Here is a 57,671-nt window from a genome sequence, read left to right as displayed (position 1 = left end):
CCAGCCCCGGCACCACCGACGTGTGGTGCGCCAAGTCGGACCTCATCACCTCCATCTCCACGGTGAGCTGCGACTCGGCGCTGACGGAACGGGTGATGATCAACGCCTACCGGTGGGGCCTGGGTTCGGACACCTTCGGGCCGGACAAGATGTATGCCTACCGACAGATGTTGATCAACCACGAGGTCGGACACCGGCTCGGCTTCGGCCATGTCGACTGCGACACCGAGGGTGAACTCGCCCCGGTGATGATGCAGCAGACCAAGTCCCTGGTCGCCGAGAGCGGTGTGCGCTGCCGGGCCAACCCCTGGGTCCACCCCGAGAGCTGACGCGCCCTCACTCCGGGATACGGCGCTCTCCGCCGCGCCGGGCCCCTCCTCGCTCTGTCGGCGGGGGTTCCCCCGGCCCGGGGCACCCGAATGTATGGCCCATGCTTTACCTTCGGTGACAGAGTGCACTCATAGCGCGACAGAACGCTACCGCGCGGGGAAAGTCACGGGTATTCACCCCTTCCGGTGGCGCGGCGGACAACCGTCCGTCGTACCCCCGTGACCCCGGCTTACGGTCGTTCCGCCGCGTGCCGCCGAGTTCAACGGCGGTCGCCGACAAGGGAGATCGGGGGTGCGCTCATGCGGATCGGACTGCTCACGGACGACGGCCGTCCGTATGCGTCGAACGGGTCGGCCGATTGGTGCGACCGGCTCGTGCGCGGGCTCACACAGCACGAGTTCGATGTGTACGTCCACGCCGACCACACCGCGCACGCCGGAGCCGGCGGGTCCGGTGGGACCTTCGGGACCGTCGGCGAGCGGGCGTACACGGCGCCCGCCGATCGTTCGCCGTACGCGGGTCACGCCCCGGCGCCCGCGCCCCGCGTACGACGGCTGAGGATCGCGCCCCCCGGGCCGCCCGGCGGGGACGGCGGCGGCCCGGCACTCGGCCGCCGGGCCCGCAGACGGTTCACCGAACACTTCACGGACCTGGTGACGGCCGTCCGCGCGACCGGCGCCGGAGCCCCCGCCGGGGCCCGGGAGGCCGCCGAGGGCTTCGCCGACGGACTGTACGGACTCGCCGAACTCGCCCGGGAACACGGCGGACTGGCCGCCGCGCTCCGCTCCGAACGCGCCGTCCGGATCGTCGAGTCCGGCTGCCGCGCGCCCGGCGCGCACCGGAGCGTGCACGCCGCGGCCGTCCCCGACTACCTCACCTTCGCGGGGGAGTTGGAGCGGGCCCTGCGCCCCCTCTCCTTCGACTGGTACGGCGACGACGGCCTCGCCGCGGTCGATCTGTGCCATGCCGTCTCCGGCGGGCCCACGGCACTCCCCGGCCTGTTGGCCAAACGCTTCTGCGGGGTACCGCTGCTCGTCACCGAGTACGGGGCCGAACTGCGCGCCCACTATCTGGCCGCGGCCGGCGGACTCCGGGCCGGATCGCTTCCCCCCGGCGGGCTCCCGGCCGGTGCCGGTGACCTGGGAGCGCGCGGAATCGGTGCCTCCGAGGTCACCGAGGCCGGAACCCCTCGGACGGGGGAGTACGGGGAGTACGCCGACGGCCCGGCGGGCGGGAGCGCCCGGAGCCGTACCACCGGCGCACCGGGCGCACCCGGCGCGACCGGCTTCGGCGGTACGCCCCTGAGCGCGCCGGTCCGCGCCCTGCTCACCGCCTTCCGGCGGGCCCTCACGGCCGAGGTGTACGCCCAGGCGGCGCTGATCACCCCGGGCGACGCCGGGATCCGCCGCTGGCAGCAGAAATGCGGCGCCGACCCGGCGAAGCTGCGGACCGTCCACCCCGGGGTCCCGGCGGAACGGTACGCCGCCGTCGGCGACTCCCCGGCGCCCGGTGATCCGTACACCCTGATCTGGGCCGGTCCCACGGAACCCGGGAAGGACCTGGTCGGCCTGCTCCACGCCTTCGCCGAGATCCGCGCCAGGGAGCCGCGCGCCCGGCTCCGGCTCTGCGCGGCCCCCGCGCGGGGCGCGGAGGAGACCGCGTATCTCGCCCACTGCCGCTGGCTCGCCGCCCAGCTCTTCCCCGCCGGGGAGGCCGATCTCCACGCCTCGGGCGACGCCCCCGTCACCTTCGAGCGCCTCGATGTTTCCGGCGGGCCCGGTGGTTCGGCGGTCGCCGAGGTCTGCGCCGCCGGGGCGCTGGTCGTCTCCGCCAGCGCCGTCGAGGGCTTTCCGCACATCCTGGTCGAGGCGATGCTCTGCGGCCGGGCCACCGTGTCGACGGACGCGGGCGCCGTCGTGGAGGTGATCGGCGGCACGGGGCTGGTGGTACCGCCGCGCAGGCCGCGGGCCCTCGCCGACGCCGTCGTCGCCCTGCTCGGCGATCCGGAGCGCGCGGCCCGGCTGGGCGCCGCCGCGCGCGCCCGCGCCCTGGAACTCTTCACCACCGAGCGGAACACGGCGGCCTTCCACGCGCTCTATCTGGAGATCATCGCCGGGTCCCCGGTCCACCGCGAAACGCTCGGCAGCTGCGGCGATCCCCTGCCGTTCGGCCGTCCCGCCGAGACGTTCACGCCGATGAGCTGGGAACGGGGCGCCCCCGTCGTCTCGTTCGCCATGCACCCGGCGGCGACCGCGGGGGCCGCTCGCACCGGCGGCCGGACGGCGGACGGAGCCGTTCGGCGGGCATCGCCTACGCCGGTCGAGCCGGTACGGACGGCATCGGGTGTGGTGGGGCCGGTGACGGGTGGCGGAGTGCCGGTATTCCCGGGTGTCTTGACGGCCGATGAGGCGCCGGTCCGGGCCGGGGTTCCGGCGGTGGCGGAAGGGGCGCGCGGATGACCACGTCTCGGATCGCCGGACCGGTGGCGGGCGCGGAGCGCCCGGGCACCGCGCCGGCGCGTACCGCTCCCGGCGGGGAAGCGGCCGGATCCCCGGCCCCGGCCGGTGCGCCCGGCGACGAACCGCGTCCCCCCGTGGGCGCGGGCGGCTGGGACGCCCGGTCCCACGCCCTGCTCGGAGGAGGTACGGGGCCGGACGGTACGGCGCCGGAGGACACCGGGCGCCCGGCGGCCCCGGAGCGCGGTGGCGTCCCGGCGGTGGACACCACCCCGTCCGCCGGTGCCACGACGGCGGCGACGGTCCCGACCGCGACGACCGCGACGACCGCGACGACCGCGACCATCTCTTCCGGGGCCGACACCGCCCGGGGGCCGGACCCGGACATTGTGACCAGCGCCTCCGACGGGGCTTCGGACCCGGCCTCCGGCGGGTCGGCGCAGCTCCGCCCCGGGTCCGGCGACCCGGTGAAAGCCCTGCTCCGCCGCCACCGGGAACTGTGCGAGCGGGCCGTCGACCCACTGGAGATCGCCGCCGGGCTCGAAGCCCACGGGATCACCGACCGGATCGCCGGGCGCTTCCGGCACCGGGACGTCTTCTCCCTCGCCGAGGAGCTGTACGCCCGGGTGCCCGGCAACGGCGCGGAGCACCCGGCGGGGGCGCCCCCCGCCGACCGTCCGCCCGGGGGCGCCGCCCGCGCGCTGCTGCCCGGCGCGGCGGCCGTCGCCACCGCCGTCGGCTGGACCCTGCTCGACGGCGCGGCCCGGACCGCCGTCGGCGCGCTCGGTACGGCCGCCGTCGGCTGTGCCGTGCTGTACACCCTGCGCGCCGGGGCGCTCGGAGCCCGTAGCGGCGCCCGGAGCCGTACCGTACGCCCCGGCGCCGCCCTCGGTGCCGTACTGACCGCCCTGCTGCTGGGCTTCGCCGGATACGGGGAAGGACTCACCGAACTCCTCGGCCCGGCGGGACCGGCGGGCGGCACCGAAGGCGGCGTCACAGGCGGCGGCACCGGCGGGGTCTCGCTCATGCCCGCGCCCCTGATCGCGCTGGCCGTCGCCGTCGCGCCCGCCGCCTGGTGCGCCCGGGCGCTCTCCGTATGGATCCGGCGCAGGCTCGGCGACAGCCGCAGGCTGGACGACTTCGCGGCCGGGTCGCGCCCCCTGATCCTCGGCGCGGCGGCGGCCTTCACCGCCGCGACGGCGGTCGCTGCCTGGTCGACGGCGGACGCCGTCGGCGACGGCAGTACCCCGGCCGCGACGGTCGCTCTCGGGCTGCTGCTGTTCACGGCCCGGCTGCTGGCCGTCCACGGCTTCCCGGCGACGGCGGTGACCGGACTCGCCGCCGCCTGCGCCGGACAGACACTGGTGGCGCTGCTCCTGCTCGCCGCCCGGCTGCCGGGGCTCGGACCCGCGGCCGGACCGGTCGACGCGGTGACCGCCGCGTGGGGCCCCGGCGGGATCGCGGCCCTGGTCTGCGGCGTGGTCGCGGGCGGGCTGCTGGTCCGGGCCACCGCCGTACTGTCCCGGGCCTCCGCCCACACCTGACGACCGGCGGCGCCCGCCGCCCCCTCGCCCGCCGCCCCGCGTACCGGTGTCCCCGCCGGAGCGCCGGTCGCCGGACCCGTTACGTCCCCCGTCCCCGTACCGTCCGCCCGCCCCGCTCCCGTCCCACCCCCGGCGGGCGGCCCGGTACCCGTACCTCCGCTTTGTGCCGTACCACCGGCGTCCGCCGGATCAGACGTCGCCGCGACGGCGGCGACACCCGAAGGAGAAACACGACATGACCCGCCAATCCCCAGCCCGGACCCGTCATCAGGAAGGGGGCGCGCGATGAGGGTGCTGCTGCTCGGTGCCAATGGATTCCTCGGCCGCTTCGTCGCCGACCGGCTGCTCGCCGACCCCGCCGTCCATCTGACGACCCTGGGCCGGGGCGACGACGCCGATGTGCGTTTCGACCTCGCGGGCGGCAGCCCCGGCGCGCTCACCCGCTTCCTCACCGCCGTCCACCCGGGGGTGGTGATCAACTGCGCCGGAGCCACCCGGGGCGGCGCCCGCGAACTCACCCGGCACAACACGGTCGCCGTCGCCACCGTCTGCGAGGCGCTGCGCCGCAGCGGCTGCGGGGCGCGGCTGGTGCAGGTGGGGTGCTCGTCCGAGTACGGCCCCTCCCAGCAGGGATCGTCCACCGCCGAGGACGCGATCCCCCGGCCCGGCGGCCCCTACGGGGTCAGCAAGCTGGCCGCCACCGAACTGGTCCTCGGCTCCGGACTCGACGCCGTCGTGCTGCGGGTGTTCTCACCGGTCGGCCCCGGCACCCCGGCCGGATCGCCGCTCGGGCGGCTCGCCGAGGCCATGCGGCGGGCGATGCAGTCCGGGGACGGGGAGCTGAAGCTCAGCGGGCTCGGGGTCCAGCGCGACTTCGTCGACGTACGGGACGTGGCCCGGGCGGTGCACGCCGCGTCGCTCTCCGCCGCGCAGGGCGTCGTCAACATCGGCACCGGGCGGGCCGTACGGCTCCGGGACGCGGCGGCCGTCCTCGCCCGGGTCGCCGGGTACGCGGGCGCGCTGCACGAACTGGACACCCCGCCCGGACGGTCCGGACCCGGCGGCCTCGGCCACAACGGTCTCGCGGGTCACGGCGGTCACGCCGTCCACCCGGGTCTCGGCGGCCCGGGGGCCGGGCACGGCGGGCCCGGCGGCCACCTCGGCGCCGTGGGCCACGGCGGGATTCCCGGCCACGGCCCGCTCGGCGGCGCCGGGATCGGAGCGCCGCGCGCCGAATCCGTACTCGAACAGCTCGCCGCGGCCCCCGTTCCCTACCCCGACGGCTGCGGCAACTGGCAGCAGGCCGACATCAGGACCGCCCGGGACCGGCTCGGCTGGCGGCCCCGGATCAATCTGGAGGAATCGCTCGCCGATATCTGGATGGAGGCGGCATGCCGGATCTGACCGGCGGCGGGGGAGTGCGCTACGCGGCGGGGCCGGTGAGGGTCGCGCCGTACCCGGCCCGCGCGCCGTATGCGCCGTACGGGTACGACACGGCGCTTCCGGGACCGGCGGTCCTCGGGGACGTTCGGGCCCGGCTCCCGGAGACGGCCCCCGAGACGGCCCCGGAAACGGCGGCCGGGGAGTGGGGCAGGCTGCGGATCGGCGTACCGGGGTACGCCCATCCGCTGCTCGCCGCCGCCGAGTGGACGGCGCTGACCCGGCCGGGGACCCCCCTTGACTGGGTCGTCCTCACGGTGGCGAACGGGCCCGGGGACCGCCCCGACCCGGACTGTCTGGCGGCGGCCGGGCGGCTGGTCAACGCGGGCGTACGGGTGCTGGGCCAGCTCGACCTGGCCCATGGCGCCCGTCCGGTCGGCGAGCTGGCGGCGGACGCGGAGCGGTACGCGCTCTGGTACCGGGTCGGCGGGTTCCTGCTGGACCGCTGCCCCTCGGACCGGGCCGGGCTGGCCGCCGTCCGGCGGACGACGGCGGTCCTGCGGGCGGTCGCGGGCACCGTCGGCTGCGTCACCGGAACGCGCATCGGCACCGGATCCGGCACCAGTACTGGTACCGGAGCGGGCATCGGCAGCGGGGACACGGGCGGGACGGCGGCCGGCGGCCCGGCCCGGTCCGGCGTGGGCCGGTCCGGCGTGGCCCGGTCCGGTGCGGTCCGGCTGGTCCTGGGCCACGGCACCCAGCCGTACCCGGGTTACGCGGAGATCGCCGACCAGCTCGTCACCTTCTGCGGCTCCTGGGCCGACTACCGCTGGTCGCAGGTGGCGGAGTGGACCGCCGACCATCCGCCCGGCCGGTTCGCGCACTTCGTCCACGGGGTGCCGCGGACGCATCTGGAGGAGGCCGTCAGGATCGCCCGCTGGCAGGGTGCGGGCACGGTCTTCTTCACCGACCGGCGGGCGGACCGCCCGGCCGGACCGCCGTCCGGCACCGGCCCGGACACCGGCACCGGCCTCGGTTCCGGCCCGGTGCCGTTGTCCGCCGACGGTCCGGTGGCTGATCAGGCGGGCGGTACGGAGTACGCCCCGGCGATCGGACATTCCCGGGCATTCGAGAGCCTGCCCGGCTACTGGGACGATTTCGTCTCGCAGATCGGACCAGGTGTCTCGGAATGAGAAGGCGCGTGGCAGTGTTACGGGAGAACAACCGTACTGACTTACCGACGCATCGGAGTCCCCGTGTCGCTGCCACCCCTGGTCGAGCCAGCCGCTGAGCTCACCGTCGACGAGGTCCGCCGGTACTCCCGCCACCTGATCATCCCGGATGTCGGGATGGACGGGCAGAAGCGGCTCAAGAACGCCAAGGTGCTCTGTGTGGGCGCGGGCGGACTCGGGTCCCCCGCCCTGATGTATCTGGCCGCGGCCGGTGTCGGAACCCTCGGCATCGTCGAGTTCGACGAGGTCGACGAGTCGAATCTGCAGCGTCAGATCATCCACAGCCAGTCCGACATCGGCCGGTCCAAGGCCGCGTCCGCGAAGGACTCGGTCCTCGGGATCAACCCGTACGTCAATGTCGTTCTGCACGAGGAGCGGCTCGAAGCCGACAACGTGCTCGACATCTTCGGCCAGTACGACCTCATCGTCGACGGCACGGACAACTTCGCCACCCGCTATCTGGTGAACGACGCCTGTGTGCTGCTCGACAAGCCGTATGTCTGGGGCTCGATCTACCGCTTCGACGGGCAGGCGTCCGTCTTCTGGTCCGAGCACGGCCCCTGCTACCGCTGCCTCTACCCCGAGCCCCCGCCGCCGGGCATGGTGCCCAGCTGCGCCGAGGGCGGTGTCCTCGGAGTGCTCTGCGCCTCCGTCGGCTCGATCCAGGTCACCGAGGCCATCAAGCTGCTCGCGGGCGTCGGCGAGCCGCTGGTCGGCCGACTGATGATCTACGACGCCCTGGAGATGCAGTACCGCCAGGTCAAGGTCCGCAAGGACCCGAACTGCGCGGTCTGCGGCGAGAACCCGACCGTCACCGAACTGATCGACTACGAGGCGTTCTGCGGTGTCGTCTCGGAGGAGGCCCAGGAGGCGGCGGCCGGTTCGACGATCACTCCCAAGCAGCTCAAGGAGTGGATCGACGACGACGAGAACATCGAGATCATCGATGTCCGGGAAGTCAACGAGTACGAGATCGTCTCGATCCCCGGCGCCAAGCTGATCCCCAAGAACGAGTTCCTGATGGGTACGGCCCTCCAGGGGCTGCCCCAGGACAAGAAGATCGTCCTGCACTGCAAGACGGGTGTCCGTAGTGCGGAGGTGCTGGCCGTCCTGAAGTCGGCGGGCTTCTCCGACGCCGTCCATGTCGGCGGCGGTGTCATCGGCTGGGTCAACCAGATCGAGCCGCACAAGCCGGTCTACTGACCGACCCGCGTATCGCTCACCGGGCCCCGGCGCCGCGTCCTCGACGCGTCCGCCGGGGCCCGGCCCGTACGGTGTCCGTACGGTGGCGGCCCCCGCCCAATGGCCCGGCCCGGGCCCGGCCGGCCCGGACCCGGCCCGGACCCGCCCGTCAGGAGCAGACCGTCCCGTTCGGCGGGACCCTGCCCGTCAGCAGATAGTCGTCCACCAGCCGGGTAGCGCACTTCGAGAAGCCGTACGAGCCGTGGTTCTCGCCCTTGCTGGTGACCAGCACACCCACTCCGGCGCCCAGGCCCTCGGCCATCCGCTCGGCGCCCTCGACCGGGGTCGCCGGATCGCCCGTGGTGCCGACGACCAGGATCGGGGCCGCGCCCTTCGCCGACACCTTCGGCTTCTCCCACGCCCCGTCCACCGGCCAGTCGGCGCACCAGCCCGCCACGTCCCAGGCCAGATAGGGCCCGAAGACGGGGGAGACCTCGGTGAACTCGGCGAGATGACGCGAGGTCACCTCCGCGGTCGTGGGCCGGGCCGCGGCGTCGGCGCACGATATCGCGCGCTGTGCGTGGTCCTGAGTGGTGTAACGGCCCTTCCGGTCCCGGCCCGTGTACATATCGGCGAAGGCCAGCAGTACGGATCCGTCGCCCCGCTCGGCCGCCTCCAGACCGTCCGTCAGATACGGCCAGTACTCCTCGGTATAGAGCGCCTGGATGATGCCGGTGAGCGCCATCGTCTCGGTCAGCCGCCGGTCGTCCCCGGCGGGCAGCGGCCGGGAGTCCAGCCCCTTGAGCAGCTTCACCGTCCGGGCCGTCCCGGCGTCGGCGCCGATGCCCCGGCTCTTGTAGTAGTTCTCCAGGGCCCGCTGGAAGCCGAGGGCCTGATTGCGCGGGCCGCCCGCGAAGTCCGCCGTGGGATCGACGACGCCGTCCATCGCCAGCCGCCCCACGTTACCGGGGAAGAGGTGGGCGTAGACCCCGCCCAGTTCGGTGCCGTACGAGAAGCCCAGATAGTTCAGCTTGCCGTCGCCGAGGACCTGGCGCATCAGATCGAGGTCGCGGGCCGCGTTGGCCGTCCCCACATGGGGCAGCACCTTCCCCGAACGCCGGGCGCAGCCCTCGCCGAAGTCCGCGGCCGTCGCCATGTACGCGCGCTGTTCGGCCGGGGTGTCGGGGGTCGCGTCGACCCGGTGGGCCGCCTCGGTCTGCTGGTGGTCCCGGCAGACCACGGCGGAGCTCTCGGCGACCCCGCGCGGATCGAAGCTGACCAGGTCGTAGCGGCGGTTCAGCTCCGTGAAGCCGTCGGCGGCGCCCGGCAGCCCGGCGACGCCCGAGCCGCCCGGGCCGCCGAAGTTGAAGAGCAGGGAGCCGAGCCGGTCCCGCTCGTCCTTCGCCTTCGACCGGATCAGGGCGATCCCGATCGTCTCGCCGTCCGGCCGGGTGTAGTCGAGCGGCGCCTTCATCGTCGCGCACCGCCAGGAGGAGCCGGGCTTCTCCGCGGCCGACCCGTCGGCCTTGACCGGGGCGTCGCACGCCGACCAGTCGAGCCGCTGCCCGGTGAGCGCGGCGGGCAGGGCACCGGTCGGTGCCGGTGACGCCCCCGCCGCGCGGGTGGGCGGCTGCTCGTCCGGGGCCTTTGTTCCGCCGGATTCCCCCGACGGCGCGGATGGCTTCGGCGGCGGCTTCGGGCCCCCGCCCCCGCCCCCTGTACAGGCGGTGCCCGCGAGCACCAGCGCGACCGCCAGGGCCGCCGCCCGGCGGACGCCGGGTCCGATAGATCCGTAACGCATGATGGAATCCCCCGTGGGGCCCGGCCCTGCACGGCCCGGGACCCCGTTCCTTCGACAGTCGTTCCATCCTATGTACCGCCACTGACAGCGTGCCGGTACCGGTTTTCGGCCGCCGGTACGTCAGCGGCAGACCGTGCCCGCCGCCGGAACCCGCCCCTCCAGCAGATAGGCGTCGACCGCGCCCTTCACACAGGTGCTGGTCGCGTTGTACGCGCCGTGGCCCTGGCCCTCGTAGGTGATCTCGACCCCGACGCCGGGCCCGAGCGCGCCGACCATCGCCCGTGCGCCCTCGTACGGTGTCGCGGGGTCACCGGTGTTGCCGATCACCACGATCGGCGGGGCGCCGGGGGCGGACACGTCGGGGTGCTCCCAGGTGCCGGGGACGGGCCAGTTGGTGCAGCCCAGCATGCCCCAGCCCAGATAGTCGCCGAAGACCGGCGATGCCGCGCGGAACGCGGGCAGCTTCGCCTCGACCTGTGCCACCGGGACGCGGTCCTCGGTGTCGACACAGCTGATCGCGGTGAAGGCGGCGCCCATATTGTCGTACTCGCCGTTCTCGTTCCGGCCGTTCATCGCGTCGGAGAGGGCGAGCAGCAGCGATCCGTCGCCGCCGTCCGCCTCGTCCACGCCCTGCTCCAGCAGCGGCCAGAACTGCTGTGAGTACAGGGACTGGGCGATGCCGTTGAGAGCCTGGGTCTGGGTCAGTTCCCGGCCCCCGGCGGCCGGGACGGGCTGCCGGTCGAGCCGCTTCAGCAGCTCCGTGATCTGCCCCTCGACCTCGGCGACCGTGGTACCGGCGATCAGGCACTGGTCGCCCCGGTCCACACAGTCCTTGGCGAAGTTGTCCAGGGCGAGCTGGAAGCCCTTCGCCTGGCCGAGTGAGCTCTGCTCGGAGTTCTTCGTCGGGTCCACGACCGCGTCGAAGACGGCCCGGCCGACCTTCGCCGGGAAGAGGTGGGCGTAGACCCCGCCCAGTTCGGTGCCGTAGGAGATGCCGAAGTAGGAGAGCTTGTCGTCGCCGAGGACCTGGCGCATCAGATCGAGGTCGCGGGCCGCGTTCTCGGTCCCGACATGGGGGAGCGCGGCGCCCGAGCGCCGGTCGCAGGCGGCGGCGTACGACTTCAGACCGTTGTTGTACGCGGTCACCTCGGCGTCCGTGTCGGGGGTGGCGTCGAGGGCGTAGAACTTGTCCAGCGCGGCATCGCTCTCGCACTCCACGGGCTTGCTCCGGCCGACGCCGCGCGGATCGAAGCTGACCAGGTCGTAGCGGGTGTTCAGGGCCCCGTAGTCGGTCGCGGCGGCGGGCAGGGTCGTCACTCCGGAACCGCCGGGTCCGCCGAAGTTGAAGATCAATGAGCCGATACGTTTCGCCGGGTCGGTCGCCTCGGCCCTGATGAGTGCCAGACCGATGGTCTCGCCGTCCGGGTCGGCGTAGTCGAGGGGCGCCTTGATGGTGGCGCACTCCCAGGCCGAGCCGCCGGGCGGGGGCTCGGGCGCCGCTCCGCCGCCCTCTGCCTGCGACGGCGCCGGGCACGCCTTCCACGCGGGTTTCTGGCCGGTCAGCTCGCGGCCCAGGGGCGGGGGCGCGGTCCGCGACGCGCTCGCCCGCTCCGGGGTGCGGGAGGCATCCGCCGTACGGGACGCGGTGCGGTCCGCCGCCGCCGTACTGGTCGTCCCGGCGGCGGGTTCGCCCTCCTCGTCCCCGCCGCCGCCCGAACAGCCCGCGGCCAGGAGGACGGAGAGGGAGGCGGCGACGGCCGCGGTACGCACGGTGGTGGCAGAGGTCGGCATGCCGCCATCGTGCGGGCCGGGCGGACAGACCGCCCCCGCGGTGGTCCACTCGGGTGGTCGCCCGCCCCCGGCCCGGCGTGGCTTCCGGTCCGGGGGCGGCTTCCATGCCCGGCGCGCCCCCGGACCGGGTCCGGCTGCCGGAACGCGCCGGAGGCGCCCCCCTCGTACGAAGGGGGGCGCCTCCGGCGACGACCTAGAGGGCGCCCTTGCGGGAGAGATGGCTGAACGCCAGCCAGCCCGGCAGCACCGGCAGCCAGAGCGTCAGGATCCGGTAGAGCAGTACCGCCGCGGTCGCCACGTCCTTCGGTACGCCCGCCGCGATGAGGCCGAGGATCAGCGCGCCCTCGACCGCGCCCACACCACCCGGTGTCGGCGCCGCCGACCCCAGGGCGTTGCCCGCCAGGAAGACCACCGCGAGGCTGGCGTAGCTCAGCGGCTGGGCGCCGTCGTTGAACGCCCGGACCGACGCGTCGAGGCACATCACGAAGGCGAAGGTCAGCAGGAGCTGGCCGCCGATACCGGTGAGCAGCTTCACCGGCCGCTGGAGTACGTCGAGCATCCGCGGCACGACCCCGGCGAAGAGCGACCGCAGCCGGGTCGAGACGAACTTCCGCAGGAACGGGATGGCCGTCACCACCAGGACCAGCACCGCGACCGTCAGCAGACCGGCGATGACCGTTCTGGACGGGCTGAGCGACGGTGTCTTCTCGGTACCGGTCAGATAGCCGAAGGTCAGCAGCAGCAGGATGTGCGCCCCGAGCCCGAAGAGCTGGGCGGCGCCCACACTCGCCACCGCGAGCCCCGGACGTACCCCGGAACGCTGGAGGAACCGGGTGTTCAGCGCGACACCGCCGACCGCGGCCGGGGCGACGATCTTCACAAAGGACCCGGCGACCTGCGCGAGCACGGTTCTGGGGAACGGCACCCGTTCGGGGACGAAGCCCAGCAGGCTCATCGCCGCCGCGAGATAGCTCAGGGCGGAGAAGGCGACCGCGACCGCCACCCACATCCAGTGGGCGCTGCTGAAGTCGGCGCCCAGGTTGTTGCCCGCGATCTGGGAGAGCAGGAAGTACGCGGCCACCGCGCCCGCGATCAGACTGACCAGGGTGCGGGGGCGGATCCGCTCCAGCCGGACCGGCTCCACCGGCGCCTGCGGCCGGATCAGCAGGACCTGATGGCGGATCTGGGTGAGGAGGTCCTCCTCCCGGGTCTCCTCCAGCGCTTCTTCGACGGCTCGCTTGTCGGCCTTGTCCGGTTTGCCGGTCCGTTCGGTTTTTCCGGTCTTGGTGGGCTTGGCTGTTCCACCGGCCTTGGTGAGCTCGGCGGCCTGGTCGGCTCTGCCGGTCTCAACGGCCCCGGCGGTCTCGTCGGTCTCGTCGGTGGGGGCTTTCGCGGTGACCCCGCCGTCGGTGTCATGGGCCGCCGCGGCCTCCGCGCGGGCCCGCCGGGCCGCCGCCGACGCCTCCAGTACGGCCTCGCGCTCCCGCTCGGCCCGCTCCCGGGCCAGCCGCCGCAGGGTCGCCCGGGTGGAGCGGCTGAGGGCGATCGGCTGGAGCAGTGGCAGACAGTCCGCGACCGCGTCCGGCCCGAGGACCTCCAGGGCCCCCGAGACGGCCCGCTCGGCGCCCACCCGCAGACCCAGGGTGACCAGCAGCTGGGCCACGTCCATCCGCAGCACCAGATCGCCCGCCGCGATCTCGCCGCCCCGCAGATCGGTGAGGATGACCTTGCCGGAACGATCCACCAGGATCGCGTCGCCGGTCAGCCTGCGGTGCGCGATCCGGCGCGACTGGAGGGCCTTGACCTGCCGCCAGGCCCCGCGGACGACGTCGTCGGTGATCTCGTCGTCCGCCATGGCGTCCAGGGAACGGCCGCCCAGGTGCTCGTAGACCAGCATCACCGCGTCGGGTCCCAGCTCGGACGTGGCGATCAGCTTGGGCGCGTTGGCCCCGGCCGCGATCGCCGCGTACGCGAGCAGAGCCTCCTGCTCCAGCGCCTGCCGCAGCGACTGGAGGGAGGAGCGGCGGGTGGTGATGGAGCGCAGCGTCAGCCGCCGCCAGAGCCGGTAGAAGAAGCCGTGTGCCTGCTGTTCGCGGTCGACGACGGTGACATCGAGGGGTGGCCCCTCCTCCAGGGTCACCAGATAGCGGCGGCCCCGGTCGCCCGCCTCGGCAGTGCCGTCGGGCCCGTCGGGCGCGTCCTCCGTGCGCATCGCGGTGACCGGGCGGAAGCCGACGTGGCGCAGACCCGCCAGCAGGGTCTGGCCGGTGGGCCGGACGTTCGGCGAGCCGACCGCGTAGAGGGTGCCGTACGCCACGGACCAGCCGAGGAGCACGGTGAGCACGATCGAGAACGGGGTGGTGTATCCGGCCACCAGCATGGCGAAGGCGTCCAGCAGCAGGACCACCCAGAGCACCACCCGCCACCGGGGTCTGCGGGCCATGCCGACGGCCGTCATATAGGCGATGACGGGGGCCAGATAGCCGTGGACGGGGTCGGTCAGACCGCCGCCCTGGGCCCGGGTGAGGGCTTCCTGGACGCTGTCGGGGGCCATCCGGGCGACCCAGAGGTCGGTGGCGAGGGTGACCCCGTGGGCCAGGACCGCGGCCAGGACGCCGTCCGCGATCCGCAGCCCGTCCCGTTTGATCAGCCGTTCGATCGCGAAGGCGATGGGGACCAGGAGGACGGCGATCGAGGAGACCAGACCGGCCAGCTTCACCAGCAGGACGGGGGCCTGCTCGGTCCCCTTGCTGATGTCGTGTTCGAGGCCGGTCGTCGTCCCCTGGGCGAAGGCGGCGATGGCGAGGAGGACGGCGATCGCGAGGACGCCGCCGAGGAAACGCATCAGATCCGACGGGCGGTGCACCCGGGCGGCGAGCAGCGGCTCGTCGCCGGAGACCCGGTCGGCACCGGCGACCGACTCGGCGCCGGAGTCCCGCGCGGGCCCGTCCGTGGGGTCGGTGGCGGGCTCGTCTGTGGGGTCGTCTGTGGGGTCGGGGTCGGGCTCGGTGGTCGGCTCGTCCCCGGAGCGCCGGTCCGGCCGGTCCGACTGATCCGCCGGGCGGGCCGGGGCGGGAGCGTCCCCCGCGGTCGCTCCAGGCCCCGGCTCACCGGCGGCGTCGTCCGTGTCGCGGTGGCCGTCCCGGCGGTCACGGTCGTCCCGGTCGTCGTCGCCGTCGGACGCGCGGGATCCGGCTGCCGCACCCGGGCCGCCGGTACCTCCGCCGCGCCGGCCGGACCCTCCGGCTCCGGTCCCGGGCCGACCGTCGGTACCGGAGGGCGTATCGGAGCCCGGAGGCGGACCGGAACCGGAATCCGGGCCGGGGCCGGTGTCGGCACCCGAGCCCGAACCCGAACTGGAATCGGAACCGGAGGCCGTGGGCGTACCGGCACGCGGTCGCGTTTCGGCGGCCGGTCCGTTCTTCCCGCCGGGGGCCGGACGTGAATCGGCCCGGCTGCGCTCACCGGAGGGCTGTACGCGGCCGGAGCCGCTCGCGCCGCCCGGGCCGGAACCGGTGCCGTCGCCGGACCGGGCGCGGGCACGCCGACGCCCGGCGCCGGTACCGCCCGCGGCGGATCCGGCGCCGTCGACCGCCTCTGTCATGTCCTCGATCGGCTTATCGTCCTTGCTGTCGTCGGGCACCCCGTCGGACGGGGCGCCTCCGGTCGTCGGGGCGGGTGTCCCGGCATCCTCCGGGCGGGGCCCGGTGCCGTCGGCGTCAGCCGCTGTGCCAGCCCGCACACCCCGCTCCCTTCTCCGCCGTCCCGGTGTCCTCCCGGTCACGTATCACCCGTCACCGTCCGCGCACGATGGTGGCACGACCGGGCCCCGCGGACGGCCATCAGGGTGTCCTGTACCGGCGTGACCTGCGCAATAGTTCGCGATGAGTCGGTCATGGTCACCCTTTTCGCCCCGTGTCGTAACTATCTTCCGCGGCTTCCCGGACCGTGCCGCGGTCCGTCCATCCTGACGGCCCGTGCCGTCCGGTGCACGGGGTTGTCCACAGGCACCCCGGCTTGTCGGTGCGGTGGGGCAGGATGGCGGGATGGAAGAGGTCGTGGAGATCCCGGACTACGCGGAGCGGGTGCTCGACGTCGCCGAGCGGATCCCGCCCGGCCGGGTGATGACGTACGGCGATATCGCCGAGTGGCTCGGTGAGGGCGGCCCGCGTCAGGTCGGCCGGGTCATGGCGCTGTTCGGCGGCGCGGTGCCCTGGTGGCGGGTGGTGCGCGCGGACGGCACCGTGCTGCCGGGACACGAGCCGGACGCCCTCGGGCACTACCGCGCGGAGGGCACCCCGCTGCGGATCGCGCCCGCGAGCGCCGAGGGACACATACCCCGGATCGACATGCGCCGGGCCCGCTGGGACGGCGGTACGGGCGGCACGGGCGGCGACCTCGGGGATCGTGACGACCGGGGCGACCGTGCCGGTGCCGGTGCGGGCGAAGGTGACGACGACGGTGACCGTGGGCCCGGCCTGGAGAGCGGCGGCGCCCGCGATCGACGGTGACCACCGCCGGGAGCCCGGCGGACGGCTGCCCGGGGAGTACCGGGAGGCCCCGGACCGCCCCGGCGCTCCGGTCGTACCCCGCCCGGCGGGCGGAGCCGTACGGGCCGCCCGGTCGGCTCCGGCCACCGGCCGGACCGTCCGTCCCGGCTCCGTTTCCGGCCGTGTTCTCCGCCGCGTTTCCGGCTGCGTTACCGTCCGTGCCACCGGGACCGTGACGACCCGTACCCGTACCCCACGGCGCGCACGGCATCTGTGCCCCGCGGAGCCGGGCCGGTTCCGTCGGGTCGCGGGCGGAACCGCCCCGGCCGTCTTACGGGCGTCGGTGCCGGTCGTCCGGGGGCGTACGGCCCCGGCTCCGGCCGCTCCCGCGCCTCCGGCACCCGCCGGGCCCGCCGACCCGACCGCCCCGGAGCCCGGGGTAGCGTCTTCAGCGCGCGGCTCCGGCCCCGCCCGCTCCATCAGCACCACCACACCCACCAGGACCGGCGATCCACGTGAGTTCCTCCTCCACCACCGGGCGTACGCCGTACCCGCGATCGGCGCGGTACGGGGCTTCAGCACGCCCTGCTCAGGGGCGCGGAGGCCGGAACCCGGGTGCGTACCGGCTGGTGCGTACCGAGCCCGGAACGACGGATCCCCCCCTCCTTGACGCCGCGCAGCGCGCCGTGGTTGACCACGGCGACGGCCCCCTGCTCGTCCTCGCGGGCCCCGGCACCGGCAAGACCACCACCCTCGTCGAGGCCGTCGCCGCCCGGATCGCGGCCGGTACCGACCCCGAGCGGATCCTCGTCCTGACCTTCAGCCGGAAGGCCGCGGTCGAACTGCGGGACCGGATGGCCGTCCGGCTCGGCGGCGCCCACGGCCCGCAGGCGACGACCTTCCACTCCTTCTGCTACGCCCTGATCCGGGCCCATCAGGACGCCGACCTCTTCGCCGAGCCGCTGCGGCTGCTCTCGGGGCCCGAGCAGGACGTGGCCGTACGCGAACTCCTCGCGGGCCAGATCGGGCTGGAGGCCGACGGGCTCGCCCGCAACGAATGGCCCGACGAACTGCGGGCCTGCCTCACCACCCGGGGCTTCGCCGACGAGGTCCGGGCCGTGCTGGCCCGCAGCCGGGAGCTGGGGCTCGACCCGGCCGCGCTCAAGCGGTTCGCCGAACGCACCGGCCGCCGCGACTGGCGGGCCGCCGCGTCCTTCCTCGCCGAATACCTCGACGTCCTCGATATGCAGGGCGTGCTCGACTATGCCGAACTCGTCCACCGGGCCGTTCTGCTCGCCGAGCGCGCCGCGCCCGCGCGCGGGTTCCCGTACGACTTCCCGTACGACGCGGTCTTCGTCGACGAGTACCAGGACACCGACCCGTCCCAGGTCCGGCTGCTGCGGGCGCTGGCGGGCGGCGGCCGGACCCTGGTCGCGTTCGGCGACCCCGACCAGTCCATCTACGCCTTCCGGGGCGCGGATGTGAACGGCATCCTCGACTTCCCCACCGCCTTCCCGCACACCGACGGCACCCCGGCGGGCGTCGCCGTGCTCACCACCTCCCGCCGGAGCGGCGACGTACCGCTGACGGCCACCCGGCTGCTGACCCGCCGGATGCCCCTCACCCGGCTGCCCGCCGACAAGGTCCGGGCCCACCGAGAGCTGGCCGCCGTCCGCGAGGGCGGCGTGGTGGAGGCGTACACCTATCCCACCTCCTCCGCCGAGCTGGACAACATCGCCGACGTCCTGCGCCGGGCCCATCTGGAGGACGGCGTCCCCTGGCACGACATGGCGGTCCTGGTCCGGGCGGGCAGCCGGACCATCCCGACCGTCCGCCGCGCGCTCACCTCGGCCGGGGTACCGCTGGAGGTCGACGGCGCGGACGTACCCCTGCGCCATGAACCGGCCGTGGCGCCCCTGCTCACGGCCCTGCGGGCGGTCGCGACCCCGCTCGCCGCCACGCCCGCCGCTCCGGCCGGCCCGGCGGCCGACAGCGGATCCGACGCGGACACCGGTGCCGGTGCCGATGCCGATGCCGGATCGTCGTCCGGCCCGGACGACGGCGTACCGGAACCGGCCGACGGCGCGCTCGCCGAGCCCGGCCCGGAACAGGACGCGGCCGAGGACGGGACCAATGGCGAGGCCGCTGACGAGAAGAGGGCCGGAGACGGGGGCCCAGCCCCCGCGGCCGATGCCGATGCTGATACCGGGGCCGGGGCCGGATGGCTCGACACCGAGACCGCCCTCACCCTGCTCACCTCGCCCCTCGGCGGAATGGACGCCGCCGACCTGCGCCGGCTCGGCCGGGCCCTGCGCGACGAGGAACGCGCCGCCGGAAACCGGCTGCCGCCCCCCTCCGACCTGCTCGTCGCCCGAGCCGTGGCCGAACCGGAACGGCTCGCCGTCCACGACCCCGGCTATGCCCGCCGCGCCCGTGAACTCGGCCTCCTGCTGGCCAGGACCCGGGCCGTACTCGACGGCGGCGGCACCGCCGAGGACGCCCTGTGGGAGCTGTGGAACGGGACGTACTGGCCCCAGCGTCTGGAGAACGCGGCCCTGCGCGGCGGCGCCGCGGGCCGTAACGCCGACCGCGACCTCGACGCCGTCTGCGCCCTCTTCGACACGGCCGCCCGCGCCGAGGAACGCACCGGCGGCCGCGGCGCGCTCAACTTCATCGAGGAGATCGAGGCCCAGGACATCGCCGCGGACACCCTCTTCGCCCGGGAGACCCGCCCCGACGCGGTCCGGCTGATGACGGCCCACCGCGCCAAGGGCCTCGAATGGGGGCTCGTCGTCGTCGCCGGGGTACAGGAGGGCCTCTGGCCCGACCTCCGCCGCCGCGGCTCCCTGCTCGAAGCCGACCGGATCGGCCGCGACGGACTGGCCGAACCCCTCACCCCCGGCGCCCTCCTCGCCGAGGAACGCCGGCTCTTCTACGTAGCCGCCACCCGGGCCCGCGACCGGCTGGTCGTCACCGCCGTCAAGGCCCCCGCCGACGACGGCGACCAGCCGTCCCGCTTCCTCACCGAACTCGGCGTCGAGCCCGTCGCCGTCGCGGGCCGCCCCCGGCGGCCCCTCGCCGTCTCCGCCCTTGTCGCCGAACTCCGCGCCACCACCGTCGACCCGTCGGCGGCCCCCGCCCTCCGCGACGCCGCCGCGCGGCGGCTCGCCCGCCTCGCCGCCCTCCACGACGACGAGGGCGGCCCCCTGGTGCCCGCCGCGCACCCCGACCGCTGGTGGGGCCTGTACGAACCCACCCACAGCACCGCCCCCCTACGGGACGCCACCCGGCCCGTCGCCCTCTCCGGCAGCGCCCTCGACCAGCTCGCCAACGCCTGCGCCCTCCAGTGGTTCCTCGGCCGGGAGGTCAGGGCCGACGCCCCCGCCACCGCCGCCCAGGGCTTCGGCAACGTCATCCACGTACTCGCCGACGAGGTCGCCTCCGGCCGCACCCCCGCCGACCTCGCCGTCCTGATGGAACGCCTCGAATCCGTCTGGGGCGCCCTCGCCTTCGACGCGCCCTGGAAGTCGGAACAGGAGAAACGGCAGGCCAGGATCGCGCTGGAGCGCTTCCTCCGCTGGCATGTGATGGACCGCGGCGGCCGCACCCCCGCCGCCACCGAACACGACTTCGACGTCGTCCTGGAAGCGGGGGAGTACGAGGTACGGATCCGGGGCTCCATGGACCGGGTCGAGAGGGACGCGGACGGCCGGGCGTACGTCGTCGACTTCAAGACCGGCAAACAGGCCCCCACCGGCGAAGAGGTCGCCCGCCACCCCCAGCTCGCGGTCTACCAGCTGGCGGTACGCGAAGGCGCCCTCGACGACACCTTCGACGGCGACCGCCCCGTGCCCGGCGGCGCCGAACTCGTCCAGCTGCGGCAGCCCGCGCCGCGCAGGGAAGGCGGCGAGGAACTCCCCCGCGTCCAGGCACAGGAACCGCTCGCCGGGGAGTGGGTCGGCGAACTCCTCGCCACGGCGGCGGGCCGCGTCCTCGACGAACGCTTCACCCCCACGACGGGCACACAGTGCGCGACCTGTACGTTCCAGTCCTCCTGCAGCGCCCGCCCGGAAGGCCGCCACGTCATCGACTGACCGCCGCCCGCAGGAGCCTGTGTGTGGGGGGCTTGCCCTCGTATGCCGACCGCGCGCGGTCTGTGGCTGTTCGCGCAGTTCCGCCCCCTATGCCTTCGGCAATGGGGGGACCCCCAGCGCCTTGGCCCTCCACGGCATTGCCGACTACCCGGTCTCGCCCGGCGCCATCGGGTACTCCCCGGCCTGCGGACCGTGGGTGGTTGCTCGCGCAGTTCCCCGCGCCCCTGGTTGCCTTCCTGGCCGCCCTCGGAAAGAGCCCGACCCCTCGCGAGCGGGGTCGGGGCCCATTTCGGGGACGGCGCTCGGGAGAGCATTTAGGGGCGCGGGGAACTGCGCGAACAGCCACGACGGTGGTGCAGACCGCGAACTACACCAGGCTGCCGGGCGCGGCGCGGGTTGTGGGCCTCACCAGGAGGGCCAAGGCGCTGAGGGTCCCCCCGGCGTCGCCCGGGGCACGCGACGCGGGACTGACAGCTCCCGGCCAGGGGCTGTCAGTCCCTGGCCGTAGCCTCGAAGCATGAACCCCGCCCGGATCGACGACCCCGAGCAGCTCAAGGAGCTGCTCGGGATCCCCTTCACCCCGGAGCAGACGGCGTGCATCACCGCGCCGCCCGCCCCGCAGGTCGTCGTCGCCGGGGCCGGGTCCGGGAAGACGACGGTGATGGCCGCCCGCGTCGTCTGGCTCGTCGGGACGGGGCAGGTCGCCCCCGAGGAGGTCCTGGGGCTGACGTTCACGAACAAGGCCGCGGGCGAGCTGGCCGACCGGGTCAGGACCGCCCTCGTCCGGGCCGGGGTCACCGATCCCGACGCGATCGACCCGGACAACCCCCCGGGCGAGCCCAGGATCTCCACGTACCACGCCTTCGCCGGGCAGCTCCTCGCCGATCACGGTCTGCGGATCGGCCTGGAGCCGACCGCCCGGCTTCTCGCCGACGCCACCCGGTTCCAGCTCGCGGCCCGGGTGCTGCGGGAGGCCCCGGGCCCGTATCCGGCGCTCACCCGCTCCTTCCCCACCCTCGTCGGCGATCTGCTCGCCCTCGACGCGGAGCTGTCCGAGCATCTGGTGGACCCGGAGCGGCTCGCCGCGTACGACACCGACCTCCAGCGCGTACTGGACGGCACCCGGCTGGGCAACGCCGAGCTGCGCAAGGTCCCCGAAGCCGTCGCCGCCCGCCGTGAGCTGCTCGAACTGACCGCCCGCTACCGCACCGCGAAACGCTCCCGCGAACTGCTCGACTTCGGTGACCAGATCGCCCTCTCCGCCGAGCTGGCCCTCACCCGGCCCGAGACGGGACGGATCCTGCGGGACGAGTTCAAGGTCGTCCTCCTCGACGAGTACCAGGACACCTCGGTCGCCCAGCGGATCCTGCTCTCCGGACTCTTCGGCCGGGGCACGGGCCACGCCGTGACCGCCGTCGGCGACCCCTGCCAGGCCATCTACGGCTGGCGCGGCGCCTCCGTGGCCAATCTGGACGACTTCCCCGAGCACTTCCCGCACCGCGACGGCACGCCCGCCACCCGCTACGCCCTGAGCGAGAACCGCCGCAGCGGCGGCAGGCTCCTACGGCTCGCCAACGGCCTCGCCGCCCCCCTGCGAGCCCGGCACGCGGGCGTCGAGGCGCTGCGGCCCGCGCCCGGCGCCGAGCACGACGGCGGCGTACGGATCGCCCTGCTGCCGACGCACGCCGAGGAGATCGCCTGGCTCGCCGACTCCGTCGCCCACCTCGTCCGGACGGGCACCGCGCCCGGTGAGATCGCCGTCCTGTGCCGTACCGCCGCCGACTTCCCCGAGATCCAGGGCGCCCTGGTCGCCCGGGACGTCCCCGTCGAGGTCGTCGGGCTCTCCGGGCTGCTGCACCTGCCCGAGGTCGCCGATCTCGTCGCCGTCTGCGAAGTCCTCCAGGACCCCGGCGCCAACGCGTCCCTGGTCCGGCTGCTCACCGGCCCCCGCTGGCGGATCGGCCTCCGCGATCTGGCGCTCCTCGGCCGCCGCGCCCGGCTGCTGGTCCACCGGCGGGGCGACGACGACCCCGCCGACGCCGATGAACGGCTCGCCGCCGCCGTCGAGGGCACCGACCCGGCGGAAGTGGTCTCCCTCGCCGACGCCCTCGACACCTTCCTCGAACCCGCCGGAGGCGGAGGGAGCGGAGGCAGTGGCGGAGGGGCCGCGGACGGCCGGGACGACGGCCTGCCGTTCTCCGCCGAGGCCCGGGTCCGCTTCGCGCATCTCGCCGCCGAGCTGCGGGAGCTGCGCCGCGCCCTGGGCGACCCCCTGATGGACGTGCTGCACCGGGTCCTCGGCGCCACCGGGCTCGACGTCGAACTGTCGGCGTCCCCGCACGCCCTCGCCGCCCGCCGCCGGGAGACCCTCGCCAACTTCCTCGACATCGCGGCCTCCTTCGCCGGACTCGACGGCGAGGCCGGGCTCCTCGCCTTCCTCGGCTTCCTGCGGACCGCCGCCCAGTACGAGAAGGGCCTCGACAACGCCCTCCCCGGCGGTGAGAACACGGTCAAGGTCCTCACCGCCCACAAGTCCAAGGGACTGGAGTGGGACGTGGTCGCCGTCCCCGGGCTCGTCACCGGCCAGTTCCCGAACGAGCGGGGGCGCGAGGCATGGACCTCGCACCCCCAGGTCCTGCCGCACGCCCTGCGCGGTGACGCCGCCACCCTCCCCGACGTCACGGCCTGGGACGCCAAGGGGCTGAAGGCGTTCAAGGAGGGGATGAAGGAGCACCAGCACACGGAGGAGCTGCGGCTCGGATACGTCACCTTCACCCGCCCCCGGTCCCTGTTGCTGGGCTCCGGACACTGGTGGGGGCCCACCCAGAAGCGCCGCCGGGGGCCCTCCGCCTTCCTGGAGGCGCTGTACGACCACTGCGCGGCCGGGTTCGGCGAGATCGAGGCATGGGCGGACGCCCCCGCCGACGACGCCGTGAACCCGTCGCTCGCGGAGACCGGGCCCGAGCACGCCTGGCCGCTGCCGCTCGACCCGGAGTCCCTGCGCCGCCGCCGCCGGGCCGCCGAGACCGTACGGGCCCACCTCCACCGCGCCCGGCGCCCGGAGGACCCCGTCACCGGGTATCAGCGCGCCGACGAGCCGTACGCCGGGCAGCCGTACGCCGACGAGCCGTACGCCGGGGACGCGTACGCGGACGACCTTTTCCCCGAGGGGCTGGACGACGAGACGGCCCCCGACGACGAGTGGGACCAGCCCCACCCCGGATACGACGCCGACCCCTACGGGACCGCCGACGGCGCCCCGCCGTACGACGAGACCCCCGGCCCCGGCGCCGCCTCCGGAGCCGTACTCCCGCACCAGCCGTCCGGCCCCCCGCCCCGCCCCGGACCCGGCGGTGACGGTGACGACGGTGACGGTGACGACGACGGCGAGCTGACCCCCGAGGAGCTGCGCACCATCGCCTCCTGGGACCGCGATCTCGAAGCCCTCTCCGGGGAGCTGCGGCGCAGAGGGGCGGCCGTCCGGGACGTCCCGCTGCCCGCCTCGCTCACCGCGTCCCAGCTGCTCCGGCTCGCCGCCGACCCCGACGGCTTCGCCCGCGAGCTGGCCCGGCCCATGCCGCGTCCGCCGCAGCCCGCCGCCCGGCGCGGTACCCGCTTCCACGCCTGGGTCGAGTCCCGGTTCGAGGAGCTGCCGCTGCCCCTGCACGGCCCGGACGAGCTCCCCGGTGATCCGTACGATCATGACGCCGGTGATATCCGCCACCATGGTGATGAAGAAGACATCACGGACGAGCAGGATCTCGCCGAACTCAAGGAGGCGTTTGCCCGTACGCCGTACGCCCGCCGGACCCCCCACCGGATGGAGTTCCCGTTCCGGATCACCCTCGCCGGGCGGGTGGTCCGGGGCCGGATCGACGCCGTCTACCGGACCCCGGGCGCCGACGGGGCCCCCGCCGCGTTCGAGATCGTGGACTGGAAGACCGGCAGATCCGCCACCGCCGACCCCCTCCAGCTCGCCGTCTACCGGCTGGCCTGGGCCGAACAGCACGGGCTCGCCCCCGAGGACGTGACCGCGTCCTTCGTCTTCGTCCGCAGCGGCGAGACCGTCACCCCGGCCCGGCTGCCCGGCCGGGACGAGCTGGAACGGCTCCTCCGGGGCGCCCCCGAAGGCGGTCGGGGCGTGGCCGGAGCCCCCGCCGGAGACCCCGTCGCGGCGGGTACGGCGGCGGAGGGCGACCCGTACGCCGGTTAGGCTCATACACATGAGCGACACCTCGGACAGCGCCGTCCGTACGTACATCCGGCAGCACCGCGAAACCTTCCTCGCGGAGCTCGCGGAATGGCTGCGGATTCCCTCCGTCTCGGCCCAGCCGGAGCACGCGGAGGACGTCCGGCGCAGCGCCGACTGGCTGGTCGGCGCCCTCCGGGAGACCGGCTTCCCGGTCGCCGAGGTCTGGCCCACGGCGGGCGCCCCCGCCGTCTTCGCCGAATGGCCGTCCGACCAGCCGGACGCCCCCGTCGTCCTCGTCTACGGACACCACGACGTCCAGCCCGCCGCCCTCGCCGACGGCTGGGAGTCCGAGCCGTTCGAGCCCCGGATCGACGGCGGCCGGATGTACGCCAGGGGCGCCGCCGACGACAAGGGCCAGGTCTTCTTCCACACCCTCGGGGTCCGGGCCCATCTCGCCGCCACCGGCCGTACCGCCCCCGCCGTCCATCTGAAGCTGCTGATCGAGGGCGAGGAGGAGTCCGGTTCGCCCCACTTCCGGGCCCTGGTGGAGGAGCGGGCCGAGCGGCTGGCCGCCGATACCGTGATCGTCTCCGATACCGGGATGTGGTCCGAGACCACCCCCACCGTCTGTACCGGGATGCGGGGGCTCGTCGACTGCGAGATCGCCCTCCACGGACCGGCGCAGGACATCCACTCCGGCTCCTTCGGCGGCGCCGTACCCAACCCGGCGACCGTCGCCGCCAGGCTCGCGGGCGCCCTCCACGACGCCGGTGAACGCGTCGCGATCCCCGGCTTCTACGACGGCGTGGTCCCCGTGAGCGACGCCGAACGCGCCCTCTTCGCCGAGCTGCCGTTCGACGAGGCGTCCTGGCTGGCCACCGCCAAATCGTCCGGCACCCTCGGCGAGGCCGGATATACGACCCTGGAACGGATCTGGGCCCGCCCGACCGCCGAGGTCAACGGCATCGGCGGCGGCTACCAGGGCCCCGGCGGCAAGACCATCGTCCCCGCCACCGCCCGGCTGAAGCTCACCTTCCGGCTGGTGGCGGGCCAGGACCCCGACGCCGTCGAGGTCGCCGTAGCCCGCTGGGTCGCCGACCGCGTCCCCGACGGCATCGGCTACGACCTCTCGTTCGCCGCCTCCACCCGGCCCTGCCTCACCCCCCTCGACCATCCCGCGCTCCAGTCCGTCGTCCGCGCCATGAGCCGGGCCTTCGACGGCCGGAAGATCCTCTTCACCCGTGAGGGCGGCTCGGGACCCGCCGCCGACCTCCAGGACGTCCTGGGGGCACCCGTCCTCTTCCTGGGCATCTCGGTACCCTCCGACGGCTGGCACGCGCCCAACGAGAAGGTCGAGATCGAACTGCTGCTGAAAGGCGTCGAGACGGCCGCCCACCTCTGGGAGGACCTCGGGAGCGCGGCCCGCTGACCACCCGCCCCCACCGGCACCCGGCTTTTTCCGCCCGCCCACCCGACCCCGCCACCACCGAGAACGTTCAGTAACCGCCCACCGCCGAACTGGAACCCGTCCGGGGGAGTTGGAAGTACGTTGAGCACCGAGAGCCAGTCCACCGCCGACCAGCCCATCAGCCTGACCGCGCCCAGCGGGATCGACCGCGCGGCCCACCACCGGCTGGACGAGGCGTGGCTGGCGGCGGCGTGGAGCCACCCGACGACCCGGGTGTTCGTGGTCTCCGGCGGACGCGCCCTCGTCGACGACACCCCCGACGGGCGGACCGAGCTCGTGATGACCCCCGCCTTCGAGGCGCCCGTCACCGAGACCCACCGCTACTTCCTCGGCACCGACCCCGACGGAGTCCGCTACTTCGCCCTCCAGAAGGACTCCCTGCCCGGCCGGATGGACCAGTCCGCCCGCCCGGCCGGACTCCGGGAGGCCGGAATGCTGCTCTCCGCCCGGGACGCGGGCCTGCTGGCCCATGCCGTCGCCCTGGAGAACTGGCAGCGGCTGCACCGCTTCTGCTCCCGCTGCGGGGAGCGGACCGTGATCGCCGCCGCCGGGCACATCCGCCGCTGCCAGGCATGCGGCGCCGAACACTATCCCCGGACCGACCCCGCCGTGATCATGCTGATCACCGACGAGGAGGACCGGGCGCTCCTCGGCCGCCAGCTCCACTGGCCCGAGGGGCGCTTCTCGACCCTGGCGGGGTTCGTGGAGCCGGGGGAGTCGCTGGAGCAGGCCGTCCGCCGGGAGGCGTTCGAGGAGGCGGGGGTCGTCGTCGGAGACGTGGCGTACGTGGCGAGCCAGCCGTGGCCCTTCCCGTCCAGCCTGATGCTCGGCTTCACCGCCCGGGCGACCACGTCCGGGATAACGGTCGACGGCGAGGAACTCCACGAGGCCCGCTGGTTCTCCCGCGACGAGCTGACCGCCGCCTTCGACTCGGGCGAGGTGCTGCCCCCGTACGGGATCTCCATCGCGGCCCGGCTGATCGAGATCTGGTACGGCAAGCCGCTCCCCAGGCCCGGCGGCAACGGCTCCCTCTGAGCCGCCCGCGCCCATCCGCGGCGATGCGCGGAAACCCGCGCCCAACCGCGGCCAGGTGCGGAGCTACGCCGAAACGCGCAGACGGCCGTCCGGCCCCGTCTTCTACGACGAGGGGCCGGACGGCCGCCAGGGGCGACGGGCCCGTCCGGGCCCGGTCGCCGGGTCAGGCGCCGAGCGCCTGCTTCACCTGGGCGAGACTCGGGTTGGTCATCACGGTCTCGGTACCGCCGGGGGAAACCGCCAGCACGGTGGGCACCGTCTGATTGCCGCCGTTGACCTTCTCGACGAAGGCCGCGGAGTCCGGGTCCTGCTCGATGTTGATCTCGGTGTACGCGATGCCCTCGCGATCCATCTGGCTCTTCAGCCGACGGCAGTATCCGCACCACGTGGTGCTGTACATCGTCACAGTGCCCGACATCGTCCTACGACTCCTCTGTCCTGCCGGGGCCATCGGCCCCCCACTCGGTGCGGTCCCGTCCGGTGCGATCCGCACCGCCTAGAACGTACGTGACCCGGCCACCATTCCCGTATCCCGGGTCGGCCGGGAACACCTTCGCCCCCGTCGCCGACGGTGAAAAGGCTGCCGGTGCCCCGCCATCACCGGAGGCCGCAGGGGTGGCGGAACCGGGCGAGAGGCGACCGGCGGCCCGCGGCCCGAGACCAATCCCACCCCGCCGGGCACACCCCCGGTACGACGAACAGCGCCCTCCTGTGGACAACCGCCGCACCCGCCCCGCGAGACCTGGCAGCATGGCGGGGTGACAGCAGCAACGCACTCCTCCCTCTTCCCGCAGGTCCCCGAGTCGGCCGACGCGGTGCTCGACGGGCTCGACCCCGAGCAGCGCGAGGTGGCGACCGCCCTGCACGGCCCGGTGTGCGTGCTGGCGGGCGCCGGCACGGGCAAGACGCGCGCGATCACCCACCGCATCGCGTACGGCGTCCGGGCCGGAATCCTCCAGCCCGCCAGTGTGCTGGCCGTCACCTTCACCAACCGCGCCGCGGGCGAGATGCGGGGCAGACTCCGCGACCTGGGCGCCGGTGGCGTCCAGGCCCGCACCTTCCACTCCGCCGCCCTGCGCCAGCTCCAGTATTTTTGGCCGAAAGTCGTCGGTGGTGATCTGCCCCGGCTGCTCGAACGCAAGATCCAGCTCGTCGCCGAGGCCGCCGCTCGCTGCCGAATCCGGCTCGACCGCAATGAGCTCCGCGACGTGACCAGCGAAATCGAGTGGGCCAAGGTCACCCAGACCGTCCCCGCCGACTACCCCGCCGTCGTCGCCAAGTCGCTCAGGGACGCCCCGCGCGACCCATCGGAAATCAGCCAGATCTATGCGCTGTACGAACAGCTCAAGCGCGATCGCGCGGTGATTGACTTCGAGGACGTGCTGCTGCTGACCGTCGGCATCCTCCAGGACCGCCAGGACATCGCCGACCAGATCCGCAGGCAGTACCAGCACTTCGTCGTCGACGAGTACCAGGACGTCAGCCCCCTCCAGCAGCGACTCCTCGACCTCTGGCTCGGCGACCGGGACAGCCTCTGCGTCGTCGGCGACGCCAGCCAGACCATCTACTCCTTCACCGGCGCCACCCCCGACCATCTGCTGGACTTCCGCACCCGCCACCCCTCGGCGACCGTCGTGAAGCTCGTCCGCGACTACCGCTCCACCCCCCAGGTGGTCCATCTCGCCAACGGCCTCCTCGGCCAGGCCAGGGGCCGGGCCGCCCAGCACCGCCTGGAACTGGTCTCCCAGCGCGACCCCGGCCCCGAACCCGCCTACACCGAATACCCCGACGAACCCGCCGAGGCCGAGGGCACCGCCCGCCGGATCCGCGATCTCGTCGCCGCCGGAGTCCCCGCCGGGGAGATCGCCGTCCTCTACCGGGTCAACGCCCAGTCCGAGGTCTACGAGCAGGCACTCGCCGACGCCGGAGTGCCCTACCAGCTCCGCGGCGCCGAGCGGTTCTTCGAACGCCAGGAGGTCCGCGAGGCCGGAGTCGCCCTCCGCGGCGCCGCCAGGGCCGGATCCAACGACGCCCTCCTCGACGACGCCGAGGACCTTCCCGCCCAGGTCCGGGCCGTGCTCTCCACCAAGGGCTGGACCGACCGGCCCCCCGCCGGATCCGGCGCCGTCCGGGACCGCTGGGAATCCCTCGCCGCCCTCGTCCGGCTCGCCGAGGAGTTCGCCCGCGCCAAGCCCGGCGCGAGCCTCGCCGACCTCGTCGCCGAACTCGACGAACGGGCCGCCGCCCAGCACGCCCCCACCGTCCAGGGCGTCACCCTCGCGTCACTGCACGCCGCCAAGGGCCTCGAATGGGACGCCGTCTTCCTCGTCGGCCTCACCGAGGGCACCATGCCCATCACCTACGCCAAGACCGACGAGCAGATCGAGGAGGAGCGCCGGCTGCTCTACGTCGGTGTCACCCGCGCCCGGCTCCACCTCTCCCTCTCCTGGGCGCTCTCCCGCTCCCCCGGCGGCCGGGCGGGCCGCCGCCCCACCCGCTTCCTCAACGGGCTGCGACCCGGCTCCACCGCCCCCGGCGCCCGGACCGCCGGAGGCGGCGGCGGAGTCGAGTCCGGCGGCTCCGGCCGCCGCAAGCGGCGCGGACCCGTGCTCTGCCGGGTCTGCGGCAAGACGCTCACCGACGCCGGCGAGATGAAGCTGATGCGCTGCGAGGACTGCCCGTCCGACATGGACGAGGCGCTCTACGAACGCCTCCGCGACTGGCGCTCCGGACAGGCCCGGGAGCTCGGCCAGCCCGCCTACTGCGTCTTCACCGACAAGACCCTGATGGCCATCGCCGAAGCCGTCCCCGGCGACGAGCGGGAGCTGAGCGCGATCTCCGGAGTCGGAGGCCGCAAGCTGGACCGCTTCGGCGCCGACGTCCTCGCCATTTGCGCAGGCCAGGACGTGGAGAGCGGTCCCGAGGAGGAGTGAGGAAAACTCGTCGGAAAAATAGTTTGCGCAGGCCCCGACCCGCCCCATAGGTTCTTAACCACGAGAACGGGCGCTTCACTGAAGCCCTGTCCTCGTGATGTACTTATCCGAATACATGCGACCGGCCCCGGCCGGTCCCGAGACGCCGAGAGGAGGCGAACCCAGTGATCACCATCAAGACCGACTACATCGGCTTTACCGGCACTGCCGCGAACTTCGTCGGCACCGCCACCGCCGCGATGACCGATCGCTCGGCCGTCGTCTCCGCCTGCTCGCTCGGCTTCTCCGCGTCGCTGCTCGTCAATGGCAGTGGTCTGGGCAATGGCACCGGTCTGTCCGGCGCCATGGCCGCCACCCCTGCCGTCGCTCTGCGGGCCGGACTTCCCGTCCGGGGCATGGAGCGGGTCGAGCGACCGACCAAGGCACTGGTGGCAGCAGCAGCGGGCGACCCCGTCAAGGGCTATGCCTTCGCGGCGGCCAGTGCCGACAACACGCAGCAGACGAAGCAGCACCCCACCAAGTGGGCCTTCCGTGGGCATGAACCCTGGAGTGATCCAGCCTGATCTGATCAGGCCGGCGCCTTCAGGGCCGCGGAACCCACTCGGGATCCGCGGCCCTTCTGTTTTCCCCGGCACAGGGGAGAACGGCCCGAAGGAGCCTCGGGACAGCACCACCCGGTACCAAGCCCCCCGAAACCGCCGGGGGACCACCAACCGGCAGACCGCCGGACCGACAAGACGAGGAAAGACAGACCGTGCAACTCGAAGCGCACGCCACGTCCGTACCGCCGCACCCGCAGATCGCCCCGCCCGCCCACGCGAAGGACTCCCTCTTGACCTCCCCCGCCCCGCTCACCGCGCTGACCGCGCTCGACGACGCCATCGAGAACCTCGGCGTACCCGTCCCCTGCCGTTCGTACGACCCGGAGGTCTTCTTCGCCGAGTCCCCGGCGGACGTCGAGTACGCCAAGTCCCTCTGCCGCACCTGCCCCCTGATGGAGGCATGCCTCGCGGGCGCCAAGGAGCGCCGCGAGCCGTGGGGTGTCTGGGGCGGCGAGCTGTTCGTCCAGGGCGTGGTCGTCGCCCGCAAGCGGCCCCGTGGTCGCCCGCGTAAGAACCCGGTCTCGGCATGAAAGCCATCGGAACCATCGACCGCCCCTACGCGCACGACCCCCAGAAGCAGGACCCCATGCCCACTGCCGTGAACGAGCTTCCGCGCTCGGCTACCACAGACGTCACCACCACCGGCGCGGCCGTCGCCCGCCAGAACAGGACCCACGCGATGCAACTCATCCCAGAAGCCATGGCGCGCGCGCAAATGCGCGACCGCCTGCGCGAAGCCGACGCGGAACGCCGGGCCACGCGCCTGGTCGCCGCGCGGCGCATGCAGCGCCGGGCGGAGCGCGCCTCGATGCGTGCCCGCCGGGCGCTCGCCATGGCCGTCATGAACTAGGTAGACCCTCTTCGGATCTCGCCGGGCTCGCAGGCATGAAGCCTCGTCCGGTCTGATCCACCGGGAAAATCCCTGGTCGCCCAGTCGAACGGCGACAACAGCCCGCGGGGGCCGGTCCGTCAGGACCGGCCCCCGCGGTGCGTTGCCCCGGCCCCCGCCCCGGGCGGAGGTATCGTCACCGGGTGGACGAGCAGAAAACTCCTTGTCCGGACGACCCGGACGACCCGGACGACCCGGGCGCCGAGCGCGTCGGATGCGCCCGCTGCGGTCGGGACGCCGGGGGACCGGCCCCCCTCACCTGGACCTGCTCCATGGAGAACGGCACCCGCCGCTACCTCTGCGACGACTGCGCCCGCGCCAACCTCCGCGCCATCGAAGGCCGCCTCCACTCCAGCTGGTGGTAGTTCCGGAGGACGGAGCACAGCGAGACGCGCCCTCCACCGTTTCTCCGCCTCCCCCGGGGGCCCCTCCCCCCGCCCCCGCCCCTCCCGCCCCCTGGTCGTGCTTGTGGTTGTGCTCCCGGCCCGGCCCGGCCTGGCCGGGCAGGGCTGTGCCGTAAGCCGTGCCCGGGGTGGCGGCGCGGCCGGTCAGGCCCGGGCGGGGGCCTGACCGGCGTCCGGGTACGGGTCCTCGGAGGCACGGCGGGCGGCGCGGGGAGACGGCGTCTCCTCCCCGGCATCACCGGTGCCGTCCCCGGACACCGCTCCGCCGTCGGCGTCCTCGACCGCCCCGGCGCGCCCGGCGGACTCACCGGACTCGTCCGCCGCGCCGCCTACGGCCCCTGAGCCTTCCGCGCCTTCCGCGCCCTCCGCGCCCGCTGTGTCGTCGACGTTTTCTGCGTCTTCTGCGCCGCCTTCTTCGTCACCCGTGTCCTCGTACTCCGCGTCCTAGTCGTACTCCCCGAGGAAACCGGGGACCCAGTCCTCCAGTTCGTCCCGGAGCCGTACGGTCGCGTTGAGCTGGCAGAGCACCCCGATCGTGCTGAGCGTCACCCGGTGGATCAGCAGATACGACGGCGGCAGATTGAGCTGCTTGCCCAGCTGATGCGCGGGGGAGCGGAGGTCGGCTATTCGCGCCGCCTGGGACCGCATCCAGCCCCGGCTGAAGGTGAACTCGTCCACTTCGGCCGGTTCGATGATCGGCAGCAGATACTCCAGGACCGCGTCCGGGTCGAGATCGATCTCCTCCTTGACGAAGCCCTCCTCCCGGAGCGTCTCGTAGACCGCGTCCGCCTCGCCCTCCAGCGTCATCCGCAGCGACTCGCCGATCTGCGGCGGAAGCCCGCCCGGAAGCCGGTCGACCGTGCCGAAGTCCAGTACCCCGAGCCGCCACTCCTCCCCGTCCGCCCCGGGGACCAGCCGGAAGTTGCCCGGATGCGGATCCGCGTGCAGCAGCCCGGTCCTGGCCGGTCCCGAGAACAGGAACCTGGCCAGCAACTGGCCCGCCCGGTCACGCTGCTCCGGCGAACCCCCGGCGATCACCTCCGCCAGCGGTATCCCCTCCAGCCACTCCGTGACCAGCACCTGATCCGACTGATGCACCACATCCGGGACCAGCACATCGGGATCGTCCGCGAACTCCGCCGCGTGCGCCCGCTGCGCCTCGGCCTCCAGCGCGTAGTCCAGCTCCTCCGCCACCCGGTCGCGCAACTCCGCGATCAGCGGCTTCACATCCATCCCCGGTATCAGCGGGCCCAGCAGCCGGGCGAACCGGCTCAGCTGGGTGAGGTCCGACAGCAGCGCCGCCCCCGCCCCCGGATACTGCACCTTCACCGCGACCGGCCGCCCGTCGGCCCAGACCGCCCGGTGGACCTGGCCGATCGAGGCGGCGGCCGACGGGGCGTCCTCGAACTCCAGGAACAGCTCCCGCCACCCCTCGCCCAGCCGTTCCGCGAGCACCCGGTGCACCGTACTCGTCGGCATCGGTGGAGCCGCGTCCTGCAACTTGGTGAGCGCGGCGCGATAGGGACCGGCGACGTCCTCCGGCAGGGCGGACTCGAAGACCGAGAGCGCCTGCCCGAACTTCATCGCGCCGCCCTTCAACTCGCCCAGCACCTTGAACAGCTGCTCGGCGGTCCGCTGTTGCAGCTCCCGGGCGACGATCTCGGCCGGTCTGCCCCCGATCCGCTTGCCCAGCCCCCAAGTGGCCCGCCCCGCGAACCCCAAGGGCAGCGCGGCCAACTTGGCGGTCCGAGTAACCGCCTTCCGGGGAAGATCAGACATACGCCCCTCCTAATCCCGAATGCCGACAGCCATGCCGCGTGAGCCCGACGGTTCGGCCCCCGTGCCGCGTCACCCCGCCATTCTCTCGTGAGACCCGGGCGGTCCCGGGGTGTCATCCCCCTCACTTTTCCGGTAGGCGCCGCAGACGCACCGCGGATGCGGGGCCAGCGGCTCCCGGCGCCAGTCCAGCAGCGGCAGCGACGTCTCCCAGCGGGCCCCGGCGGTCAGCGGCAGCTCGCCGTCGAGGAAGGAGAGCGCGTGCGCCGCCGCCAGCCCCGCGACCGTCGACGCCAGCGACAGCTCGCAGGCGGGCACCGGCACCCGGCGCCCACCCGAACGCCACTGGGCCAGCAACCGTGGCCAGCCCGGGTCGCGGTCGGTCCTGGCCAGCTCCATACAACTCGCGCAGGCCGTCCCGCCGGGCAGGACCAGCGGGCCCACCACCCCCGTCGCCTCGACCACTCCCGCGTACAGATGAGGCACGCCGCCCGCGATCCAGTCGGCCGCCGGGAGCGGATCCGGGACATAGGCCCCCAGACCGTCCCGAGGACAGACCACCACCAGCGCCAGCCCCGGCTCCCCCGGCAGGTCCCCGCCCCCGCCGGGGGAGGAGCGCGGCGGACGCCCGGGCGCCGCCCGGCGGACCAGACGGCGGGCCGACAGATCGCGGCGCTCTCCGACCGCGCCTGCGGGCAGCCCGCCGGGCGTGACGTCCCCCGGCTCCGTACAACCGCCGTCGAGTACCTCGACCCCGCCGACCCCGGCCGCCGACAGCAGCGCGGCGACGGAGGCCCCGACCCGGCCCGCGCCCCTGACCCGGACCCGCAAACCCCGCCGGACCGCGAGCCGGCGCAGGCCGCCACCCGGTTCCGGGTCGACCACCGACAGCGAGGCCGCGTCCGGGCGGAGCCGGTCGAGCGCGTCCCGGCGCCGCCGCAGGGCCTCGGCGGCGGGGCCGCCGCTGCTCGCGTCATCGATCAGACCGGCCGCCGTCAGCCGTCTGACCAGGCTCTCGGCCAAGCCGTCCGGCAGCCCCATCGTCCGCGCGTCGGCCCGCAGCAGATCGAGATCGCGCGACCCGTCGAGCCGTTCCAACAGAGCCCCGGTCGCGGTGTCGACCGGGCCGATCGACACCGCGTGCGCGGGTGTCACCCCGAACTGGACCGTCTGCCGGGCACGCCAGGCGCGCCGTAACGCCGGTTTCACCATCGGACGCATCGCCGTTCCCCCTGTTTCCGTTCGTGCGGCGCGCTTTTCGATCATGAAAGCGGCCGGACTTCCGAGCCGCCTTCCGATCGCGCCGGTGGGATCAGAATGCACGGCCGGGTCCGCGAGGGGGGAAAGTTGTCCACAGGTGTGGGCGTGCGGGGTGATTATCGTTTCAATGCTGTGTTCGTGTGGTGGCGCACGGCGGAGTTCAGCGGAGAACCGACGCGGAGCCGGTGCTTCTGCGGCATTCAGCGGGTAACGTCATGGCGTGTCCGTCGACCCTTCCTCCCGTGTCGCCGGCCGGACCCCGCCCGGGGGCGGGGAAAGCCCGCGGCGCCGTGCCACCGGCCGTGCCTCCCGAGGGGCGGCGACCAGTGCGGTCGAGGTCCGCAGAAGCGCGCGCCGCAGCCGGACCGTCTCCGCCTATCGCGAGGGCGACCGGACGATCGTCCTGATCCCGGCCCGGATGTCGGAGGCCGAGGAGCGCCGCTGGGTCGGTGTGATGCTGGACAAACTGGCCGCGCAGGAGAACAAGCGGATCCTCGGTGACGGAGAGCTGGCCGAGCGCGCGGAGCGGCTCTCCACGCAGTATCTCGACGGTCGGGCCCGCCCCGCGTCGGTGCGCTGGGTGACGAACCAGAACACCCGCTGGGGCTCCTGCACCCCGGCCGAGGGCAGTATCCGGCTCTCCCACCGCCTCCAGGGCATGCCCGAGTACGTGGTGGACTACGTCCTCGTCCACGAACTCGCCCATCTGCTGGTCCCCGGGCACGGGCCCCGTTTCTGGCGGCTGCTTGAGGCGTATCCGCGGACCGAGCGCGCCCGTGGCTATCTGGAGGGCGTCGTCGCCGCCGAGCGGTTGCCCCGGCCCCCGTACGGCGAAGGCGAAGGCGGCGAGGGCGGCGGAGACGGCCGGGACCGCGGGGACGACGTCGGGCCTGCGGCGGGCCCGGCCCCCGACAACGGCTGATCCCCTCACGACGCCGGGGTCCGGGGCGCACCAGTCCGAGGCGCGCCGGTCCGGACCGATCCGAGGCGGTGCCCCTCGGCGCCCCGTGCCCGGTCTCCCGTCGTCGGACGGCGGTCCCCGTGTACCGATACTGTCCCGGCACGCATCGGCCCCTTGGCCGGATGTGGTGGCCAGCGGTTAGCCTGGCGCGACGCATTCGTCGTTTTTTTCGGGATGGGGGACGGTCGTTACGCATGGCCAGGGAATTCCAACGCGGCCACAAGGCCAAGATCAGTGATCTCACCGCGGGTACGGATCTGTATGTCGGCGTATCGATCGCCGCCCCCGGTCTGACCTTCGACATCAGTTGTTTCGGGCTGGACGCCGACGAGAAACTCTCGGACGACCGGTACTTCGTCTTCTTCAACCAGCCGAAGTCCCCGGAAGAGTCCATTCAGCTGCTCGGCGCGCAGTCCGGGGACACCGAGTCGTTCCGGGTCACGCTCGACCGCATACCGGCACACATCACCAAACTCAGCTTCACCGCCACCATCGACGGCGCGGGCCAGATGTCGCAGGTCGGCCCCGGTTACGTCCGGATCGTCGCCGGAGGCGAGGAAGTCGCCCGCTACCCCTTCACGGGTGCGGAGTTCACCACCGAGCGCGCGGTGATGCTCGGCGACTTCTATCTGAAGGACGTCTGGCGGTTCGCCGCCGTCGGCCAGGGCTTCGACGGCGGGCTCGACGCGCTGCTGCGGAACTTCGGCGGCGAGGTCGCCGAGGACCAGCCGGCCGCCGCGCAGGCCCCGGCCCCCGCGGCCCCGCCCGCGTTCGGCGCCCCGCCACCCGCCGCACCGGCCGCACCCGTCCCGCCCGTCGCCCCCGCCCCGCCGGTGCCGCCCGTCGGACAGCCGTATCCGCCGCAGCCCGCGCCCGCTTTCCGCCAGCCCCCGGTGCCCCCGGCCCCGCCCGCGGCCGTACCTCCGCCGGGCGCGCCCGTACCGCCGCCCGTCGCGGCCCCGCCGTTCGGTCAGGTCCCCGGCCAGCAGCCGCCGTTCGGCCAGGTGCCGGGCCAGCCGCCCGTCGCCGCGCCGCCGTTCGGTCAGATGCCGGGTCAGCAGCCGCCGTTCGGCCAGGTCCCCGGGATGGCCCCGCCGCCCGCCGCCGCCCCGCCGTTCGGATACGGCCAGCCCGGTGTCCCCGGCGCCCCCGCCGGTGTTCCGCAGGGCATGCCCGCCGCCGGTCCCGGACTCCACGCCGCCCTCCAGTCGTACCGCGAAACGCCTACCGGGCAGCGCTGGACCCCGCAGAACCAGCAGCTGATGCGGGTCGACGTGGCCATGGGCGGTACCGCCGTCCTCGCCCGCAGCGGCAGTATGGTCATGTACCAGGGCAAGATTGATTTCAGCCACAAGAGCAACGGCGTCGCGGGCCGGATCACCGGCCGGGCCACCGGCCAGGAGATGCAGCTGATGCGCTGTACCGGCCGGGGACAGGTCTTCCTCGCCGAGAACAACGCCCATCTGCACCCCATCGAACTGCAGGGCGACGCGATCTGCGTCTCCGCCGAGAACGTCCTCGCCTTCGACGAGTCCCTCCAGTGCGAGGTCCGCCGGATCGAGGGCCACGGCATCCCCGGCGGAGTCCTCTTCACCCTCCAGTTCCAGGGCACCGGCACCGTCGTCGTCAAGACCCACGGCACCCCGGTCGTCCTCCCGGTCACCCCGAGCACCTTCGTCGACACCAACGCCATCGTCGCCTGGTCCGCCGCGTCGCAGGTGATCGTGGCCTCCCAGGTCCGGCTGCGCCGCCACTCGTACCCGGGACACAGCGGCGAGACCGTGAACCTCCAGTTCCGGGGCGCGCCCGGCAACTTCGTCGTCGTCCAGCCCTACGAGGTCTGAGGGAGCCCGAAGACATGAACCAGCAACTCGCGGGCTACGCCCCGACCCCCGTGGCGGCCCGGATGGAGAACCACGGCCGCACCATGCTCAAGGTGGCCATGGCCACCGGCCAGGACCTGTTCGCCAGAACCGGCTCGATGGTCGCCTACGAGGGCTTCGTCCAGTACGAGGCCAATCCGCCCTCCGCCCAGCAGGCGCTGTCGCAGTGGGCCACCGGCGAAGGCGCGCCGATCATGCGCTGCCACGGCGACGGCGTGCTGTATCTCGCCGACTACGGCGCCGATGTCGTGGTGATCTACCTCGACAACGACGCCCTCTCCGTCAACGGCTCCAACGTCCTCGCCTTCGACGCCCATCTCCAGTGGGGTGTCCAGAAGGTCAAGGGCATGGCCAAACTCGCCGGCACCGGCCTGTGGAACGTGGAGATCGCGGGCACCGGCTGGGTCGCCCTCACCTCCCGCGGCACGCCCATCGTGGTCGACTGCGGCCGGGGCCAGGACGAGACCTACGTGGACCCCGACGCCCTCGTCGCCTGGTCACCGCATCTGAAGGTGAAGGCCAAGCGGAGCATGAAGGCCGGGGCCCTGATCGGCCGAGGCACCGGGGAGGCGTACCAGATGGCCTTCTCCGGGGAGGGCATCGTCGTCGTCCAGCCCAGTGAGGACAACACCGACCGGCTGCGGATCCGGGGCTGAGGGGGAGCGGAAGAACACCATGCAGAGCCCACTTTTCACCTATGGCGAGCAGCAGACACAGGAGCGCTACGCCGTCCAGAACCCGCAGCTTCTGCGGGTCACCCTGAAGGGCAACGACGACGTCCTCGCCCGTAAGGGCGCGATGGTCGCCTATCAGGGACTCGTCGACTTCGACGGCGAGTACCAGAGCGCGAGCAGCCGCCGCAGCCGGGAACGGACCGGCGAGGGCCTGGACCTGATGCGCTGCTCGGGCCAGGGCACCGTCTACCTCGCCAACCTCGCCCAGCACATCCACCTCGTGGACATCGACAGCGGCGGTCTGACCGTCGACAGCGCGTACGTCCTCGCCCTCGACCCCGATCTGCGGACCGAGGTTCTCGCGGTCGACAGCGAGTACGGAATCTCCGGCTCCGGGAAGTACCAGCTCAATATCTCCGGACAGGGCAAGGTCGCCCTGATGACCTCCGGCCAGCCGCTGATGCTGCGGGTGACCCCCGACTCGTATGTGAACGTCGACTCCGACGCGATCGTCGCCTGGTCGACCGGGCTGCGGGTGCAGATGCAGGCCCCGACGACGTCCACCAGCGTCCGGACCCGGCGCGGCAACACCGGCGAGGGCTGGGAGCTGAGCTTCCTCGGCCAGGGCTACGTCCTCGTTCAGCCGAGTGAGGTCATGCCGCCGCAGAACGCCCAGATCGGCGAGGGTGTCCGCGGCCAGTTCGGCGCGGACGGCCGCAACCGCGGCAACGCCTGGAACTGACCCCGGGCGGTACCCGCGTACCGACGGCGACAAGGGGTGCCCGTCCTCCGCGCAGGAGGACGGACACCCCTTGTCGCCTTTGCCGCGCCCCGGACCGGCCGCCCGCGGGCGGCCCGCCACGGCCGGGCTCGGTGAGTCCGTACGGGCCCGCCACTGTCGGGCCCGTACGGAGACACCGCATCCGCTCGTACGGACGCCCGGCGCCGGACCCGTACCGTACGGGCCCCGGCTACGCCGCCCCCGCGACGGCGCCGCTACAGCACGGCCCTGGCCCGCTCCATCAGCCGGACCACCGAATCGTCCGCCACCTCCGCCACCTCGGCATAGCCGAACCAGCGCACATCCAGCGACTCGTCACTGACCAGGGCCGTCGCACCGGCCGGGGCCAGCGCCGCGTACTGCACATCCAGATGCCAGTGGCAGGGCGCCGGAATCGGATGCCGGTCCAGCCGGACCGGGCCCGGCACACCGTCCCGGACGGCCACCAGCGTCAGCCCCGGAATCCCGGACTCCTCGGTCGCCTCGCGGAGCGCCGCAGCCGCCAGCGACGGATCGCCCGGCTCGCAGTGACCGCCCATCTGGAGCCACATCCCCAGCTTGCGGTGGAGGGTCAGCAGCACCCGCTCCCGCCCCGGATCCACGATCAGCGCGCTGGCGGTCAGATGCCCCTCACCGCACGCCTTCCACATCCCGTCCGGACGGGCCGCGAGATGGTCCAGATAGCGCAGCCGCAGCTCTTCCTGCTGGGCGTCGCCGCCGGTGTCATGCCCCTTCAGTACGGCGACGGCGTCGTCGTGCAGGCTCACCGGCCCGGGCCCTCCGTCCCGTCGCCGTCGCCTTCCTTGCCCTCGTCCTTGCCGTCGCCCTCGGCCTTGCCGCCGTTCCCGCCCCGGTCGGTGCCGTCACCGGACGCCGCCTCGCCGAGCATCTTGTCCAGCTCCGAGAAGTCCAGCTGCTCGCTGTGGACGAAACCGTCCGGGTCGTCCAGGTCGGTGGCGGTCGGCAGCATGTCCGGGTGCTCCCAGAGCGCGTCCCGGCCGTCCATCCCGCGCGCGTCCGTCAGCGACGCCCAGAGCCGCGACGCGTCCCGCAGCCTGCGCGGACGGAGCTGGAGCCCGATCAGGGTGGCGAAGGTCTGCTCGGCGGGGCCGCCCGAGGCGCGCCGCCTGCGCAGCGTCTCGCGGAGCGCGTCGGCCGATGTCAGCCGGGACGAGGCGGCGGCGTGCACCACCGCGTCCACCCAGCCCTCCACCAGCGCCAGCGCCGTCTCCAGCCGGGCCAGCGCCGCCTTCTGCTGCGGGGTGTCCTCCGGCTGGAACATGCCCTGCTGGAGCGCCTCCTGCAGCTGCTCCGGATGCGAGGGGTCGAACTGCCCCACGACGTCCTCCAGCTTGGAGGTGTCGACCGTGATCCCCCGGGCATAGCCCTCGACGGCCCCGAAGAGATGCGACCGCAGCCACGGCACATGGGCGAAGAGCCGCTGGTGAGCGGCCTCGCGCAGGGCCAGATAGAGCCGGACCTCCTCCTTGGGGACACCCAGGTCCTTGCCGAGCGCCTCCACGTTCAGCGGCAGGAGGGCGGCCTTACCGGCCGGGCCGAGCGGCAGACCGATGTCCGTGGAGCCCACGACCTCACCGGCCAGAACGCCCATCGCCTGCCCGATCTGCTGACCGAACATGGCGCCGCCCATGGAGCGCATCATGCCGATCAGCGGGCCCGCCATGGCCTGCATCTCCTCCGGCAGCACCCCGCCCATCGCCGTGCCCACCCGCTCGGCGACCGGGTCGACCAGCTGCTTCCACGCCGGGAGAGTCGCCTCGACCCACTCGGCGCGGCTCCACGCCACCGCCGTGTTCGCACCCGACGGCAGGGACGTCACGCCGTCCAGCCAGAGATCCGCCAGCCGCAGCGCCTCCTCCACCGCCGTACGGTCCACGGGGCTCACTGAGGCGTCCTTGACGCCGTCCGCCGTGCCCTGGGAGACGGTCTGCCGGGCGATCTGCTTGGCCATGTCCCAATTGACCGGACCGCCCTCGTAGCTCAGCATCTGGCCGAGCTGCTGGAACGCGGCGCCCAGATCCTGCGGGCCCATGGCTCCGAACATGGCGGCGAAAGGATTGTCCCCGCCACCGGGCCCGCCGCCGAATCCGAAGGGATTCTGCGGGGACGAACCGCCGGCGCCGCTGCCACCGCCCGCGGGGTCCTTCTTCTTGCCGTCGCCGGGCTCCGGCTCCTCCGGCGGAAGGCCGAATCCGAATGGGGTGTCACTCACGGGTTTCCTCGGCTCGTAGGGCCGCCGGCTCCGGGCCGACGGCGAATGCCCTCACAACACCACCCAGCGTAGACATCCCGGCCCGCATCCGGGCTCGGTGCTCCGTCGGCTCGTGGCCTGCGGCAGGATGGACGCCACCTGGTCCGTACGCGTCATACCGTACGTACTGAAGACAACCGCTGGAGACACCTGGTGAGTTCCCCAGATCCGCAGGTTCGCGGAGCGCGAAACCGCTCAACCCCGACCCCGGGCGAGGGGGCCGCAGGTCGCGGACCCGTCGTCGCGGTCACCGGTGCCGCCACGGGCGTCGGAGAACTGCTGGCCCGGCGGCTGGCCGCCTCCGACGAGGTGGGGCGGGTCGTCGCCATCGACGAACGCCGGGGCGAGGTCCCCGAGGCCACCTGGCACGTTCTCGACGTCCGCGACCCGGCGATCGCCGAGAAGCTGCGCGGCGCCGACGTCGTGGTGCACCTCGCGCTCGACCTCGATCTCGAATCCGACGACACCGCCCGCAGCGCGTACAACGTACGCGGTACGCAGACGGTCCTGACCGCGGCCGCGGCCGCGGGCGTCCGCCGGGCCGTGCTCTGCACCTCGGCCATGGTCTACGGCGCCCTGCCCGACAACGACATCCCGCTGTCGGAGGACGCCGAGCTGCGGGCCACCGCCGAGGCCACCGGCGTCGGCGACCTCCTGGAGATCGAACACCTGGCCAAGCGCGCGCCCCGCGCCCACCCGGGACTGAACGTGACCGTCGTCCGGCCCGCCGTCCTCGTCGGCGGTACGGACACCGCGCTGACCCGCTACTTCGAATCGCCCCGGCTCCTCGTGGTGGCCGGATCCCGGCCCGCGTGGCAGTTCTGCCATGTCGAGGACCTGGTCAGCGCCCTGGAGTACGCGGCCCTCGAAAAGGTCGACGGCGAGTTGGCCGTCGGCTGCGAGGGCTGGCTGGAACAGGAGGAGGTCGAGGAGCTGAGCGGGATCCGCCGGATGGAACTGCCGTCCGCGGTCGCCCTCGGCGCCGCGGCCCGGCTGCACCGGATCGGCGTCACCCCGTCCCCGGCCGGGGACCTCGCCTACACGATGCACCCCTGGGTGGTCAGCGTCAGCCGGCTCCACGCCGCCGGATGGCGGCCCGCCTGGACCAACGAGGAAGTCCTCACGGCCCTCCTGGACGAGGTCGCGGGCCGCCACACCGTCGCGGGCCGCAGGCTGGGCCGCAAGGACGCGGCGGCGGCGGGCGGGGCCGCGGCGACGGTCGCCCTGCTCGGCACGGCCGCGCTGGTACGCCGGGCCCGCAAGGCCCGCCGCCGGATCTGACGCCCGCGCCGGGCGGCCCGGGCACCCCCGGGCGCCCCGGCGCGGCCCCGGCCGGCCGGGGCGGCGGTCGCCGGTGGCCCGGGAACGACGGCGTACGGCACGATGAGGCCATGACGACCAGGCACGATCACCCGGGGGAGCGGGCGGGCCACGATCCGCTGCGGCTCCTCGCCGTCCGTGATGCCCCGCTCTCCGTGGACGAGGTCCTCGCGGCGGTCGGCGACCCCTCGGCCGGGGGTACGGCCCTCTTCGTCGGAACCGTACGGGACCACGACGCCGGGGCCGACGTACGGGCACTCGGCTACTCCTGCCACCCCACGGCCGAGGCCGAGCTGCGCCGGGTCGCCGAGAAGGTCGCCGCCGACTACCCGGTCCGCGCCCTCGCCGCCGTCCACCGGGTCGGCGACCTCCGGGTCGGCGACCTCGCGGTGGTCGTCGCCGTGGCCTGCCCGCACCGCGCGGAGGCGTTCGCGGCCTGCCGCCGCCTCATCGACGACCTCAAGCGCGAGGTCCCGATCTGGAAGCACCAGACCTTCGCGGACGGCACGGAGGAATGGGTCGGCGCGTAACTCTTCTTCCCGGCCGCGCCCCGGTCCCGCCTTGCGCTGCGAGCCTCAGCGCCTTGGCTCCCCGGCTTGCCGCCTCACTCCCCGGGTCTCGCCCGGCGGCCTGCTGTTGTCGGCGGTCCGCGGACCGCCTGTGGCTTGTCGCGCAGTTCCGCCCCCTACGCCTTCGGCGGTGGGGGGACCCCCAGCGCCACCTGGGTTGCTCTCCTCGTCGCCCTCGTAGAGAGGCGGGCCCGTCCCAGGGCGGGGCTCCCCTCCCGGGGCTGGGTTCTGTCCCCCTTCCGGTGCTCGGGAGAGCGTTTAGGGGCGCGGGGAACTGCGCGACCAGCCACCCACGGTCCGCAGGCCGCGAAGAAGATCAGGCTGCCGGGCGCGGCCCGGGTCTTTCGGCGGTGCCGTGGAGGGCCGAGGCGCCGGGGGTCCCCCCATTGCCGGAGGCATAGGGGGCGGAACTCCGCGAACGGCCACACGCGCGGTCCGCGGACCGCGTACAAGATCAGGCTGCCGGGCGCGGCCGGGGGCGTCTGGGCGGCGCCCCGGAGGGCCGAGGGGCGCCCCGGAGTCCGAGTGGTGCGGCGTACTCCGATTTGCGTAACCGGGCCCCTGGTACGAGCGTTGAAGCGGTGGATGATTAATCTGTTGATCACTCAGCCGGAGTCGCCGCGACGGTCTCCGGCCGCGCTGGTCCATGGGGTAGGGAGGTCGCGATGGCAGCACTCGCATGGTTGCTGATTCCGCTGTTCGCTGCCGTCGGTGCCGCGATATGGGGAGGCTGGGCCTCACGCAACCGGACCACCGGTGACGTGGCCGAACTCGCCGGTTACGCGCGGTTCCGCGACGCGATGGAGAAGGCGGGGTCCACCGGCCGCGGCGACGGCTGACGGCCCGCGCCCGGCTCCCGTACGAGCCGCGCCGCCCCGCCCACCTCGGGCGGGCCTACGAGCCCCGCCCGCCCCGGGCGCCTCCGGAAGGGATCCGGTACCGGCCGGTGCCGGGCCCGGATCCGGCCCCGGGTGCCCCGATCCGCGTCGCTCCCCGTACGGACCGGCCCGGACGGCGCACGGACGGTCCCGTCCCGTACTGTCGTTCCATGCCACGCCGCACCGCGACGATGCTCGCCGCCTCGCTGATCGCCGTCGCGCTGCTCTGCGCGGGCATTCTGATCCCGGTGAAGTACGCGGAGATGTCGCCGGGCCCCACGGTCAACACCCTGGGCGAGGCGGGCGGCGAACCGGTTCTCCGGATCTCCGGGCGGAAGACCTACCCGACCTCGGGCAACCTCAATATGACCACCGTCCGCGTCACCGGCGCCGATTATCGGATGAATCTGGTCGAGGCGATGTACGGCTGGCTCGCCCACGACAATGTCGTCGTACCGCACGACACGCTCTACCCCGACGGGCAGACCGAGGAGCAGTCCACCCAGGAGAACGCCGAGGAGTTCAGCCAGTCCCAGGAGAGCGCCAAGGTCGCCGCCCTGAAGGAGCTGAAGATCCCGGTCGGCTCGCGGGTCGTGGTCGCCACCGTCGTCAAGGGCACCCCCGCCGAGGGCAAGCTGCACGCGGGCGATGTGATCAAGGCCGTCGACGGTCAACCCGTCGAGGAGCCGGCCGATGTGGCGAAGCTGGTCACCAAGAACAAGCCCGGTGAGGACACCGTCTTCACCGTCGTCCCGGCGAAGGAAGCGGCCGAGGCCGAGAAGGCCGGGCGGGAGCCCGTCACCACCGAGCGGATCACCATCACCACCGCGAAGGCCGAGGGGAAGCCCGACCGGGCGGTCGTCGGCATCCAGGCCGGGACCGACCACACCTTCCCGTTCACCATCGACATCAATCTCGCCGATGTCGGCGGGCCCAGCGCCGGGCTGATGTTCGCCCTGGGGATCGTCGACAAGCTCACCCCCGGCGATATGACCGGCGGGAAGTTCGTGGCGGGCACCGGCACCATCGACGACGACGGCCGGGTGGGCCCGATCGGCGGTATCGCGATGAAGCTGGTGGGCGCGCGGTCCGCCGGGGCGGAGTACTTCCTCACCCCCGCCGACAACTGCGCGGCGGCGGCCGCGGACATCCCCGACGGGCTGACCCTGGTCAAGGTCGACACCATGGCCGACGCCACCAAGTCCCTGGCGAAGATCAAGTCCGGCGACACCGCCGGGCTGCCGTCCTGCGCCAAGGGCTGACCCGCCCCCGGCCCCGCCCGCCACTCCGGACCGCCCGGTCCCCCGGGGACCCGCCCACAGCACCCCCGGCCGTACGGACCCGCCCGCCGGGCCGTGCTCCGGCCGTACGGGCCCCGCCGCTCGGGCAGGGCCCCGTACGAGCGCAGGGGCGGCCCCGCGCCCCGGCTACGCCTCGAAGGTCGCCGACAGGGCATCGGCCAGCCCCGGGACCAGGTCGGGGCCGGTCAGCACGTCCGTGGGGGAGTCCTTCTCACGGAGCCGCAGGGCCGACTCGCGGGCGCCGTCCCGCAGCACGGCCACCGTCATCCGGACCTCCTGGCGGTCCGGGTGCTTCGCCACCCAGCGGGCGAGGGACGCCTTGTCCAGGTTGTCCGGAACCGATGCCTCCGCCGTGGGGGGCAGCATCTGCCGCTCGACGGTCAGGGCACAGCCCGCCACCGCGTCGGGCCAGGCGATCGTGGCCAGGAACTCGTCCAGCGGCGTACCGGCCGGGATCTCGTCCTGCTCGATCGGGGTCAGCGGCGCAGCGGTCTCGTCGCCGGAGAGCCCCAGCTGCTCGGCCAGACCGGGCTCCTGGGACCGCAGCTGAGCCGTGTCGACCAGGGCGAAGAGCCGGGCGGGCAGATCCCAGCCGAGGGTGGCCGCGTATTCGTCGATCTCCAGGACCGCCCGGGTCAGCGGGCTCGCCGCGATTGGGCCGGACGCGGCGGGGGACGGAGGGGTGGATTCATTGGACATGCCCATATCCTGCCTCTTCCGCGGCCCCGGCCGGGAACCGGCCGCCCCGCACCCGACCGGGGCACCGGAACCGCCCGGATCGGGACCCCGTGACGGGAACTAGGTAAAGCCTCAGTAAGTTGCATCAAGGGGCTCTACGATCGCGGGGCCCGCTTGACACGACCGCCCGGTACCCGTCCGGGCGGTCATACGATCGCGAACTTCGAGGTGCGCACGTTGGCTTTCCAGATGCCGGACCGCGGCGGAGGCCCCCCGACCGGGCCACGGATCAGGGTGGGACGGCCGTCCCGGCGTGTCCGCACCCTCTTGATGACACTGGGTGTGCTGGCCGTGCTGGCCATGGCGTTCGTCATGTTCGCCGGGTTCTGGACCGACTGGCTGTGGTACCGCTCCGTCGAGTACTCGTCGGTGTTCACCACCACCCTCTGGACCAAGATCGGCCTGTTCGCCGTCTTCGGCCTGCTGATGGCGGTCGTCGTCGGTCTGAACATCTGGCTCGCGCACCGGCTGCGCCCGCCGCTCAGCGCCATGTCGCTGGAGCAGCAGAGCCTCGACCGGTACCGGATGGGCATCGCCCCGTACAAGAAATGGGTGCTCCTCGGGATCACCGCTCTCGTCGGGCTGATCGCCGGAGCGTCCGCCACCGGTCAGTGGAAGACCTGGCTCCAGTGGGTCCACGGGGTCCCCTTCGGACAGAAGGACCCCCAGTTCAAGCTGGACGTGGCGTTCTACGCGTTCGATCTGCCCTGGTACCGGTTCCTGCTCGGCTTCGGCTTCGCCGCCGTCGTGCTGTCGCTGATCGCCGCCGCCCTGACCCACTACCTCTACGGCGGGCTCCGCGTCACCAGCCCCGGCGCCCGGGCCACCGCCGCGGCCACCGGACACCTCTCCGTCCTGCTCGGCGTCTTCGTGTCGCTGAAGGCCGTGGCCTACTGGCTCGACCGGTACGGCCTGGCGGTGAAGTCCAGCGACTTCAAGGCCACCGGCAACTGGACCGGACTGCGGTACGTCGACGCCAACGCCTATCTCCCGGCGAAGACCATCCTCTTCTGCATCGCCGTCATCTGCGCCGTGCTCTTCTTCGCCACCCTGTGGCGGCGGACCTGGCAGCTGCCCGTCATCGGCTTCGGCCTGATGGTGCTGTCGGCGATCCTGATCGGCGGGCTCTACCCGGCGATCGTGCAGAAGTTCCAGGTCCAGCCGAACGAGCAGGCCAAGGAGGCGCCGTACATCCAGAAGAACATCGACGCCACCCGTAAGGCGTACGGCATCGACCAGGCGAAGCCCGAGGACTACGCCGGCCGGGCGGATCCCAAGCGCCGGGCCGAGCAGCGGGAGGACGCCAACTCGGCCGCCAGCTACCGCGTGGTCGACTCCAATGTGGTGTCGCCCGCGTTCCAGCAGCTCCAGCAGGAGCGGCGGTACTACCAGTTCCCGACGACGCTCGACGTCGACCGCTACCCCGGTGCCGACGGCAAGCCGCAGGACACCGTGATCGGTCTGCGCGAGCTGAACATCGAGGGCATCCCCAAGCGGAACTGGATCAACGACCACTTCACCTACACCCACGGCTACGGCGCCATTGCCGCCAAGGGCACCAGTGTCGTGACCGATCCTGACAAGGGGACCGTCGGCGCGCCCGAGTTCACCGAGTCCGGCATGCCGACCAAGGGCAACCTGGTCAAGGGCGAGTACGAGCAGCGGGTCTACTACGGCGAGAAGACCACCCAGTACTCGATCGTCGGCGGACCGCAGAAGGAGCTGGACTACGAGGCCGCCAGTGGCGACACGAAGTACACCAGCTTCAAGGGCAAGGGCGGCGTCAGCCTCTCCAGCACGCTGAACCGGGCGGCGTACGCGCTGGCCTTCAGCGAGCCGCAGATCCTCTACTCGGGCGCCGTGGGCGAGGGATCGAAGATCCTCTACAACCGCACGCCCAAGGAGCGCGTCGAGGCCGTCGCGCCCTGGCTGACCATCGACGGCGACGCCTACCCGGCGGTCGTCGACGGCCGGATCCAGTGGATCATCGACGCCTACACCACGACGAACGGCTATCCGTACGCCTCCCGGACCACCCTCGGCGACACCACCGCCGACTCGCTGACCACCAACCAGCGGGCGGTCGTGGCCCAGCAGAACCAGGTCAACTACATCCGGAACTCGGTCAAGGCCACGGTCGACGCCTACGACGGCTCGGTCAAGCTGTACCAGTGGGACACCAAGGACCCGGTGCTGAAGACCTGGATGAAGGCGTTCCCGGGGACGGTGAAGAAGAAGAGCGAGATCAGCGCCGAGCTGAAGTCGCATCTGCGCTACCCCCAGGACATGTTCAAGGTCCAGCGCGAGCTGCTGACCCGGTACCACGTCACCGAGCCCGACCAGTTCTACAGCGGCTCGGACGCCTGGCAGGTGCCGGACGACCCGACGAACAAGAAGGAAGCACGCGCGGTCCCGCCGTACTACCTGAGTCTGAAGATGCCGGGCGACACGGCCCAGAAGTTCTCGCTCACCACGACGTTCACCCCCGCCGGACGGCCCAACCTGGGCGCGTACATGGCGGTGGACGCCGATGCCAACAGTCCCGGGTACGGCTCGATAAGGCTGCTGAGAGTCACCGAGACGGTCCAGGGGCCGTCGCAGGTGCAGAGTGAGCTGAACGGTGTCACGGAAGTCGCGACCTTCGTCCGGGACCTCAGAGGAACCGACTCGGACATCGAGTACGGCAACCTGCTGACGATCCCGCTCGACGGCGGATTCCTCTACATCGAGCCGGTGTACGCCCGTGGTGGCGCCGCCAACTATCCGCTGCTGAAGAAGGTGGCCGCGGCCTACAGCGGTGGCAAACCGGTCTTCAAGGACAGCCTGACGCAGGCGCTGGACGCGGCCTTCGAGCAACCCTCGAAGGAACCGCCGGCCACCAAGCCGCCGGGTGACGGCACCAAACCGCCGGGCGACGGCACGACCAAGCCGCCCACGACGCCACCGGCCACCGGTGACGCCGCGGTGAAGGAGGCGATCGAGGAAGTGCTGAAGGCACACGCGGACGTCGACGCGGCCCTCAAGAAGGACCCGACGGACCGTGAGGCCGTCGGCCGGGCCGAGGACGCGCTGGACGCGGCACTGGACCGGCTGGCCCAGGCCCAGGGGACACCCGCACAGGGCGCGGCGAAGCCACCGGCGTCGACCCAGAGCCCACCGTCGTCCACCTAGGACGGCGCGCGGGCGGCTCCGGCGCAGCCGCCGGGAGTGCGCTGAACTGCGGACATCCCGCGTCTGGTAGTCTTCAGACATACCGACGCGGGGTGGAGCAGCTCGGTAGCTCGCTGGGCTCATAACCCAGAGGTCGCAGGTTCAAATCCTGTCCCCGCTACTGAATCATCGAGGGCCCGGATCCATTGAGGATCCGGGCCCTCGATGTGCGTGATGGTGCGGAAGAACGGAAGAGGGAGGGAACCGAGCGCGCCGCCCGGGGAGTTGAGCCGATAAGTGTTTGACTTATCTCTCTGTGGGCATGTCGACAAAACGCTGAAGTGACCTCACTGGCTGCGGTATACCAGGTGTAAGCGGGTTGCGGGTGGTGCGACGATGGAATTCATGGGGGACAGGACGACTCTGTTGGAGACCGGGCGGTTTGTACGGCCACATGCCGATCAGGCGGCGGGCGCGCCGAACGCGGCGCTTCCGGCCGCCCTGACGGGCCGGGCCGATCTCACCGCCGAGCCCGAGCCGGGCCGGTCCGCCGTCGTGCGGCCCCGCGGCACGGCCGGTCACGGCCACGGGCGCGACACGATCGGTGGACGTACCGACTCCCGTACGACATCTGGTGCTGGTGATACCGCTGGTGCGAATGTTGACGTTGTGGAGACCGCTGGCGCTGAGGCACGGCACCGCCGCGCGGCCGACGCCGGCGATACCGCCGCCATGAGCATGCTCGGCTCGATGCTGCTGCGCCGGGGCGACCTCGACGGCGCCGAGCCCTATCTGCGCGGCGCCACCGCCGCCGGTGACCGGGCCGCGGCCAACAACCTCGGCGTACTCCTCCACCAGCGCGGCCACCCCGACGAGGCCGCCGGATGGTGGCGGATCGCCGCCGTCGCCGGCTCCGCCGCCGCCGCGCACGCCCTCGGCCGCCACTTCCGCGAGCGCGGCGACGAGACCGCCGCCGAGTACTGGCTGCGCCAGTCCGCCGAGCAGGGCCACGCCCTGGGCGCCTACGCCCTGGCGGACCTGCTGGAGCACCGCAGCGACGTGGGCGCCGAGCGGTGGCTGCGGGCCGCCGCAGAGCAGGGGCACCGCGAGGCGTCGTACCGGCTGGCCCGGATGCTCGACCTGCGCGCCGCCGACGAGACCGCCCGCGCGGGCGCGCCGTCCCCCTCCCCGGGCGGTACGGCGGGCCCCGACACCGGTACGGGCGCCCGCGCGCTCACCGGCCTCGACGAGGCCGCCCAGTGGTACCGGCAGGCCGCCGCGCGCGGCCACCGGCGGGCCGCGCTCCATCTGGGCGCGATCCTGGAGAAGCGGGGCGAGCTGAAGGAAGCCGGGCGGTGGTACCTCACCTCCGCCAAGGACGGGGAGACCCGGGCCGCCTGCGCCCTGGGCTTCCTGCTCCGCGACGCGGGCGACGAGGAGAGCGCCGCGGTCTGGTGGCTGCGGGCCGCCCAGGAGGGCGACGGCAACGCGGCCAACGCGCTCGGCGCGCTGCACGCCGCCCGCGGCGAGCCGCAGACCGCCGAGCGCTGGTACCGGGCCGCCATGAGCGCGGGCGACGTCAACGGCGCCTACAACCTCGGGCTGCTCTGCACCGCCCAGGACCGGACCGCGCAGGCCGAGCAGTGGTACCGGCAGGCCGCGTACGCCGGTCACCGCGAAGCGGCCAACGCACTCGCCGTCCTGCTGCTCCAGGCGGGCGACCCGGTCGGCGCCGAGCCCTGGTTCTCCAAGGCCGCCGAGGCGGGCAGCGTCGACGCCGCGTTCAACCTGGGCATCCTCTACGTCGGCCGGGACGACGACCGTACGGCCCTGAAGTGGTACGAGCGGGCCGCCGCCGCCGGGCACACCGAGGCCGCGCTCCAGGTCGGCACGGCCCGGCTGCGCGAGGGCGACGAGCAGACCGCCGAGCGCCATCTGCGCTGCGCGGCGGGCGGCGGCAGCGCCGAGGCCGCGTTCCGGCTCGCCACCCTGCTGGACGCCCGCCAGCCGCCGCCGGGCCCGCCCGCCCTGGGCGAGACGACGGCCGCGAAGACCGAATGCGAGGAGTGGTACGAGCGGGCCGCCGAGCAGGGCCACCGCAGGGCGCAGGTCCGGGTCGGGATGCTGGCCGCGGCGCGCGGCGACATCGCCTCGGCGGCCCGCTGGTACCGGGAGGCGGCCGAGGCGGGCAGCCGCAACGGCGCGTTCAACCTCGGGCTGCTGCTGGCCCGCGACGGCAACGAGCGCGAAGCGGCCCTCTGGTGGACCCGGGCCGCCCACGCGGGCCACGGCCGGGCCGCGCTCCGCCTCGCGCTGCTGGCGGCGCGCCGCGGCGAACTGGCCGAGGGCAAGCGGTGGTGCGCGCGGGCGGAGGAACTGGGCCCCTCGGAGGTCACGGAACGCGCGGCCCGCCTCCGCGACGCGCTCCACCAGGAGCTGACCGCCTGACCCTCCGGGGGCCTTGGCCTCGGCCCGCGTCCGGCGACCTGACGCCGTACGCGGTCCGCGTCACCGTCGTGGTTGCTCGCGCAGTTCCCCGGCCTGTGCCTTTGGCGAGGGGGGCCCAGCGCCTTGGCCCTCCACGGCGTCGCCGAAAGACCCGGGCCGCGCCCGGCCGCCTGGTCTTGTTCGCGGTCCGCGGACCGTGGCTGGCTGGTCGCGCAGTTCCCCGCGCCCCTAAATGCTCTCCCCGGCACCGTCCCCGAAATGGGCCCCGGCCCCGCTCACAAAGGGCCAGTCCCTTTCCGAGGGCGACCAGGAAGGCAACCAGGGGCGCGCGGAACTGCGCGAGCAACCAACCACGGTCCGCAGGCCGGGGAATACCCGATGGCGCCGGGCGAGACCGGGTAGTCGGCGACGCCGTGGAGAGCCAAGGCGCTGGGGTCCCCCCATCACCGAAAGCACAGGCCGCGGAACTGCGCGAACAACGCCCGGCGCCCCGGGTCGTGCGTGGCGGGGCCTTCCCGGAGGGGATTTGCTTTGGGCGGGGGTGGCACGTACTGTTGGGTTCACCGACGCGGGGTGGAGCAGCTCGGTAGCTCGCTGGGCTCATAACCCAGAGGTCGCAGGTTCAAATCCTGTCCCCGCTACTGAAACCGAAGGCCCGGATTCCTCAGGGAATCCGGGCTTTCGGCATGTTCCAGGATGTGCGGAGCGCCCCGGCGGCCTCGTCGCCGCCGGGGGTTAGGCGCAGTTCGGGCAGATGCCCTTGTACGTCACCTCGACGTCCGAGACCGTGAAGCCGAAGCGCTCGGAGTCGGGCAGGTCGGCCAGCGGGTTTCCCGCGGGGTGGACGTCCCTGATGGCGCCGCAGCCGGCGCAGACCAGGTGGTGGTGGGGGCGGTGCGCGTTGGGGTCGTACCGCTTGGCGCGGCGGTCCGTGGCGACTTCCAGCACCTCGCCGAGGGAGACGAGCTCGCCCAGGGTGTTGTAGACCGTCGCCCGGGAGATCTCCGGGAGCCGTTCCACGGCACGCGCGTGTACCTCGTCGGCGGTCAGATGGACGTGCTCGCCGTCGAGGACCTCGGCCACTACTCGCCGCTGGGCGGTCATGCGCCAGCCGCGTCCGCGGAGTCGTTCCAGCAGGTCACTCATAAGGACCAGCTTAACAGCGGTGCGACCAGATCCCGAACGGGTGTGACTTTGGATGCGCGCTTGACTTAGACAAAGTCCATCGTAGGATCGGGTTCGGCGGAACGATCGCCATGGGACAGGACACGCAGGTATGACGCAGGAGGCGCACGTGACGCAGGGACCGCTCACCACGGCAACCGGGGCTCCGGTCGCCGACAACCAGAACAGCGAGACGGCGGGCGTCGGCGGACCGGTCCTCGTCCAGGACCAGCTCCTGTTGGAGAAGCTCGCCCACTTCAACCGCGAGCGCATCCCGGAGCGCGTGGTCCACGCCCGCGGCGCCGGTGCCTACGGCACCTTCACCCTCACCCGGGACGTCAGCGAGTGGACCCGGGCCGCGTTCCTCTCCGCGGTCGGCAAGGAGACCGAGGTCTTTCTGCGCTTCTCGACGGTCGCGGGCAATCTGGGCGCCGCCGACGCGGTGCGCGACCCGCGTGGTTTCGCCCTGAAGTTCTATACCGAGGAGGGCAACTACGACCTCGTCGGCAACAACACCCCGGTGTTCTTCGTCAAGGACGCCATCAAGTTCCCGGACTTCATCCACACCCAGAAGCGCGACCCGTACACGGGTTCGCAGGAGCCGGACAACGTATGGGACTTCTGGGGTCTCTCCCCGGAGTCGACCCACCAGGTGACCTGGCTCCACGGCGACCGCGGCATCCCGGCCTCGTACCGTCATATGAACGGCTACGGCTCGCACACCTATCAGTGGAACAACGAGGCGGGCGAGGTCTTCTGGGTCAAGTACCACTTCAAGACCGACCAGGGCATCAAGACCCTGACCGCCGCCGAGGCCGACGAGCTGGCCGGTAAGGACCCCGACAGCCACCAGCGGGATCTGCGGGAGTCCATCGAGCGGGGCGGGTTCCCGAGCTGGACCGTGCAGGTGCAGATCATGCCCGCGGCGGAGGCGGCGAACTACCGCTTCAACCCGTTCGACCTGACCAAGGTCTGGCCGCACGCGGACTACCCGCCGATCGAGATCGGCAAGCTGGAGCTGAACCGCAACCCGGAGAACATCTTCGCCGAGGTCGAGCAGTCGATCTTCAGCCCGGCGCACTTCGTGCCCGGTATCGGCCCCTCCCCGGACAAGATGCTCCAGGGCCGTCTCTTCGCCTACGGCGACGCCCACCGCTACCGCGTCGGCATCAACGCCGACCACCTGCCGGTGAACCGGCCGCACGCCACCGAGGCGCGTACCAACGCCCGCGACGGCCTGCTGTACGACGGCCGCCACAAGGGCGCGAAGAACTACGAGCCGAACAGCTTCGGCGGCCCGCACCAGACGGACCGGCCGCTCTGGTCGGCCACCGCGGTCAGCGGGGTCACGGGCGACCACGCCGCCCCGAGCCATGCCGAGGACAACGACTTCGTCCAGGCCGGTGACCTCTACCGGCTGATGTCCGAGGACGAGAAGGGCCGGCTGGTCGACGCCCTGGCCGGCGCCATCTCGGGGGTGTCGCGGGACGACATCGCCGAGCGGGCGATCAACAACTTCCGTCAGGCGGACGGAGACTTCGGCAAGCGGCTGGAAGCCGCGGTCCAGGCCCTGCGCGGCTGACGGCGCCCGCCGGAGGAGTCGGAGGCCGGTGCCCCGTCGGATCACGACGGGGCACCGGCCTCCGCGCGTTCGCGCGACCGGGCCGGTGGTGACCGGCCGGGTCAGCCGACCAGGGTCGTCCGGTGGCGGCGGGCCGGGGCCCAGCAGCGGACGATGTCGCGTACGGAGACGATGCCGACGGGGCCGTTGTCGTCCAGCACGATCAGATGGCGGAATCCGCCGTGGGACATGGCCTCCGCCGCTTCCTCCAGGGTCCAGGAGGGTGCGGCGAAGACGACGTCGGTGGTGGTGTGGGCGCCGGCGGTCTCCCGGTCGGGGTCCTGCCCGGTGCCGACGGCGGTGAGGATGTCGCGCTCGGTCAGGATGCCCGGTCCCTCCCCGTCGCCGTCGAGGACCACGGCCGCGCCGACGCGACGGGAGGACATCAGACCGGCGGCCTGACGGAGGGTGTGAGCGGGCCCGATGGTGAGGACCACCGTGCTCATGGCGTCACGGACGAGCATGGATGGGGCCACCTCCTTGGGGAACCGGCCTTTCGAGAACCGATTCACAAGTTCACAAACGAGGGCACTTTCAGAGTTGCAGCCCTCGGGAGCGGCATCAAGGGGGTAGGAGGGTCGGATTCCGCGTGCGATGCGGCGTCGGTCCGGAGTCCGGTTCGACGGTCGAATCCGCGTCCGATCGCTCGCCGATTCCGCCCGCCGCCCGCCGTGGCGCGCGGTGGCCGGAATCGGTCGTTCCTCCTCGGTGAACCGGTACGACAATAGGGCGGCGGTACGGCACCGATCCCGTACCGCCGTCCGTCAGGCGCCGACCGTCAGGTGCCCCTCGGGCTACGGCCGCCCGGGGTCCGTCAGGCGTCGCCGAGCCGGGCCAGCAGCTCCTCGTGGAGCAGCCCGTTCGACGCCACGCCGTTTCCGCTGTGCGGGCCCGGCCGCCCGTCGAGGCCGGTGAAGACCCCGCCCGCCTCCTGGAGGACGACGACCAGCGCGGCCATGTCCCAGAGCGACAGCTCGGGCTCCGCGCAGATGTCGACGGAACCCTCGGCGACCATCATGTACGGCCAGAAGTCGCCGTAGGCGCGGGTGCGCCAGCAGTCCCGGGAGAGCTGGAGGAAGGCGTCCAGCCGACCCCGCTCCTCCCAGCCCGTCAGCGACGAGTAGCCGAACGAGGCGTCCGCGAGCCGGGACACCCGGGACACCCGCAGCGGCGTCGCCGAGGTGAGCGAGCGGCCCGTATAGGCGCCCGAGCCCTTCGCGGCCCACCAGCGCCGCCCGAGGGCGGGCGCCGAGACCACCCCGACGACCGGCTGGTAGACGCCGTCGTCGTCCTGGGCGGTGAGGGAGATCAGGGTCGCCCAGACCGGTACCCCGCGTACGTAGTTCTTGGTGCCGTCGATCGGGTCGATCACCCAGCGGCGGGGTCCCGTGCCCTGCACCCCGTACTCCTCGCCCAGGATCGCGTCCCTGGGCCTCGCCCGCTGGAGCTGTCCCCGGATCAGCTCCTCGGCCGCCCGGTCGGCCTCCGAGACCGGGGTCATGTCCGGCTTGGTCTCGACCTTCAGATCGAGCGCCCGGAACCGGGCCGTGGTGGCCGCGTCGGCGGCGTCGGCGAGGACATGGGCGAGGCGCAGATCATCGTCGTATTCGGGCATGATCCTCACCCTATCGGTGCGCCGCCGCGCCGGGCCGGGGCCGCCTGAGGCCCCCTTGACACCGTCCGGGCCCCCGTCAACTCTGGCAGGGACACGCCGACGCGCCCCGGGGCCTGGAGGTGACCGTGCCGACAGCGCGAGAGTCCCTGCTGAACGCCGCTCTGCGGGCGCTCGACCAGCGGCCCTGGTCGGCGGTTCGGATGGTCGACGTCGCAGCGTCGGCGGGGGTCTCCCGGCAGACCCTCTACAACGAGTTCGGCGGCAAGGACGGGCTGGCCCGGGCGCTGGTGCGACGCGAGGCCGATGCCTATCTGCACGGCGTCGACCGGCTCTTCTCGGAACGGAACGGACCCGGCGCGGTGGAGCGGCTCGTCGTCCTCGCCGAGTGGACCGTCGCCCAGGCGCGGGCCCGGCCACTGCTGCGGGCGCTGCTCACCGGCTGCTGGGGCGAACGGCTGCCTGCGCCGAGGTCCGCGGGGCGCGGCTCGCCGTCGGCCGGGGCACCCGCCCAGCGCCGCGCGGACGCCGGACCCCCGGCCCCCGCGGATGTGGCGGCGGCGGTACGGGACCGTACCCTCGCCGCCCTCGAACGGTCCCGTACGGGCGGCGGCCCCACCCATCCGGACGAGACGGCGATACTCGCCCACCGCTGCGAACTCACCGTCCGGCTGGCCCTCTCCTATGTCGTGGCTCCCGACCGCGAAGGGGTCGCGGCCCTGGTCAGGGCGGCCGTGGCGGCGCCCAGACGGCCCCCGCCCGCGGAGTGAACCCGGCCGAACGGACCGGTCGGCGCGCCGCCGTGCCTCCCCGAGCGGCGCGCGGTCGGGTGAATCGGTCACGTTTGCGGCGTACTGATGTTGGTAAGTGCATAATCGCAACAAGTCAGACGAAGCAGTCACCGACTGTCGGGGAGGCACACACATGGCGTGGCTGCTGGTGGTCGTCGCCGGGATCCTGGAGACGGGATTCGCCGTCTGTCTGAAGCTCTCCCACGGCTTCACCCGGCTCTGGCCGACGGTCGCCTTCGCCGCCTTCGCGCTCGGCAGCTTCGGCCTGCTGACCCTCGCGCTGAAGAAGCTCGACGTGGGCCCGGCGTACGCGGTGTGGACGGGGATCGGCGCGGCGGGTACGGCGATCTACGGAATGATCTTCCTGGGGGACCTGGTCTCCACCCTGAAGATCATCTCGATCTCCCTGGTGATCGTCGGCGTGATCGGCCTCCAGCTCTCCGGCTCCGCGCACTGATTTTTCCCGGGGGCCCCGAGCTGCGGAGCGCCTCCGCCGCGAACTATCCGCGCCGCGCCCGGTGGCCTGCTGCTGTTCGCGGTCCGCGGCCCGCCTGTGGCTTGTCGCGCAGTTCCCCGCGCCCCTAAATGCTCTCCCGCTCCCCGCCCCTGAGAAAAGGGGCCCGACTCCCTACAAGGGCGACGAGGAGAG

The 57,671-nt window shown here is 73.3% G+C and carries 41 protein-coding genes and 2 tRNA genes (1 of these 43 running past the window's edge); 31 read left to right on the top strand and 12 right to left on the bottom strand.

Annotated elements, in window-relative coordinates; all coding sequences use genetic code 11:
- The 6 genes from AB0G74_RS01480 to moeZ form a co-directional block, all read left to right on the top strand.
- Window positions 1–329: the final stretch of a DUF3152 domain-containing protein gene (locus tag AB0G74_RS01480; protein WP_361139097.1), read on the top strand. It extends 1,444 nt beyond the left edge of the window; 329 of the gene's 1,773 nt are visible here — the last part of the coding sequence; the start codon falls outside the window, past its left edge; its stop codon occupies window positions 327–329.
- A gap of 300 nt (window positions 330–629) precedes the next feature.
- On the top strand, window positions 630–2,789 hold the full coding sequence (locus tag AB0G74_RS01475; protein WP_361139094.1) for a glycosyltransferase: 2,160 nt from the start codon (window positions 630–632) through the stop codon (window positions 2,787–2,789).
- Window positions 2,786–4,330, top strand: coding sequence for a hypothetical protein (locus AB0G74_RS01470; RefSeq protein ID WP_361139091.1), 1,545 nt, complete (start codon window positions 2,786–2,788; stop codon window positions 4,328–4,330). The genes AB0G74_RS01475 and AB0G74_RS01470 overlap by 4 nt, the downstream gene beginning before the upstream one ends.
- A 285-nt stretch (window positions 4,331–4,615) precedes the next feature.
- On the top strand, window positions 4,616–5,734 hold the full coding sequence (locus AB0G74_RS01465; protein ID WP_361139088.1) for an NAD-dependent epimerase/dehydratase family protein: 1,119 nt from the start codon (window positions 4,616–4,618) through the stop codon (window positions 5,732–5,734).
- A gap of 197 nt (window positions 5,735–5,931) precedes the next feature.
- Complete coding sequence (locus AB0G74_RS01460; protein WP_361139492.1) at window positions 5,932–6,903, top strand: spherulation-specific family 4 protein; 972 nt, start codon at window positions 5,932–5,934, stop codon at window positions 6,901–6,903.
- Window positions 6,904–6,966: 63 nt separating this feature from the next.
- Window positions 6,967–8,145, top strand: coding sequence for an adenylyltransferase/sulfurtransferase MoeZ (gene moeZ / locus AB0G74_RS01455; RefSeq protein ID WP_361139085.1), 1,179 nt, complete (start codon window positions 6,967–6,969; stop codon window positions 8,143–8,145).
- 148 nt (window positions 8,146–8,293) lie between these two features.
- Here moeZ and AB0G74_RS01450 read toward each other — a convergent pair whose 3' ends face one another.
- From AB0G74_RS01450 to AB0G74_RS01440, 3 genes are all read right to left on the bottom strand, one after another.
- The gene (locus AB0G74_RS01450) at window positions 8,294–9,925 is read right to left on the bottom strand and encodes an alpha/beta hydrolase (protein WP_361139083.1); all 1,632 of its coding nucleotides are present in this window, start codon (window positions 9,923–9,925) and stop codon (window positions 8,294–8,296) included.
- A 120-nt stretch (window positions 9,926–10,045) separates the two neighbouring features.
- Window positions 10,046–11,716: an alpha/beta hydrolase gene (locus tag AB0G74_RS01445; protein ID WP_361139081.1), complete on the bottom strand. Its 1,671-nt coding sequence runs from the start codon at window positions 11,714–11,716 to the stop codon at window positions 10,046–10,048.
- A gap of 193 nt (window positions 11,717–11,909) precedes the next feature.
- Window positions 11,910–15,458, bottom strand: a complete 3,549-nt coding sequence (locus AB0G74_RS01440; protein WP_361139078.1) for a lysylphosphatidylglycerol synthase transmembrane domain-containing protein — start codon at window positions 15,456–15,458, stop codon at window positions 11,910–11,912.
- A 304-nt stretch (window positions 15,459–15,762) separates the two neighbouring features.
- Between AB0G74_RS01440 and AB0G74_RS01435 the strand changes: the two genes are divergently transcribed.
- From AB0G74_RS01435 to nudC, 5 genes are all read left to right on the top strand, one after another.
- The gene (locus tag AB0G74_RS01435) at window positions 15,763–16,227 is read left to right on the top strand and encodes an MGMT family protein (protein WP_361139076.1); all 465 of its coding nucleotides are present in this window, start codon (window positions 15,763–15,765) and stop codon (window positions 16,225–16,227) included.
- Window positions 16,228–16,721: 494 nt separating this feature from the next.
- Entirely contained in the window at window positions 16,722–20,300 is a 3,579-nt protein-coding gene (locus AB0G74_RS01430) for an ATP-dependent DNA helicase (RefSeq protein WP_361139073.1), read from the top strand.
- A 517-nt stretch (window positions 20,301–20,817) separates the two neighbouring features.
- On the top strand, window positions 20,818–24,513 hold the full coding sequence (locus tag AB0G74_RS01425) for an ATP-dependent DNA helicase (RefSeq protein WP_361139070.1): 3,696 nt from the start codon (window positions 20,818–20,820) through the stop codon (window positions 24,511–24,513).
- Window positions 24,514–24,523: 10 nt separating this feature from the next.
- Window positions 24,524–25,921: a dipeptidase gene (locus AB0G74_RS01420; protein ID WP_361139067.1), complete on the top strand. Its 1,398-nt coding sequence runs from the start codon at window positions 24,524–24,526 to the stop codon at window positions 25,919–25,921.
- 120 nt (window positions 25,922–26,041) lie between these two features.
- Window positions 26,042–26,995, top strand: coding sequence for an NAD(+) diphosphatase (gene nudC / locus AB0G74_RS01415; protein WP_361139064.1), 954 nt, complete (start codon window positions 26,042–26,044; stop codon window positions 26,993–26,995).
- A gap of 163 nt (window positions 26,996–27,158) precedes the next feature.
- Here nudC and AB0G74_RS01410 read toward each other — a convergent pair whose 3' ends face one another.
- The gene (locus tag AB0G74_RS01410) at window positions 27,159–27,413 is read right to left on the bottom strand and encodes a mycoredoxin (protein ID WP_361139061.1); all 255 of its coding nucleotides are present in this window, start codon (window positions 27,411–27,413) and stop codon (window positions 27,159–27,161) included.
- Window positions 27,414–27,753: 340 nt separating this feature from the next.
- Between AB0G74_RS01410 and AB0G74_RS01405 the strand changes: the two genes are divergently transcribed.
- The 5 genes from AB0G74_RS01405 (at window position 27,754) to AB0G74_RS01385 (ending at window position 31,784) form a co-directional block, all read left to right on the top strand.
- Entirely contained in the window at window positions 27,754–29,928 is a 2,175-nt protein-coding gene (locus AB0G74_RS01405; protein ID WP_361139059.1) for an ATP-dependent DNA helicase UvrD2, read from the top strand.
- Window positions 29,929–30,167: 239 nt separating this feature from the next.
- Entirely contained in the window at window positions 30,168–30,491 is a 324-nt protein-coding gene (locus AB0G74_RS01400) for a hypothetical protein (RefSeq protein WP_361139489.1), read from the top strand.
- A gap of 191 nt (window positions 30,492–30,682) precedes the next feature.
- Window positions 30,683–31,060, top strand: coding sequence for a WhiB family transcriptional regulator (locus tag AB0G74_RS01395; protein WP_361139057.1), 378 nt, complete (start codon window positions 30,683–30,685; stop codon window positions 31,058–31,060).
- Entirely contained in the window at window positions 31,057–31,380 is a 324-nt protein-coding gene (locus AB0G74_RS01390) for a hypothetical protein (protein WP_361139055.1), read from the top strand. Before AB0G74_RS01395 ends, AB0G74_RS01390 begins: the two co-directional genes overlap by 4 nt.
- A gap of 182 nt (window positions 31,381–31,562) precedes the next feature.
- Window positions 31,563–31,784 carry a hypothetical protein gene (locus tag AB0G74_RS01385; RefSeq protein ID WP_361139053.1) on the top strand — a complete coding sequence of 74 codons (222 nt, stop codon included), beginning with the start codon at window positions 31,563–31,565 and terminating at the stop codon, window positions 31,782–31,784.
- Window positions 31,785–32,267: 483 nt separating this feature from the next.
- Here AB0G74_RS01385 and AB0G74_RS01380 read toward each other — a convergent pair whose 3' ends face one another.
- On the bottom strand, window positions 32,268–33,602 hold the full coding sequence (locus tag AB0G74_RS01380; RefSeq protein ID WP_361139050.1) for an AarF/ABC1/UbiB kinase family protein: 1,335 nt from the start codon (window positions 33,600–33,602) through the stop codon (window positions 32,268–32,270).
- Between the two features lie 69 nt (window positions 33,603–33,671).
- Window positions 33,672–34,820 (bottom strand): ThiF family adenylyltransferase, encoded by a 1,149-nt coding sequence (locus tag AB0G74_RS01375; RefSeq protein ID WP_361139048.1) that lies wholly within the window; start codon window positions 34,818–34,820, stop codon window positions 33,672–33,674.
- Window positions 34,821–35,079: 259 nt separating this feature from the next.
- Between AB0G74_RS01375 and AB0G74_RS01370 the strand changes: the two genes are divergently transcribed.
- The 4 genes from AB0G74_RS01370 (at window position 35,080) to AB0G74_RS01355 (ending at window position 39,119) form a co-directional block, all read left to right on the top strand.
- Complete coding sequence (locus AB0G74_RS01370) at window positions 35,080–35,781, top strand: M48 family metallopeptidase (protein ID WP_361139045.1); 702 nt, start codon at window positions 35,080–35,082, stop codon at window positions 35,779–35,781.
- Window positions 35,782–36,014: 233 nt separating this feature from the next.
- Complete coding sequence (locus AB0G74_RS01365) at window positions 36,015–37,664, top strand: TerD family protein (RefSeq protein ID WP_361139042.1); 1,650 nt, start codon at window positions 36,015–36,017, stop codon at window positions 37,662–37,664.
- 14 nt (window positions 37,665–37,678) lie between these two features.
- A complete protein-coding gene (locus AB0G74_RS01360; RefSeq protein WP_361139039.1) occupies window positions 37,679–38,359 on the top strand; it encodes an AIM24 family protein in 681 nt (226 codons plus the stop codon).
- Window positions 38,360–38,378: 19 nt separating this feature from the next.
- Window positions 38,379–39,119 (top strand): AIM24 family protein, encoded by a 741-nt coding sequence (locus AB0G74_RS01355; protein ID WP_361139036.1) that lies wholly within the window; start codon window positions 38,379–38,381, stop codon window positions 39,117–39,119.
- Between the two features lie 254 nt (window positions 39,120–39,373).
- Here AB0G74_RS01355 and AB0G74_RS01350 read toward each other — a convergent pair whose 3' ends face one another.
- Window positions 39,374–39,925 (bottom strand): NUDIX hydrolase, encoded by a 552-nt coding sequence (locus AB0G74_RS01350; RefSeq protein WP_361139033.1) that lies wholly within the window; start codon window positions 39,923–39,925, stop codon window positions 39,374–39,376.
- Window positions 39,922–41,391: a zinc-dependent metalloprotease gene (locus AB0G74_RS01345; protein WP_361139030.1), complete on the bottom strand. Its 1,470-nt coding sequence runs from the start codon at window positions 41,389–41,391 to the stop codon at window positions 39,922–39,924. Before AB0G74_RS01345 ends, AB0G74_RS01350 begins: the two co-directional genes overlap by 4 nt.
- 192 nt (window positions 41,392–41,583) lie before the next feature.
- On the opposite strand from AB0G74_RS01345, the gene AB0G74_RS01340 reads away from it, so the two are divergent.
- The 4 genes from AB0G74_RS01340 (at window position 41,584) to AB0G74_RS01325 (ending at window position 45,459) form a co-directional block, all read left to right on the top strand.
- Window positions 41,584–42,711, top strand: coding sequence for an NAD-dependent epimerase/dehydratase family protein (locus AB0G74_RS01340; RefSeq protein ID WP_361139028.1), 1,128 nt, complete (start codon window positions 41,584–41,586; stop codon window positions 42,709–42,711).
- Window positions 42,712–42,821: 110 nt separating this feature from the next.
- Window positions 42,822–43,280, top strand: coding sequence for a molybdenum cofactor biosynthesis protein MoaE (locus AB0G74_RS01335; protein ID WP_361139025.1), 459 nt, complete (start codon window positions 42,822–42,824; stop codon window positions 43,278–43,280).
- Between the two features lie 704 nt (window positions 43,281–43,984).
- Window positions 43,985–44,158, top strand: a complete 174-nt coding sequence (locus AB0G74_RS01330; RefSeq protein ID WP_361139022.1) for a hypothetical protein — start codon at window positions 43,985–43,987, stop codon at window positions 44,156–44,158.
- A 209-nt stretch (window positions 44,159–44,367) separates the two neighbouring features.
- On the top strand, window positions 44,368–45,459 hold the full coding sequence (locus AB0G74_RS01325) for a PDZ domain-containing protein (RefSeq protein WP_361139020.1): 1,092 nt from the start codon (window positions 44,368–44,370) through the stop codon (window positions 45,457–45,459).
- Window positions 45,460–45,624: 165 nt separating this feature from the next.
- Here AB0G74_RS01325 and AB0G74_RS01320 read toward each other — a convergent pair whose 3' ends face one another.
- Window positions 45,625–46,197: a PPA1309 family protein gene (locus AB0G74_RS01320; RefSeq protein ID WP_361139017.1), complete on the bottom strand. Its 573-nt coding sequence runs from the start codon at window positions 46,195–46,197 to the stop codon at window positions 45,625–45,627.
- Window positions 46,198–46,425: 228 nt separating this feature from the next.
- On the opposite strand from AB0G74_RS01320, the gene AB0G74_RS01315 reads away from it, so the two are divergent.
- The 4 genes from AB0G74_RS01315 to AB0G74_RS01300 all read left to right on the top strand — a co-directional run bounded on the left by AB0G74_RS01315 (window position 46,426) and on the right by AB0G74_RS01300 (window position 52,475).
- Entirely contained in the window at window positions 46,426–49,407 is a 2,982-nt protein-coding gene (locus AB0G74_RS01315; protein ID WP_361139486.1) for a UPF0182 family protein, read from the top strand.
- Window positions 49,408–49,493: 86 nt separating this feature from the next.
- Window positions 49,494–49,567 (top strand) — tRNA-Met (locus AB0G74_RS01310).
- Window positions 49,568–49,782: 215 nt separating this feature from the next.
- A complete protein-coding gene (locus AB0G74_RS01305) occupies window positions 49,783–51,834 on the top strand; it encodes a tetratricopeptide repeat protein (protein WP_361139015.1) in 2,052 nt (683 codons plus the stop codon).
- Between the two features lie 567 nt (window positions 51,835–52,401).
- Window positions 52,402–52,475: transfer RNA gene (locus AB0G74_RS01300), tRNA-Met, on the top strand.
- A 94-nt stretch (window positions 52,476–52,569) separates the two neighbouring features.
- Here AB0G74_RS01300 and AB0G74_RS01295 read toward each other — a convergent pair.
- Window positions 52,570–52,980 carry a Fur family transcriptional regulator gene (locus tag AB0G74_RS01295; protein WP_361139012.1) on the bottom strand — a complete coding sequence of 137 codons (411 nt, stop codon included), beginning with the start codon at window positions 52,978–52,980 and terminating at the stop codon, window positions 52,570–52,572.
- Window positions 52,981–53,128: 148 nt separating this feature from the next.
- Here AB0G74_RS01295 and AB0G74_RS01290 point away from each other — a divergent pair, with 148 nt between their 5' ends.
- Window positions 53,129–54,580, top strand: a complete 1,452-nt coding sequence (locus AB0G74_RS01290; protein WP_361139009.1) for a catalase — start codon at window positions 53,129–53,131, stop codon at window positions 54,578–54,580.
- Between the two features lie 101 nt (window positions 54,581–54,681).
- Here the strand turns inward: AB0G74_RS01290 and AB0G74_RS01285 are convergent, their stop codons facing one another.
- Window positions 54,682–55,083 carry a CBS domain-containing protein gene (locus AB0G74_RS01285; protein ID WP_361139006.1) on the bottom strand — a complete coding sequence of 134 codons (402 nt, stop codon included), beginning with the start codon at window positions 55,081–55,083 and terminating at the stop codon, window positions 54,682–54,684.
- Between the two features lie 350 nt (window positions 55,084–55,433).
- Window positions 55,434–56,234 carry a histidinol-phosphatase gene (hisN, locus tag AB0G74_RS01280; protein WP_361139003.1) on the bottom strand — a complete coding sequence of 267 codons (801 nt, stop codon included), beginning with the start codon at window positions 56,232–56,234 and terminating at the stop codon, window positions 55,434–55,436.
- A 125-nt stretch (window positions 56,235–56,359) separates the two neighbouring features.
- Between hisN and AB0G74_RS01275 the strand changes: the two genes are divergently transcribed.
- Complete coding sequence (locus AB0G74_RS01275; protein WP_361139000.1) at window positions 56,360–57,001, top strand: helix-turn-helix domain-containing protein; 642 nt, start codon at window positions 56,360–56,362, stop codon at window positions 56,999–57,001.
- A 154-nt stretch (window positions 57,002–57,155) separates the two neighbouring features.
- Window positions 57,156–57,479, top strand: a complete 324-nt coding sequence (locus AB0G74_RS01270; protein ID WP_361138997.1) for a multidrug efflux SMR transporter — start codon at window positions 57,156–57,158, stop codon at window positions 57,477–57,479.
- Window positions 57,480–57,671 lie beyond the last annotated feature (192 nt).

It is taken from the genome of Streptomyces sp. NPDC020875 (genome assembly GCF_040641415.1).
Lineage (GTDB): Bacteria > Actinomycetota > Actinomycetes > Streptomycetales > Streptomycetaceae > Streptomyces.
The sequence above is the reverse complement of the archived record's forward strand: the minus strand, read 5'-3'. Positions and strand labels throughout refer to the sequence as shown.

Coding starts and splice junctions, on each gene's coding strand:
- AB0G74_RS01375 (WP_361139048.1), bottom strand. CDS start 34,820: ATGCGTCCGATGGTGAAACCGGCGTTACGGCGCGCCTGGCGTGCCCGG.
- AB0G74_RS01270 (WP_361138997.1), top strand. CDS start 57,156: ATGGCGTGGCTGCTGGTGGTCGTCGCCGGGATCCTGGAGACGGGATTC.
- AB0G74_RS01380 (WP_361139050.1), bottom strand. CDS start 33,602: ATGTCTGATCTTCCCCGGAAGGCGGTTACTCGGACCGCCAAGTTGGCC.
- AB0G74_RS01470 (WP_361139091.1), top strand. CDS start 2,786: ATGACCACGTCTCGGATCGCCGGACCGGTGGCGGGCGCGGAGCGCCCG.
- AB0G74_RS01305 (WP_361139015.1), top strand. CDS start 49,783: ATGGAATTCATGGGGGACAGGACGACTCTGTTGGAGACCGGGCGGTTT.
- AB0G74_RS01330 (WP_361139022.1), top strand. CDS start 43,985: ATGGCAGCACTCGCATGGTTGCTGATTCCGCTGTTCGCTGCCGTCGGT.
- AB0G74_RS01400 (WP_361139489.1), top strand. CDS start 30,168: ATGACCGATCGCTCGGCCGTCGTCTCCGCCTGCTCGCTCGGCTTCTCC.
- hisN (WP_361139003.1), bottom strand. CDS start 56,234: ATGCCCGAATACGACGATGATCTGCGCCTCGCCCATGTCCTCGCCGAC.
- AB0G74_RS01420 (WP_361139067.1), top strand. CDS start 24,524: ATGAGCGACACCTCGGACAGCGCCGTCCGTACGTACATCCGGCAGCAC.
- AB0G74_RS01450 (WP_361139083.1), bottom strand. CDS start 9,925: ATGCGTTACGGATCTATCGGACCCGGCGTCCGCCGGGCGGCGGCCCTG.
- AB0G74_RS01295 (WP_361139012.1), bottom strand. CDS start 52,980: ATGAGTGACCTGCTGGAACGACTCCGCGGACGCGGCTGGCGCATGACC.
- AB0G74_RS01285 (WP_361139006.1), bottom strand. CDS start 55,083: ATGCTCGTCCGTGACGCCATGAGCACGGTGGTCCTCACCATCGGGCCC.
- AB0G74_RS01355 (WP_361139036.1), top strand. CDS start 38,379: ATGCAGAGCCCACTTTTCACCTATGGCGAGCAGCAGACACAGGAGCGC.
- AB0G74_RS01335 (WP_361139025.1), top strand. CDS start 42,822: ATGACGACCAGGCACGATCACCCGGGGGAGCGGGCGGGCCACGATCCG.
- AB0G74_RS01465 (WP_361139088.1), top strand. CDS start 4,616: ATGAGGGTGCTGCTGCTCGGTGCCAATGGATTCCTCGGCCGCTTCGTC.
- AB0G74_RS01365 (WP_361139042.1), top strand. CDS start 36,015: ATGGCCAGGGAATTCCAACGCGGCCACAAGGCCAAGATCAGTGATCTC.
- AB0G74_RS01325 (WP_361139020.1), top strand. CDS start 44,368: ATGCCACGCCGCACCGCGACGATGCTCGCCGCCTCGCTGATCGCCGTC.
- AB0G74_RS01410 (WP_361139061.1), bottom strand. CDS start 27,413: ATGTCGGGCACTGTGACGATGTACAGCACCACGTGGTGCGGATACTGC.
- AB0G74_RS01320 (WP_361139017.1), bottom strand. CDS start 46,197: ATGTCCAATGAATCCACCCCTCCGTCCCCCGCCGCGTCCGGCCCAATC.
- AB0G74_RS01425 (WP_361139070.1), top strand. CDS start 20,818: ATGAACCCCGCCCGGATCGACGACCCCGAGCAGCTCAAGGAGCTGCTC.
- AB0G74_RS01315 (WP_361139486.1), top strand. CDS start 46,426: ATGCCGGACCGCGGCGGAGGCCCCCCGACCGGGCCACGGATCAGGGTG.
- AB0G74_RS01360 (WP_361139039.1), top strand. CDS start 37,679: ATGAACCAGCAACTCGCGGGCTACGCCCCGACCCCCGTGGCGGCCCGG.
- AB0G74_RS01445 (WP_361139081.1), bottom strand. CDS start 11,716: ATGCCGACCTCTGCCACCACCGTGCGTACCGCGGCCGTCGCCGCCTCC.
- AB0G74_RS01390 (WP_361139055.1), top strand. CDS start 31,057: ATGAAAGCCATCGGAACCATCGACCGCCCCTACGCGCACGACCCCCAG.
- AB0G74_RS01475 (WP_361139094.1), top strand. CDS start 630: ATGCGGATCGGACTGCTCACGGACGACGGCCGTCCGTATGCGTCGAAC.
- AB0G74_RS01435 (WP_361139076.1), top strand. CDS start 15,763: ATGGAAGAGGTCGTGGAGATCCCGGACTACGCGGAGCGGGTGCTCGAC.